The following is a 57,671-nucleotide window of genomic DNA, read 5'->3' on the forward strand; positions in this document are numbered from 1 at the left end:
ATGGACTATGACCTCCTTTGGTTGGGTGGGTGATTGAGTAAACTTGGTTAAGTATCTCAATCGTAGCATAGTCATGGGACTTTTTTTGTGTCTGAAATCAGTATTTCATACACCAGGAAATTATAAAAGCATTTTAGTGCTGATAATTGCATATGGGTGTCTTAATCTAGCTCCAGCGCCTAGCCAGTTTTCTCCCCTGAATAAACTCCCTCGAGTATCTTGCGATAAGCGTTAGCTTTGAGCAGCTCGAGACGCTTGTCTAGCTGCGGCTCCTAACTCCTCGAGACGCTTCGGTCCTGCCNATGAAGTCAAAGAACGACTTCACTGCCAGGCCCTCCAGCGCTTGTCGCAGTTGGGCAGTCGCCTCCGCTTTTCGAATTGTCTAGTGTCGCCTCCTAGAAACTCCGAAACTTCAACTCCGCCCGCAGAAGCAAAAAGCGCTTCTTTGTCGGAGTCTCCAGTTTCTGCGTTTCTGGGCAGTCGTCTATACTTTTCGATTTCGGTCTGGTCAATGAAGTCAAAGAACGACTTCACTGTAAGGCCCTCCAGCGCTTGTCGGGACTGGACAAGGCGCTTGCGCTTTTGACCTGCATCTTTAGAACCATTTCCGACACATTATGAATGTAAAATAATCCCTCGTTTTGCTATAATTGTATTGGGCTAGAATTTTTTCACAGTACAGACATCCAGTTCCCATATAGGAAGGGGAGGATGCTATATGAAGGCTACGGGAATCGTGAGGAAGACGGATCAGCTGGGCAGAGTGGTCATTCCGATGGAGCTAAGGAAGAAGCTGAGTATCGGTGAAAATGACCCGCTGGAAATCTTCGTTGATGAGGATATGATCATCCTGAAGAAATACCAGCCTGACCTGACTTGCCTTTTAACCGGCACAATCAGCAATGACAACATGTCGCTTGCTGGCGGGAAAATCGTTTTAAGTAAAGAGGGAGCTGAACAATTGATTAAAGAATTGCAAAGCTATCTTGCTGCCAACTAGAGTATACATTTAAAGCAGTCCTGGTATGAGGACTGCTTTTTATTGTTTACAAATCTTCCCGATAAATCGGCATACTCATGCATCGAGGACCACCGCGCCCTCGTGAGAGTTCGGAACTTGGGATCTCGATTACCTCCACGCCATTTTTTCTTAACAGATCATTGGATACATAATTTCGATCATATGTGACGACGACTCCGGGAGCGATTGCCAGCGTGTTGGAGCCATCATTCCACTGCTCGCGCGCAGCAGCGATTTCATGGCCGCCTCCACAAGGAATCAAGATTAAGTCCTGCAGGTGTAGGACTTCCTTCAAGGTTTCTGTTAAGTTGGATCGTTCCGTAATGTCAAGTCTGTCAGGGTCTGATCCTTTTTCAAGAATATAGATTTTCATATCGCCATTAGGCCCTTCAATTCCATGATGGATGGTGAACTTTTCATGGTCCACCATGGTGAAGACGGTATCAAGGTGCATATAGGCCCTCAATTTGGGGATTTCAACAGCAACGACCTTTTTTATCTCATTATTAGTGGAGAAAATCCGTTTAGCCAATTTTTCAATAGCCTGTGCAGAAGTTCGCGCACTTACCCCGATGGCAATGACTTCTGGACTAAGCACCAGTTCATCCCCGCCTTCAAGAGGATAGTACTGATCGCGGTCATACCAATGTGGGATATCGTGGGCTGCGAACCTCGGATGGTGCTTCATGATGAAGTCCATGAACAGTGACTCTCTTTTCCGAGCTCCTTCACACATCTTGTTCAGCGATATCCCATTGCCAATCACAGCCGCCGGATCCCTCGTGAAATAGAGGTTTGGCATTGGGTCAAGGAAAAAAGGATAGTAGTCGTCCAGCAGTTCGTGTAAATGTACCTTTTTCTCCTTCTCGATCTCTGATTTTAAGACTCCGGACATCACCTTTCGGATCATCTCATCAGTGGAAAAGGAACGGAGGTACTCTTCAACAGTACTTCTTGAACCGTTCAGATTGCTTTTGCTTTCATTGAGCACCTGATTAATGAATTCCTGCCTTAAGTCATCAGTATGTAATGCCTCTTGAATCAGATTATCAAGATAAAGGACTTCGACGCCCCGGTTTCTTAAAACATCAGCGAAATAATCATGTTCTCTCTGGACTGCTGGAAGATAAGGGATGTCGTCAAAAAGAAGCCTTTCCAAATACTTTGGTGTCAGGTTTTCGACCTCTTTGCCTGGCTTATGCAGGACGACGGATTTTAACTTTCCAATCTCTGAAGTTATATTAAGTGGATTTTCCATAAAATTGACCTCCCGTGCTGAGTTTCTATTTCTATTTGAATCAGAAGGAAGTGAAGATGAAAAGATTTTCACAGCACTCTCCTGACTGTCTGTTTCTGACAGACTGGCCCTCTTCTATTTACCCTTTAAAAATTTTTCAAACCTGATTTCAACAAATTCTTGTTTTTTGAAGACAAAGAGGGAAAAATATAAAAAGTAAGCGTTTTCTGTCCTTCATAGATGTACAAAATTAAGAATTGTGTTAAAGTATATTTTATAAAAACAGATTATATATGCTTTGGCGGACTAACACATTGTCCTCTCCAAAAAGACAGGTGTTTCCGTATTAATGACATGCCGATTATCGGCAGAAAGGGGATTTCGATGTCTAGCAAAACATTGGATCAATTTTTAAATGAGAACCTGGAGGATTTAAAAGGGAAAGGTCTTTATAATGTGATCGACCCGCTTGAAAGTCCTAATGGACCAGTCATTACGATTAACGGAAAAGATTTGATCAATCTATCATCTAATAATTACCTCGGACTTGCTACAGATGACAGATTGAAAAAAGCTGCGGATGAAGCGATTTCACGGTTCGGAGTGGGAGCAGGTGCCGTTAGGACGATTAATGGGACACTCAAGCTACATGTTGAACTTGAAGAAAAGCTAGCCAAGTTCAAGAAAACAGAAGCAGCCATCGCTTATCAATCTGGCTTCATGTGCAATATGGCCGCGATTTCCGCGGTAATGGATAAAAATGATGCGATTCTTTCGGATGAATTGAACCACGCTTCGATTATTGACGGCTGCCGTCTATCCCGGGCGAAAATCATCCGATTCAACCATTCTGATATGGAAGACTTACGCGCAAAGGCAAAAGAAGCAAAGGAATCAGGGCAATACAATAAAATCATGGTCATCACCGATGGCGTCTTCTCTATGGATGGAGATATTGCCAAATTGCCAGAAATCGTTGAAGTCGCAGAAGAGTTCGATTTGATTACATATGTTGATGATGCGCACGGTTCTGGAGTACTTGGGGAAGGTGCAGGAACGGTCAAGCATTTCGGCCTTTCAGATAAAGTCGATTTCCAGATAGGGACATTATCGAAAGCTATCGGGGTAGTTGGAGGATATGTCGCGGGTAAGCAGAGCCTGATTGACTGGCTGAAAGTGAGAAGCCGTCCATTCCTGTTCTCAACTTCCCTTACGCCTGCTGATGTCGCTGCCAGCATTAAAGCCATTGAAATCCTGATGGAAAGCACAGAGCTGAACCAGCGACTTTGGGAAAATGCGAACTATCTGAAGGATGGACTGCAAAAGCTAGGATTTGATATTGGACATTCTGAGACGCCAATCACTCCTTGTATCATTGGAGACGAAGTAAAAACACAGGAATTCAGCAAGCGTTTATATGAAGAGGGAGTCTACGCAAAATCAATCGTATTCCCAACAGTACCGCGGGGAACAGGGCGGGTAAGGAATATGCCTTCTGCTGCGCATACGAAAGAAATGCTGGATGAGGCAATTTCTATTTACGAAAAAGCAGGAAAAGAACTAGGGATTATTTAAGTGGATATGCCGGTTTGTTTGACAAGCCGGCATAGTTTTAAGGAAAACCAGGAGGAATACATAGAATGAAAAAGATATTGATTACTGGTGCACTTGGCCAGATTGGTTCCGAATTAACAGTGAAACTGCGTGATATTTATGGCCTGGACAATGTCATTGCTACTGATATCAGACAGACGAATTCAGAAGCAGCTGTCAACGGCCCGTTCGAGATTCTCGATGTAATGGATGCCAATAGGATGACGGAGTTAGCAAAAAAATACAATGTTGACACGATCATGCACATGGCCGCACTGCTTTCAGCAACAGCAGAGACGAAGCCGGTTTTTGCATGGAACCTGAATATGGGCGGCTTGATGAATGCCCTTGAAACCGCAAGAGAATTGAATCTGCAATTCTTCACACCAAGCTCAATCGGGGCGTTCGGACCGAACACACCGAAAGACCATACTCCTCAGGACACGATCCAGCGTCCTACGACGATGTATGGAGTGAACAAGGTTGCCGGTGAACTGCTGGCGGATTATTATTTCCACCGCTTTGGAGTTGACACCAGGGGAGTAAGGTTCCCTGGATTGATTTCTTATGTTACTCCTCCAGGAGGAGGAACTACTGATTATGCGGTAGAGATTTATTATGAAGCAACCAAAAATGGCAAGTATAGCTCATATATCGACAAAGGGACTTATATGGACATGATGTATATGCCTGACGCGCTTGGTGCAATCATTGATTTAATGGAGGCAGATCCTTCTAAGCTCGTCCATCGCAATGCTTTTAACGTAACGGCGATGAGTTTCGATCCTGAACAGCTGGCAGCAGAAATCAGGAAGCACATCCCTGGCTTTGAACTAACTTATGAAGTGGATCCTGTCAGACAGGCAATTGCCGATAGCTGGCCGAATTCGATCGATGCATCAGCTGCTGCTGTGGAATGGGGATTCAAGGCAAAGTATGACCTGGGGAGTATGACTGCCGATATGCTGGAAAAATTGAAGGTTAAATTATAATAATGAAGAAAAAAGGTGAAATCAAATTTGATTTCACCTTTTTACATAGATTAGTTTATCCTGTTTTTCTGTGACTTTGCCAATGATAGCTGCATGGTTCAAGCCTTTGTCTTTGAGTGCTTTTACATATTGATGAGCCTCATTCTCTGGCAGTGAAACGAGAAGTCCGCCTGACGTGATTGCATCACACAGGACCAGTTGTTCATCAGGAGAAATGTCCTGATATTCTACATCGTTCTCCAGCCATTTATGATTGGATTTAGAACCGCCAGGCACAACGCCTTTAGCTGCCAATTCATAAGTACCTTCAAGAACCGGAACACTAGACAGGTCAATCTCAAAGCTGACATTGCTGCCGCGTGCAATTTCACTTCCGTGGCCGAGAAGGCCGAATCCTGTTACATCCGTAACTGCATGAGGATTGAAGTTTTTAAGCGCTTCAGCAGCGCTTTTGTTCAATAAGGCCATTGTTTCGGTTACTGCCTGTTCCTGCTCGGCCGTTACTGCACTGCGCTTGATACCTGTGGTCATGATTCCGACGCCGATTGGTTTTGAAATGACCAGAACATCACCGGCTTGTGCGCCGACGTTTTTCCAGATTGCTTCGGGGTGCGCGAGTCCTGTAACGGATAAGCCGAATTTAGGCTCCTGGTCATCGATTGAATGTCCGCCAACCGTAACAGCGCCAGCTTCTTTCACTTTGTCACTTGCTCCTCTTAATATTTCGGCAAGTATATCCGGACCGAGCTTTTTGACGGGATAGCCAACTATATTAAGGACTGTTTTTGGTTCTCCGCCCATTGCGTACACATCGCTCAGTGCATTCGCCGCAGCGATTTGGCCGAACATATAAGGGTCATCCACAATGGGGGTGAAGTAATCAATTGTCTGGATCAGGGCAATATCTTCTGTCAGTTTATATACACCTGCATCATCGGATGTTTCATGTCCGACAAGCAATTCAGGAACAGGTTCCTGTTCAGGTAATAGACGCAGAACCTGCGTCAAGTCCTCGGGACTGATTTTGCATCCTCAGCCAGCTTTTGTTGACATTGAAGTCAAACGGATTTTTTCATGTTCACTCAACCTTATCACCTCAACAGAAAGTATACTCCTTCTTGTTTTTAAAATCATCCTTAAGCTACTATTATTTGCACAGGGAAAGACTTTACACTAAAATTACAGTAAATATATATTTAAGAGCTTAACAAGGGGGATTTTGCATGGAAAAGTATCATGTCACCGTAGAATTCTGCATGATGTGAAATTACGCGCCAAAAGCCGCGAGTCTCGCGGAAGATTTATTCACACATTTTCGCAGCCAAATCGAAAAGATGGAACTGATACCGGCTTCTAAAGGAGCATTCGAAGTTACGGTAAATGGGAAACTTCTGTATTCCAAACTTGATACAGGTGTTTTTCCGGATACCGACGAAATGATCAAGCAAATAGAAGCATAAAAAATGCCTGGCTGCTGCCAGGCATTTTTTGATACTTTAATAAGTACTTCATGAACTCACATTTCACCTGATTGAAAAAATTTCGAATGGTTATTAATGATATAATGAAACAATGTAGATTTGTTTGTGGGGGCATGTGAAAATGAAGGAATTGTTGAGAGCCTTGCCTGCAGTTCATGAACTGCAGAAAGACCAAAGGTTTAAGGATCTTATCGAGCAGTTTGATATAGATGGGGTCTATTTGACCGATGTTCTGAAATCGGAAATGGATAGAATAAGGATTGATCTCCTTAAGGGAAATTGGACAGGGGCGGAGCCAGGCACAGAAGCATTTATCGACCATGTCTTTGAAGCAGTTGGTCATTCCGCGGCTGAACGATTGGATTATACACTTAAAACCGTGATCAATGCTACCGGTACCATTTTACATACTAATCTGGGCAGGGCACGGCTGAGTGAGAATGCTATAAAGCATGTTGTGGAAACGGCAAAGAATTATTCAAATCTCGAATATAAGCTTGACGAGGGCAAACGCGGCTCCCGGCACAGTCATGTGGAAGCATTGGTAAAGGAAATCACAGGAGCAGAAGCAGCCATGGTAGTCAACAATAATGCAGCTGCTGTTTTTATCATCCTTAGTGCGCTTGCAAGGGATAAAGAGGTTATCGTTTCCCGGGGACAACTCGTGGAGATTGGTGGTTCTTTCCGCATCTCTTCGATTATGGAGGAAAGCGGAGCAAGACTGGTTGAAGTGGGTACCACGAATAAAACTCATTTATTCGATTATGAGAATGCCATATCCGATCAGACGTCCATGATCCTTAAGGTCCATACTAGCAATTTTAAAATCCTTGGTTTTACAAAGGCAGTAGAGAGCAATGAGTTGGCACAACTGACAAATAACCACGAAGATGTCATTTTTTATGAAGACCTTGGCAGTGGGGTTCTGTATGATTTCCGAAGACATGGTATTGGAGAAGAGCCAGTTGTCAGTGAGGTGCTTAAAATGGGAGCGGATATTGTATCGTTCAGCGGAGATAAATTGCTGGGTGGACCACAGGCTGGCATCATTGCAGGGAAAAAAGTGCTGATCGATAAACTGAAGAAGCATCAACTAGCCAGGGTCGTAAGAGTGGATAAGATGACCCTCGCGGCGCTGGAAGCAACATTAATGGACTATTTAAAAGGAGAAAAGGGGATGAACAATATCCCGACTCTTCGGGATTTACTTGTGCCATTGTCAGAATTGAAAGCAAGGACTGAAAACTTTGTCCAGTCAATTCGATCTTTCGGCGGAAACCTGGTCGCAAACATGTCGGAAGGAAGCAGCCAGGTAGGCGGGGGGACGATGCCGGATGTCGAGCTCCCTACCTATCTAGTCTCCATCAGCCACCCTGAATTAAGTGCTGAACATATTGCGAGAAAGCTCAGGACTGAAAATTCTCCAGCCATCATTGTCCGAATTCATAAAGAAGTGGTGCAAGTCGATCTCCGTACCGTTTCTGCAGAAGAGGAACAACAGTTATTGGATGCCCTTAAATTGATATAGAAATCATGGCTGCCAGTGTATTTGGCAGCCATTTTGTTGTTACATATCGTGCCCTGAATTATGCTTTTGACGAGTATGGTTGCGGTTTTTAACCTTTTTTGACCCGCTTAGTGGGGCAGGCTGGCTGTCTTGGTCACCCTTGGGAGCGTTTTTATGCATATCTTTAGAATCGTTTTTGTTCATTGCTCATCCCTCCTGATTTTAGGATTAGATTTTCTCTTGAATTTATACTGAATAAATAACTCATATATGTGCAATTTAACGGTAAAGATTTAACTACATCAGGAGGAAAACACATATGCCTTACAATAAAGATAAACAACAAGCCTTCCAGGCAGCTCAGCAAGGATTTGAAGACGCACAGGGCCTATATTCGGAAATTGTCCGTGACTCAGCAAGCTATGGGCACCAGTTAAAGCATCTTAAAAATGAAGTGAATGAAGCATTTCAGCAAATTGAAAACGCCCTTGAGAATGCATCTGAACATCAAAGGGGACAATTGGAAAGATTCCAGCAGGACCTCAGGAGCATCGTGAATGAAGTGAATATGGAATAAAAAGAAAGCGGAAGGCGCGCCTTCCGCTTTTTCATATGCCAGGCATGTATTAGAACCAGCTTTGGTTACTGATTCTTTTTACGCTTCTTATTATTTTGTTTTTCTAGTTCAGTCAATGGTTCATTTGCCATTTCTTCGTTAAATCCTGCACCATTTCCCTGGGCTTTTGCAGCATTTGCGCCGGGAATGACATGATTTGATTTTCTTTTTACCACAGTATTCACCTCCATCGGCATATTTTTTCCCATAACACAGTCAACAATCCGGGTTTTTTGTTTTTGTAAAATAGTTTTTGGGGTGATTGGATGAAAAATGGAACTGATTTCTTCTTCGGTAAAATCCCATTAAAGGTGTTTTTATCATGGTAATGATTTTTATAATAAGGAAAACTTATCATGCACAATAACTTTCTTGTTATTTACTTATATACAAGGTTATATTAATATGAAATTGTAAGAAAAGTTAGGATGGAATACAAGATTCAAACTTTTCGACAACTACTTTTATTTAGTTTATGATGTTTACGTAGAAGAAGGGGGTAAACATATGTCAAACCAAGATGTTTTTAACGCCCGCAGTTCATTTGAAGTTGACGGGAAACGCTATCATTACTATAGCCTGGCAGCATTAGAAAAGGCTGGAATCGGCAATGTATCAAAACTGCCTTACTCTGTTAAGGTATTGCTTGAATCCGTGCTCCGCCAGCATGATGGCTTTGTGATCACAAAAGAGCATGTTGAAAATCTAGCAAAATGGGGAACCAGCGAAGTAAAAGAAGTGGATGTGCCGTTCAAGCCATCACGTGTCATTCTTCAGGACTTCACTGGTGTACCAGCAGTCGTTGACCTTGCTTCACTTAGGAAAGCAATGGCAGACATGGGTGGAGACCCAGACAAAATCAACCCTGAAAAGCCGGTTGATCTAGTTATTGACCACTCTGTACAGGTTGATAAGTACGGCACTCCTGACGCACTTAATGTGAACATGGAACTGGAATTCGAACGTAACGCTGAACGTTACCAGTTCTTGAGCTGGGCACAGAAAGCATTCGACAACTACCGCGCTGTACCGCCGGCAACAGGGATCGTTCACCAGGTGAACCTTGAGTACCTTGCAAGCGTTGTCCACGCTGTAGAAAATGCGGATGGCGAATTCGAAACATTCCCTGATTCATTGGTAGGTACTGACTCTCATACTACAATGATCAACGGTATTGGCGTTCTTGGATGGGGCGTAGGCGGTATCGAAGCGGAAGCTGGAATGCTTGGCCAGCCTTCATACTTCCCAGTACCAGAAGTAGTAGGTGTTAAATTAGTAGGCGATATGCCGAACGGCGCTACTGCAACTGACCTTGCACTTAAAGTGACACAGGTTCTTCGCAGCAAAGGTGTTGTGGGTAAATTCGTCGAGTTCTTCGGACCTGGCGTAGTGACACTTCCGCTTGCTGACCGTGCGACTGTTGCCAACATGGCACCAGAATACGGCGCTACTTGCGGATTCTTCCCAGTAGATGGAGAAGCATTGGATTACATGCGTTTAACTGGCCGCTCAGAAGACCACATTAAAGTGGTTGAGGCATACTGCAAGGAAAACGGATTATTCTTCGATCCTGCATTAGAGCCAGTTTATACTGATGTTGTAGAAATCAATCTTTCTGACATCGAAGCTAACCTTTCTGGTCCTAAGCGTCCACAAGACTTGATTCCGCTTTCAGCAATGCAAAAGTCCTTCAAGGAAGCATTGACTGCTCCAGCAGGAAACCAGGGATTTGGCCTTGGCAAGAAGGAAATTGACAAAGAAGCCGTTGTTGAGTTCGCTAATGGCGACAAAACAACAATGAAGACTGGTGCAATCGCAATCGCCGCGATCACTAGCTGTACAAATACATCAAACCCATACGTACTTGTTGGGGCAGGACTTGTAGCCAAGAAGGCTGTTGAACTGGGAATGGAAGTTCCTAAGTTCGTTAAAACATCATTGGCACCAGGATCTAAGGTTGTTACTGGATACCTTCGCGATTCAGAATTGCTTCCTTATCTTGAAACTCTTGGTTTCAACCTTGTAGGTTATGGCTGTACGACATGTATCGGTAACTCCGGTCCATTAAAGCCGGAAATCGAAAAGTCTGTTGCTGAAAGTGATCTTCTGGTTACTTCAGTCCTTTCCGGTAACCGTAACTTCGAAGGACGTATCCACCCGCTTGTAAAAGCAAACTACCTGGCTTCACCGCCGTTGGTTGTTGCATATGCTCTAGCTGGAACTGTGGACATCGACCTTCAGAACGACCCAATAGGAAAAGACAAAGACGGCAACGACGTATTCTTCAAGGATATCTGGCCGTCAACTGCAGAAGTGAACGACGTCGTTCACCGTGTTGTAACACCAGAACTATTCCGCAGAGAGTACGAAACTGTATTCACTGACAACGAAAAGTGGAACGAGATTCAAACAAACAGCGATCCGCTTTACACTTTCGATGAGGATTCAACTTATATCGCAAACCCTCCATTCTTTGAAGGGTTGACTCCAGAGGCTGGGGAAGTTGCTCCATTGAACAACTTGCGTATTGTCGGCAAGTTCGGTGACTCTGTAACAACTGACCATATTTCTCCTGCAGGTGCAATCGGCAAAGATACACCAGCTGGAAAATACCTGCGTGAAAAGGGTGTAGAGCCACGCGACTTCAACTCTTACGGTTCACGCCGTGGTAACCACGAAGTCATGATGCGCGGAACATTCGCAAACATCCGTATCAAGAACCAGATCGCTCCTGGCACAGAAGGCGGCTTCACAACTTACTGGCCAACGAACGAAGTCATGTCCATCTTTGATGCTTGCATGAAGTACAAAGAGCAGGGCACTGGCCTGATGGTTATCGCAGGAAAAGATTACGGTATGGGATCATCCCGTGACTGGGCTGCAAAAGGTACGAACCTATTAGGTATCAAGACTGTTATCGCTGAAAGCTTCGAGCGTATCCACCGTTCAAACCTTGTATTGATGGGCGTACTGCCACTTCAATTCAAAGCTGGTGAAAACGCAGAAACTCTTGGCCTGACAGGCAAAGAATCATTCGACGTCCAGATTGATGAAAAGGTTCGCCCACGCGACATCATCACTGTGACAGCTACTGATGAAGAAGGCAACAAGAAAACTTTCGAAGTTCTTGTACGTTTCGATTCAGAAGTCGAAATCGACTACTACCGTCACGGCGGCATCCTGCAAATGGTCCTTCGTGATAAATTAAAAGCATAATATGAAATACAGAACCCCCTCGTCCTTATACGGACGAGGGGGTTTTTCGCTTTTTTTGTGATTAAATCTGTGAGTATCAAAGTTTGATTTCGACAGTTTTCGATTTTTTTGGACAGTGCTTGCATAAGCCAGCTTTTTGCCTGAATCATACCCTTATGATGGAAGAAGAGCCTACATAAGGGCAGCTTTCAGCGAGAATGGTACCCTTATGATGGAAGAAGAGTCTACATAAGGGCATCTTTCAGCAGTAATGATACCCTTATGAGGGCAGAAGAACCTGCATAAGGTCATCTTTCAGCCGTAATGGTACCCTTATGAGAGAGGAAGAGCCTGCATATTCTGGCTCAATCCTCATAACTTCTCACTTTTTTAACCTGGTTACTCTTTTTATTAACAAAACTTACAAAATTAACGAAAACTTCTGTAAAATCGACAAACTCTCCTATTGATAATTACTGTCAAAGAGGTATGTTTAAGATAGATGGAACATAAGGAGTGGTTTCTATGGGCCTTGTATCGATCGTGGCAAGAAAGAATTTCATTTCATTGGTTACTGATCTGGGTATACAGCAGTTCTCCGATGACATTCGGTTTAAGGAATTGATCCCTGATACAGCGTTCATTGCATTCTGTGGTGATGAAGAATATGCGGTAATGGCCGCTGATGCTGCTGAAACTCTTATTAACCAAGGTTTCAGTCTAAAGGAACTTGCTGAATCAATCCAGTCATCAATCAACAATCCGATGTTTTTGGCAGATGGCCGGCTTTTTGAGGCAGTGGTGGCGGGTTATTCTCAAAAAGGGGAAGCTCAATATCACGTCATTTCCAACAGGAAACCTCTTGAATCCTATTATCCCGGCTCAGGTGAAAGTCTCTATTATGTTAATGGACATGAAACGATGCTTGTTTTTGAGAAATCATTGAAGATGTATGGAATGGGGACAGTTGACCAGGCACAGGCAGCTCAAGTCCATCTGCTGCGGGAGGCTTCAAAATTCATTCCTGGCATTCATACGAATGCGTCATCCTATATCCTAAAAAGAGCAAACTAAAACAGCCCTGGTATCCAGGGCTGTTTTAATATGATTATAGTGCATACTGCAAGACAAAATTACCAAGGAACAGCAGGGCAATCATATAAAGTGCCGGCTGGATTTCTTTGCCTTTACCCATTAGCAGCTTCATTAAAGGATAAAGGATGAAACCAATTGCCATTCCATCTGCAATGCTGTAAGTCAATGGTATCAGCACAATGATCAGCAGTGCAGGGAAGCTTTCCAGTAAATCGTCGAGTTTGATGTTCGTGATATTCTGCAGCATGAGTACGCCAATTAAAATTAAGACTGGAGATACAGCACTTTCCGGGACTATTTTTATCACAGGGATTAAGACAATGGAAGCCAGGAATAGGAGTCCAGTTACAATGCTTGTTAATCCTGTCCGGCCACCAGCTGCGATCCCTGCTGCACTTTCGACAGAGGCAACGGTCGGGCTAGTGCCGAAAATACCGGCTGTTGCTACTGAAATTGCATTTGCCTGTAAAGCTTTCTTGGATTTATGTGTCTGGTTTAACATCTTTGTATGTCCATGGATCAAACCGATATTTTCGAAAATAACTACCATTGCCAATGAAAAAGCAGTTAGCCAGAAAACAAAATCACCCGCTTTCGCAAATGACATTTGACCAAACACACTCATATACCCTCCGAATGAAGGCATGCTCCATGACGCTCCATTACTTCTGAAGTCACCAAAAAGAAAGGCAAGTGTGGCAGTAAATGCGATACTAAGCAATAGGTTGCCAGGTACATTTTTAATGAATAATACGACAGTGACAACCAGGCCGATCAAAGTGATGAGTGCTGTTGAACTGCTGAGGTCCCCGATTGCAAGCAATGTATGATCAGAATTGGTAATGATTCCGCTATTATCGAAACCGATCAGGATTAATAGGATGCCGATCCCAACAGTGATGGCTTCCTTCAGGGAGTCAGGAATGGATGTGACAATCGTCTTTGCCAGTGGCGTGAAAGCTAATACCATGAAAATGACTCCAGAAACAAACACCATTGCAAGGGCTTCCTGCCATGCGAAGCCGCCTGACTGCACGATTGTGTATGTAAACATCGCATTCAGTCCCATTCCCGGAATAACTAAAATGGGTGTATTGCTCCAAAAACCCATGAGCAGGCAGCCTGCGAATACGGTCAAAATGGTAGCGATGATCCCTGCTTCCAGCGGGATTCCGGCTGCTGATAAAATAGTCGCGTTAACAATGATGATATATACAACAGTTATATAGGAGATCAGACCAGCTGAAAACTCTCTTCCGATTGTTGTATCATGTGCTTTTAATTGAAATAATTTATCCATGTGTTCTCCTCTCTCTTTATATAGATAAATTTTCCGCTTTGAAACGAATGAAAATATCGTAACATAGACAATCGGTATATTGAAAATATATAATTTATATAATAATCATATCTTTTTTAAATAGAGGGGTTTTATGGATATCAGACAGATGCGTTATTTCATAGCGATTGCGGAGGAAAAAAATATCACGGCGGCTGCTCATAGACTTCATATGTCCCAACCTCCGTTAAGCCTTCAATTAAAACAAATGGAGGAAGAGCTAGGAGTAATGCTCGTTGAACGGCACGGAAAGAAATTTGAGCTGACAGATAAAGGAGAATTGCTCTACAGACATGCACTAAATATTGTCCATTCATTCGAGGAAGTGAAAAATGAACTTCAAGAAACGGATGAAGGGAGGAAAGGGAATCTATCAGTGGGGATCAACACGCTGTCTGTACCTCAGTTCCCGGAATGGCTAGACGAATTCCACTCTATGTTCCCTCTCGTTTATTTGCGCATTGTTCAAAATGACTCCGCCTATCTGGCAGAGCTTGTTAAAAATAGATCCATTGAATTGGGGCTTGTCAGACTGCCGTTGTCCAATCAAGATTTAAGTTATCTTCATTTATACAATGAGCCATTTGTATTTGTTTGCAGGGAGAAAATCGGTGACAGCATATCACTAGAAACGATCAGCCGTTTCCCGCTCATTCTACCTTCGACAGAGGGACTTGGAAGCTATAATATCATCAACGAGGCAATAAACAAGGCACAGCTGACCGTACAGATCATCTGTGAATGTTCAGATATGAATGTCCTGATGAAGCTGGTTTCTTCAGGGATTGGGGCGACCATCGTTCCTGAATCGGTATTCCGATCATATAGGCAAAGCAATTTGTATGCCAGAGAAATAACAGATTCGACCCTGACTTCATCGATGGGGTTGATCTGGTTGAAACAGCACCATCTATCCAGGCCAGCACGTAATTTCATTGAACTGGTGAAACAGCGGCTGGGTATTAGTGAATCATAGCAATCAGTGAATGGACCTGATATAAACGAAAACAGCTACTTTCAAATATATTTCACTTGCTCAAAACCTGTAAATTGGTAAAATGATATTTAGTTTCAGAATTGTCGTACAAGGCAGAAGGAGGAGCGGCATGGAAGATATATTTTTACAGTCGGTAAAATTTGACGGTGAAAAGTTATATGTTTTGGACCAAACAAAACTTCCACAAGTGACAGAATTCCTGGAAATCACGGATATAGAGGATGTATGGGATGCAATTAAACAGCTAAAAGTCAGAGGTGCGCCAGCAATTGGCATTGCGGCTGCCTATGGACTGGCTCTCGGTATCAAAGATGCACCTGAGTCAGACTTCGAGGCATTTTATGAGTATTTCAAGGAAAAGGCAGATTATCTTGCCACTTCCAGGCCGACTGCAGTCAATTTGTTCTGGGCTCTTAAGAGAATGGATGCACGAGCGAAGGCTGAAAACGGGAAACCTGTGTCGAGCATTAAGAAATTGCTGATCGAAGAAGCTCACACAATCCGGCAGGAGGATGAAAATGTCTGCAGCTCCATTGGTGAAAATGCGTTAAGTTTATTTCAAGATGGGATGACAGTCCTGACTCACTGTAACGCAGGCGGTATTGCGACCGCAAAGTACGGAACGGCTCTTGCTCCGATCTATTTGGCGAAGGAAAGAGGCATGGACATCAAGGTGTTTGCCGATGAAACGCGTCCATTGCTTCAGGGAGCCCGTCTGACCGCCTGGGAGTTGATGCAGGCTGGGATTGATGTGACCCTTATAACGGACAGCATGGCGGCCATGGTGATGCAGCAAGGCAAGGTACAGGCAGTCATTGTTGGCTGCGACCGTGTTGCCGCTAACGGTGATGTCGCAAATAAAATTGGTACTTATGGCGTTGCTCTACTGGCAAAAGCCCACAATATTCCGTTTTACGTGGCGGCACCTTTATCAACCATCGATCTTGAAACCAGAACAGGTGAAGACATTCCAATAGAAGAGCGAGCAGCAGAAGAAATCACGGCAGGATTCGGAAAATCCACTGCCCCTGAGGGAGTCAAAGTCTTCAATCCAGCCTTTGATGTCACGCCTCATCATTTGATAACAGCCATCATCACCGAAAAAGGAGTCATGCGCGGAAATTACAGCGAGGAACTTCCGCATCTTTTTGAAAATTAAAGTGGATGACCGCCGGGGATTTGATCCCCGGTTTTTTCTTTGCTGATATTGTTCACACAATCATCATATTTTCTGACTTAACCACTTTCATTATCTTAGTATACTTGGGATAACCTACTTGTAACTGATATAAAGGAGGGTGTTTCATGATTAAAAAGACAATTGGTGCAGGGATTCTTTCTGGATTGCTGCTGTTTGCTTTTTTTCAGCATTTCTACAAGGCGGACCGTCCTGAAGCCATCGAGGCTTCGACCACTTCTTCTGGAATTGATATAGGCTTGATGGCGCCATCTTTTACTTTAAAAAACCTTGCAGGGGAAGAGATTGCTCTTAAGGATTATAAGGGCAGGAAAATTATGCTCAACTTTTGGGCGACATGGTGCCCGCCATGTAAAGAGGAAATGCCTGCAATGGAGAAGTTTTACAAAAGACACTCAGGCGATGTTGAAATTCTCGCCATCAATCTGGATCCCCAAAATGATGTAAAAGCATTTGCTGAAAAAAATGAGCTTTCATTTCCCATCCTGCTTGACGAATCTGGCACGACACAGCAGATATACCAGATTATTTCAATTCCGACTACCTTTATTATTGACGAAAAGGGAGTAATATTAAAAAAGCATATTGGTTCCATGAGCTATGAGCAGATGGAAGAACTGTTAAAATAACACATCAGGTCTCTCCTGGTGTTTTTTTATGGGAAAAATTGCTTGGAGAGGACATGGAAAATACGGGTAAGAATAAAATACGATTAAATTTTCAAAAAGTTGTAATAATTGCAACCGTTTCCGGACATAATAACTGTTAGAATGATGGTAAAGGATGGTGAACACGATGAGGAAACCTAGAAAACGTTCTTTTCAAGAGCTCGTAATGGAAAATAAACGTCAACTTCTGAATGACCGTGATGCACTCGAAAAAATCGAGGCGAAATTAGAGCAAAAACACTTAGGAAAAGCAGAGTAACTTTCATACATTACCATTCATGATTAGCTCTTCTTCAGGTAAAACTTAATCTAGAGGAGGGATGGTCATGAGTAATCCGAAAAGGGACAGCAAGCACCACGTTCCGAGCCACCTTGGAACCCAGCCACGCGGTTTCAGCGGGAACAAGGGCAAGAAGATGAATGATAAATCTGGAGAACATGCACAGGTAATCCAGACTAAAGGTGAATAAATTGTGGAAGCCAGCCTGCCTGAACTTGATGGCGGGCTTTTAATTTTAGTTAAAATTCTTACATGCCTTGGTAAAGCTTTGGTCGGATAGCAATATTCCTAAGGTAAAATCCAAGACAAAAAAGTATCCACTGTTTTCCGCTTATATTCAATTTCAATCATCACATACTATTGTTGTACTTTTTAAAAGGAGGTACATGACAATGGCAAACCAAACACCAAAGCCAGATGATCGCAGTGATAATGTGGAAAAATTGCAGTCCATGATCCATCACACCATTGAAAACATGGAAGATGCTGAGGCTGCAATGGTCAATTCGAGTCCTGAAGACCAGCAAAGGATCAAGGATAAAAATGAGCGCCGACGTGAAAGCATTGATGCTTTCAGGTCAGAAATCAAGGATGAAGCGCACAGACAGCAGTAATGGAAGAGACCCGTCACCAAAAAGGCGGGTCTTTTTTCGTTTGTATGAAAATGTGATAATATACGGAATGTAATGTAAAAAAGGATCTCGTTAATTTATAGATAAAGAAGTGATTTCGATGGAGCAACACAAAAAGCAAATTCCTTTAGATGAACAGCTGTTACTTTGGGAGGAAGAAATTCGTTCTAAGGGGTTCATTCGTGATGAGGCCGCTTTGATCACGGCCATTAAAGTTTTGACAAAAAGCCAGGAACAGAAAAAACTGTCTCAGGTTTTAACTCTGGCAGCTCAATCAAGAGCTAAACGGAACGGTTTTGATTCCGTTGTTCTCGAGTGGCTGAAATCAGCGGTTGAACAAGATTCTAAAAACATCAAAGCTAAATCACTGGTGGCAGCTAACCAGTGGAAGGACAAAGGGAATCTATTTGATGGGCTGGTCTACCCGCGGATTCGGGAAACAGACAACCGCGCCCTCAAAAAGAAAACCGCAGAGCAATATATTGCTATATCCCAGCAATTCCTTTCACATGCCGAGGAAATGCTGGATGAGCTAAAAGACCAGACGCCAGGTGATGGCTCTGATTTTACCGGGAAATTCGACAAGTTGACACATTTACTGGAGCAGGCCATTGAAGAAACTGCTGCCCTCCTGAAAGCAACAAAGCTGTACGAAGAATCAGTGACTGGCGTCTTCCATACGGCTATCCATTTTGAGGAAATGAAAAAAAGGCTTCATAACCTGGATGAGGTCAAGCTTCAATGGGAAGAAGAATTCGCCGCAGAAATGGAGAATCAGAATCAGTCAGAAAGGGATCCTTTGGCTGAACTCCATCAGATGGTCGGCCTTGAATCTGTCAAAGAGCGAGTGAACGATTTTTATCGGTTCCTTAAATATCAGCAAAAACGAAAAGAACTTGGGCTGCAAACAAAGGATGACCAAAGCCTTAATATGGTGCTCACAGGCAATCCTGGTACAGGGAAAACATCGCTGGCACGGTTGCTGGCAAAAATATATCATCAACTCGGTGTTTTGCCGCGAGAAGAAATCATCGAGGCTGACCGTTCACAGTTAGTCGGCGCTTATGTGGGGCAAACTGAGGAAAACGTCCGGAAGACTGTTGAACAAGCTCTTGGCGGTGTGTTATTCATCGATGAGGCTTATAGTCTCAAACGTGAAGGCCAGACGGGGAATGACTATGGCCAAACTGCAATCGATACATTGGTTTCGTTGATGACCGGAAGTGAATATGGCGGGAAATTTGCGGTGATCCTTGCTGGATATCCCGAAGAAATGCGCCAGTTCCTTGATGGTAATCCTGGTTTAAGATCTCGTTTTCCGCAATCGAATTTCATTCATCTGCCTGATTATACGGAAGATGAACTGATGGAGATTGCCGAGCAGGCAGCACGGGATAATGATTACGCCATGACCGAACCTGCAAAGCTTGAGCTTAGGGAACGGATCGAGAAGGAAAGAGTCGATGATACATTTGGCAATGCACGGACAGTGCGTAACCTTGTAATGGAAGCAATATTCAAGAAAGGCTCAAGGAAGATTGAAGATGATGATTTTTCAACATATACGCTGTTGGAAAAAGCGGATTTCGAAACTTCTTCAAAGCCTTCAGCAGAAAAACCGCTTGATCGCCTCCAGGCATTAGTAGGTTTGGATACGGTGAAATCCGAAGTCACCTCGCTTATTTCTTTCGTAAGGATGCAGCATCTTCGAAAGGAAAAAGGGCTGCCTGCTGTTCCGATCCAGCTGCATTCTGTCTTCACCGGTAATCCCGGGACCGGTAAAACGACTGTCGCGAAGATTTACGCTGAACTGTTGAAGGATTGCGGAATGTTAAAGCGGGGACACCTGATCACCAGCAGCAGGGCGGATTTTGTCGCAGGTTATGTAGGTCAAACAGCCATCAAGACAAAGAAAAAAATCCGTGAGGCACTAGGTGGAGTTCTTTTTATAGATGAGGCTTATTCATTGCTAGGACAAAGCTCAGGTGACTTTGGAAAAGAAGTCATCGATACACTAGTGGATGAGATGACCAGGCATAATGAAAACCTTGTCGTTATCCTGGCAGGCTATCCTGCCGAGATGGATATGCTGTTGGAAAGCAATCCTGGCCTTCGATCACGCTTCAAGAAGTTTTTTCACTTCCCTGATTATAGGGTCGATGAATTATTGCTCATTATCAGGAACTATGCTGGAAAATATCAGTATAAAATCAATGATCAGGCCATTGAATTTTTATCCGAAAAGCTGTCGGATACAGAAATTAAGGGGAACGGACGATTTGCGACCAACCTGGTGGACGAAACCATACAGTCGCAAGCCTATCGCCTGATGGGCGGCGAATCGGTAGAGAACCTTGATCAGGATGTTATATACTTGGAGAAACAGGATTTCGAAGCGGCGCTGACAAAAATACTGTCATAATAAAATTCAGAAGATTTTAATTGGAAATCTTCATTAAAAACAATGTGGTTGCAGAAGGGGAATGAGGATGCAGATTTCATCGAGAGAAATAGAAGTTAGATATGCGGAAACAGATCAAATGGGTGTCGTATACCATGCAAATTATCTGGTTTGGATGGAACTGGGCAGGACGCAATTGATCAAGGAGCTCGGCTTTAATTATGCTGAGATGGAGAAGGATGGCATTATCTCTCCAGTCCTCGATATCCAGGCTTCATATAAAAAACCTTTGCGGTATGGGGATACAGCCACCATCAAAACCTGGGTGGAGGAATATGATGGCATCCGTTCTGTCTATAAATATGAAGTTTTCAATAGTGAAGGAGAGCTTGCGCTTACAGGAAGTTCAAAGCATGTCTGTGTTAAAAAGGACAGTTTCCGGCCAATTTCATTGAAAAGGACGTATCCGGATTGGCATGAAGCTTATCTGGAGGCTGTGAAAAAGCCCGAGGATGAAAAGGAGCAGGTCTGAGTGGCTTTCGGGATTAAAAGGCACGAACTAGCAGAGTGGAAAGCGAAAATCCGCGAAGGAGAGATAGCTTTTCTCACTCACTATTGGATAGATGAACGTTTCCCTGGCTGCAAAACGGTAACAAAAGCAGGGTGCAGGGACATCGGGAAACTGGCAGAGTGGGGAAGGAAATACGGTCTTAGTCCTGAATGGATTGACAAAAGAAAACCTGAATACCCGCATTTCGATCTCTTTGGCATGAAACAAGAAGAGGTATTAGAAAAGGAAGGCATTATCAATCCTCTTGGTAAAAAATAAGGCAGGCGCAGATGCGCCCGCCTTTATTTCTTTTCAAATTTAAACTCAGGTTCCTGGCCGACAGGGTGAAAGTCCACAACCATATCGTGCCCGTCAAAATACCAAATGTCTTTTTCTTCAATATAATAAGTGATTCCGTTTTTTTCTGTTTTCACGCCGATATGATCGGGTTCCTCCTTCGAAACACCAAGTGAAAAACCTTTTTGGATCGAACTGAAGCCTCCATACCGTACAAAAAAGCGTAAATAGCTTCCGGCGGAAAGGTCCATTTCGTTTTCATACCAGGCTGCTGCATCGTCATTGATTGTAATCTCCATATCGTTCTCCTTCCATACCAGATGCCCCGATTATAACATAAGCAATGCCCGGTCATCATTTGCCGGGCACTGACAGGATTATTTTTTAATGTATTGAGTCATATGATGCATGATTTCGTTATATTTATTTCCTGCGTCTGCAAGACCGAATCTCCCGGCTTCCTTCAATGGGACAACCCTGTAATGGCTTTGTCTGCTGCTGGAAACGAAGGTAGGAAGGAATTCCGGATTATGCAAAGTGATTTCAGTCCCGCCAGGAGTGATACGTTTTGTAACTTCGACCGTAGCGAGGCCGCCGATATCCTTGTAATCCCACATTTGTCCTGACAGGAAATTGCCAAGAGAGTACACTACAAGACCTTGCCTGCCGTCAGCGGCGGTCAACCATTCCATTGGCTGGAGGACGTGGGGATGATGTCCAAAGATGATATCCACACCTTCGTCGATCAGGAATTGGGCAAGTTCCTTTTGTTCATCTGTGGGAAAGCGCTGGTATTCATTTCCCCAGTGAATGCTCATGACAACAACATCCGACTCCGCTCTGGCACGGCGGATTTCTGCCTTCATTGCTTCGCGGTCAATCAGGTTGACAAGATAGTCTTTGCCAATTGGAACTGGAATTCCATTAGTACCATAGGTGTAAGATAAATAAGAAATATGAATCCCGTTTTTATTCAAGATCCTTAACCTATTCTGGTCCTCAACATCCTTGAATGAACCTACATATGGCAGTCCGGCAGCTTCTAGATTTTGTGTTGAGGTCAGGACGCCTTTTTCAGAACGATCCAGTGAATGGTTATTGGCATTGGAAACAATATTTACGCCTGCGTCGATTAGTGCATCCCCAATCTCAACAGGACTATTGAACGCCGGATAGCTGGACAAACCGATTTCGATTCCGCCAAGAATGGTTTCCTGGTTGGCCAAAAGGAGATCAGGTTCTGTTAATTGCGGTTTAACATTGGTAAGCATCGGCTTAAAATCATAACCTGAATTAGTGAGTGCGTCTTGATAAACCGTGTCATGAATCAAAATGTCACCGATTGCCCCTAATTTCACGGTTTCTTCAAAACTTTTCCCGGATACATCCATACTTCGCTCCGAATGGTTTTTTTGTTCAATCACAGTCAAATTTGGCTCTTTTGCCTGCGCTTCGTGATACATCTGGAACGTGAGCGTGCCAGCTAAAATGCCCAATCCAGTAACTGCAGTCAGGCCAAAAAAAGTTTTCTTCTTTTTTCTCATATAAATCTCCCCAGTATATGATGAGGCTTCTATATTTTTTTGCCCCTAAAGATAATATAGTATAAGATTAATTTTAAATATATATGTTTTATGAGGATATTCGAAGTTTTGTCAAAATTCGTGTCTTTTACTCAGAATATGTAAGAAAAAGCATGGAAGAGAGGAAGGGTCAATTTGTTCACGATCACGGCGAGTGCCAAAAATATACTGGGAAATGCTATCCGGAAAGAAAGCAGCGATGGGGAAAAACTCTTTATCCGCCTTACGATGGGTATTGGCTGAGGAGGACCTCAGCTCAGAGTTGCTCTGGAAGAGCGGCCTTTAAATCATGATCAAATTCATTCCTTCGACGATGTCGACATCCTGATCCATGAGCGTGATGCGGTTTATTTTAATGGGACCAAGCTCGATTATATCAGGGATGTTTTTGGGATGGGGAAATTCAAGCTGCTGAAGATGTGAAAATGAGGCTCCTATTAGGAGCCTCATTTTATTCGTTATCGATTATATCCAGGAAATCCAATAATTCATCCAGGTTCTTGATTTTGATAATTTTCGGATCGCTCTGTTCGGTCATATCAGCCAGGAATTCAACTATAAAGTCATCTGGAGTCGTTACTTCAGCTGTTGAAGTAGTATAAACAAATTGGTCTGTCAGCTTCATAACATCTTCCATAAATGTCCGCCTTCTTTCCTGTGTTCTTTTCTTAATTTTATCAACAATCAGGCAGTTGGACCGGATTCAACTTTGACAATTTTTCGACTAATCGGAAAGATACCTCTATGAATGCAGGGGAAAAGAGATTTTGAAAATCGTTTTCGAACGCTCACTACTGACCCACACTACTCCGCCATGATTTTCAATTATTTGTTTGCTGATTGCCAGTCCGATACCGGTTCCCTCGGCCTTTGTTGTATAAAAAGGCGTGAAGATTTTTTCAAGGCAGGCTTCATCAATTCCGCTGCCATTATCAATGACATATATCGAGGCAAAACCTTCATCCTTTGCGACGACCATTTTGATGGCTCCATCATTCTTTCCGGTTCCTTCAACAGCCTCCATGGCATTTTTTAAAAAATTGACGAGGACTTGTTTAAGCGAATTTTCTTCTGCCATAATGAACAGTTCATCTTCCGCCAATTCAACGCTGAAGTCGATTCCCTTCAGGATTGCCTCACTTGTGAAAAGGTTTTTCATATCTTTGGCCAAATGGTTGACGGAAAGCCTTTTTTTGACATCTTGATTAGGTCTTAAAACAGATAGGAATTCAGTTAGTAAGCTGTTTGCCCGGTTGATTTCTTCGAGAGCGACATCCGCCAGTTCTTGCTTGCCTGCGGATTGAAGATCAGGCTTCAATAATTGGATAAATCCTTTGATCGTAGTTAATGGATTCCTAATTTCATGGGCTAGTCCGGCTGCCAGTCCGCTTGAAGAAATGGATTGATATTCTCTGGACATGTCATTTATTACTTCTTTCAACAGCTTAAGGGTTTGTTGCTTTTCAAGAATTTCCTGGTTGAGATTTTGAAGTTCTCTTTCCAGCTCATCCTTCTTTTTGTCCCTCATAATGGTTAACTCATCCTTTGCAGATGTCATCTTGCGAAAATCTATTGACCTGTAATCAGTGACAGAAGGAATGTCTGCGCCAACAGGCAGAATACGGAAAACATGCCTGGATGCGAAGGCAGGGTTTACTGGAGTATCAGGTTCGATTATCGAGCGAAAACTATAGGAAGCGGAAGGATTATTCATTGTCATAGAGATCCCTTCTTTTTAAAAGAATTCATTTCGTTATGCTTGTTTGAATCAATCAGGATTTGGGTAATTTCAACAGGGATATCAAATCAAATTAGACAGCTAAATTCGATATCTTTCGGATATATATGACATTTTTATTTGAATTATACCATTAATAGCACTTATTTCATTATAAAGAACAACAATATTTTTATAAAGAACATCAATGAATCTACAAAGGAGCAAGAAAATGAAAAGTGTATTCACTGAAATGCTGAATGAAAGAGGAAAATATTTAGTTGAAAAGATATATGAGGCAATCCATGAAAAACAGCCGGAACCCTTCCTGAAGCTAACAAGTAAACCGCAAACAGGAACTTATAAAGAACAGTTAGGCAATTTACTGCATTTATTGGAAGGTTTTCTCTCGGGAGAGCCTGTGGATCAGGACATTCATGATTGGGGAAGGAGGGTAAGTGAGGATAAAGTCAAGCATGGACTTTCACTTAGTCAATCTATTGAGTATTTTCATATCATCAGGGATGTGCTGTGGGATGATTTAATCAGTATTGCTGAGAAGGATGAAAAGCTTTCCAGAGGCGAGGGTTTGAAGCAGGGAAAAGTCATCAACGAATTCATTGATTATTTGATCCTTATTTTCTCTGCTTCCTATACAGGATTGGCGACTAAAAGGTTAAAAGCTCAACAAGCAGTCATCGATGAGCTCAGTACGCCTGTCATTTCAATTATTGATGGAGTGGCAGTGCTCCCAATCATTGGTGACATCGATACACATAGAGCCAGGGTCCTTAGGGAACATGCCTTATACGAAACAAATCGCCAGGAAGTTGATTGCCTGATCATGGATCTTTCAGGTGTATTCATCGTTGATACCATGGTCGCCCAGGAGCTTTTCAAGATCATCGACAGCCTGAAGCTTACTGGAGTGGAAGTGAACCTAACAGGTATGCGTCCTGAACTCGCCCATTCGGTTGTAACTCTGGGAATAACGTTCGATAATGTGAAGATGTACAATAATTTGGGGCAGGCATTGAAGGCCTTTGGAGTCGTCCGCAAATAAAAAATACCGGCAATCCCTTTAATAGGGGTAGCCGGTATTTTAATATTTAGAGCCATTTGATTTTCGGTTCTGTTTTATTGCGGATTCTCTGGATATTTGCCCTATGCCTGTATATAACGAAGGTCGCGAGGACCGCAACCACCAAGATAAGGGGCAGATCCTGGGTGAAAAGCGAGTAAATGAAAGCTCCGATTCCAGTCAGAATGGAAGAGAGAGAAACATATTTTGTTGTGTACAAACTTATGAAAAAAAAGATCAGCATGACCAAGAATAGAACCGGTACATAAGCCAGCAAAACGCCTCCTGAGGTAGCGACAGCTTTTCCGCCGCGAAAACCCGCGAATATAGGGTACATATGCCCGATTACTGCAAAAATACCAACCAGCAGTGGGTGGATGTCGTTAGCATGGAGTAGCATAGGAAGACTCGCAGCAAGGGTGCCTTTTAGCACATCAGCGATACTCACGGCCATTCCCGCTTTGACTCCTAATGTCCGGAATGTGTTAGTGCCGCCTAAATTCCCGCTTCCATGTTCGCGGATATCTTTGCCATAGAATACTTTCCCCACGATTAATCCAGAAGGAATCGATCCAATCAGATAAGCTAGAATAATGATAAATGCGTTTAATGCCATGAATTATTCTCCTTTAAAGATTTTACGGTTCTTTTATTTTACCACGTTCTCCTGAAAACTCCATGCAATTCTTGCAACAAAGGTGTCAGCCGGCTTAGTATATTTCCCAGCTGCATGCCTGCTAAGTTTATAACTTGCTTAAGAAGTGAATAAGTATACTATCAAATTTTAAGGAGCTCTGCCCGATGGTGAAATTGAAAAATATGTTAAAAAGTAAAAAGATTATATTCTTGCTGGTCATCGGGTTATTAGTTTTCCTGACAGCATACTATCATACTCATAAAGACTTGCCCCCAGGCCTTTCGTACGAAGGAGAAGTCCATAAGGCGAAGGATGTGCGCTTTTTATACGATCTCACCTATAAAGGAAAAGATGACAAAAGAAAAGTCGAACAGGAAATTTTCGATACCGTCTTGAAAAGGATTGAAGAAGCAGAGGATTTCATCGTGCTCGATATGTTCCTGTTCAATGGATACTATAACGAGGATCTTGGTTTCCCTGAAATAAGCCAGAACATCACCGATAAACTGATCAGTCAAAAGAAAAAACATCCCAATCTAAGAATTGTCTTCATTACCGATGAAATCAATTTGACATACGGCTCCCATAAATCCAAATTTTTAAAAGAATTGAGGGAGAATGACATAGAGGTTGTCTTTACCAATCTGGATCCTTTGCGTGATTCCAACCCGCTCTATTCTGCCGTTTGGAGGCTTTTTTTTCAGTGGTTCGGTCAATCAGGTGAAGGCTGGCTCCCGAATCCGATGGCAAAGAATGCTCCTGATGTAACCATCCGTTCGTATCTAGAATTGATGAACCTCAAGGCGAATCATCGGAAAGTATTCGTGACTGAAAAAACAGCGATCGTTGCATCCGCTAATCCTCATAATGAGAGTGGTTTCCATTCCAATATCGCCCTTGAGACGAGCGGAAACATCATAGGAGATATCCTGGAATCAGAACAGGCAGTAGCCGATTTTTCAGGGGGACCGAAGCTTCCTGAATATAAGCGTGAAAAGGAAACTGGACCTTTTAAAGTCCAAATCTTGACGGAAAGCAAGATTCTCAAGCATGTCCTCTCTGAATTGAAGAAAAGTGAAAAAGGTGACCAAGTTTGGATTGGAATGTTCTATCTTGCTGAAAGAACGGTGATTGACGAAATCGACAAAGCTGCCGATCGTGGCGCGAAAATAAAGATCATTCTCGATCCTAATAAAAATGCCTTTGGGAATCAAAAAGCCGGACTTCCGAACATACCGGTCTCGGCAGAAATTAAAAATCTTGGAAGTGAAAACATTGAAGTTAAATGGTACAACACGGGTAAAGAGCAGTATCATACCAAAATGATCTACTTTGATCGCAAGGACAAGGATGTGATCCTGGGTGGATCAGCTAATTTTACCAGAAGGAATCTAGTCGATCTTAATCTTGAAACCAACATGAAAATAATCGCACCTTCAGACAGTAAGATCACCAAGGATGTGGATCAATACTTTAAGCGGCTTTGGGATAACCAGTCTGCAATTTACACCGAGGATTATGAAAAAAACAAGGATAATATGACACCATTTAAATATATTATCTACTGGATTCAAAGGATATTATGGTTTACAAGCTATTAAACAACAGGACACCTCGACAGGGTGTCCTTTCTTTGTTTTGTAGTTCCTGGCTTGAAACCTGATGAATCACCATTGAAAAAAACTAATCCACCTTACATATATCTTTAATTAAAATATTATTATAGACTAAATACACTGGGGTTTTTACCCTCGACAATACATCTAGAAATAATTAGAACGGAGAGCTTCACATGAAAAATTTTCTTTCTGCCATACAGTGGATGGCGTTTATCATTGCCGGTTCCATTGTGGCGCCAATTGCGATTGCGGATGTATTTCATCTCAATGAATTACAGACGACGGGCCTGGTTCAAAGGACTATGTTTGTATTGGGGATATCAAGTCTCCTGCAGGCACTGATTGGACACCGCCTGCCGATTAATGAAGGTCCTGCGGGTTTATGGTGGGGAGTATTCACGATCTATGCCGGATTAAGTACAGCATTGTTCACTTCGAACATTGAGACCCTGCAGGCTCTGGAGGGGGCCATGATCATAAGCGGAGTGGTCTTTTTCGTGCTAAGCCTTTTCAAGCTGATTGAAAAATTGGCCAAATTGTTCACACCTGTTGTCAGTGGAATCTATCTGCTGCTGCTTGTCATCCAACTAAGCGGTTCGTTTCTTAATGGCATGATGGGGATTGGGAGAGGCAAAACCGAGGTGAACCTTCCAGTCGCCCTTTTCAGCGTGTGTTTAGTTGTTTTGACATTCTATTTAACTCGTCATCATAAAAACGTTATCAGTCAGTATGCAATATTGATCAGTTTGGGTGCAGGGTGGCTGTTATATTCATTACTTGGCCTTGGAGAAGCGTTTCATCGTTATAAAGGACCTGTATTTGCCTTCCCGGATATTCTGGCTTTCGGCATGCCTGTTTTTGATTCAGGGCTGATGGTAACGTCTGTTTTCATCACCTTCTTGCTGATTACCAATATGCTCGCGAGTATAAGGGTAACAGGACAAGTCCTGAATGATCTCGGCGCTGGTCATAGTGAATACCGTTACCGTGCCAGCGGATATACTGCGGGAATCAATCAGATGCTTGGAGGGATATTTTCGGCCATTGGATCTGTGCCGATCTCAGGAGCAGCCGGGTTTATCGCAACGACCGGGATCACAAAGCTTTTGCCATTCATTATAAGTTCTTTGTTGATAATCGGAGCGAGCATGCTGCCCCAAGTCATGTCTGTATTTGCCGCACTTCCCGCACCAGTCGGCTATTCTGTCACATTTGTCATTTTTGCCAATATGATTGGCATTGCCTTCACCGAATTCGACCGTGAAGATGACAAACATAGAATTCGAGTAGTCATTGGCACCTCCCTGTTTGCAGGTGTCGGAGCCATGTTTGTCCCTGCAGCAGCTTTCAGCAGCGTCCCGCCGGTGCTGGTTTCAATCCTCAATAACGGATTGATACTTGGTACCTTGATTGCTGTAGTAACTGACCAATTCACCTCAGCCAGGAAAAGGAAAATGGAGACTTTTAAAGAGGCTTCATAGGTATACAGTTCTTCAGTTTAGTAGTTAAAATAATTCTTTTTGAGGGTAGGATAAAAATAAAGAAACTAAACATTGGAGTGATGGAAAATGGAAATGAAGTATCCAAGCCGTGAGGAAATCGGCAAGATTTTAAAAAAGTCAAAAAGGATCGCCGTTGTAGGCTTAAGTGACAACCCGCAGAGAACTTCATACATGGTATCCAAGGCTATGCAGGATGCAGGCTATGAAATCATCCCGGTGAACCCTGCTGTTGAAGAGGTTCTTGGTGTCAAAGCCGTTAAGTCACTAAAGGAAATCGAAGGACATGTAGATATAGTCAATGTCTTCCGCAGATCTGAACACTTGATGGGAGTCGCCGAGGAATTCGCGGAGATCGATGCGGATATCTACTGGGCACAACTCGGCCTTGAAAATGAAGAAGCCTACCGTTTTTTGAAGGAAAAAGGCTACACAGTGATCATGGACCGGTGCATAAAGGTAGAGCATGCGTTAACCAAATAAAATGATGGCGTGAGGATGAGACTGTTTCCTCACGCTTTAATGTAATGTCTGAACTTGGATTAACTTCGGACAAAATCTAGTGGAATGGCCGTTGATTTGTCTGAACCAGGGACAACTTCGGACAAAATCAGGAGAAATTGCCGTTGATTTGTCTGAACCAGTATCAACTTCAGCTAAATTTCACAAGGTAGTCTTTGTTTTTAAAAGTACATATGTTTTGCAAGGCGGGATAATAGATGGATTTTTTAGACAATCAGCTGGCTCAGGAGATTGTTGACCGGACGATGGGGATCATCGGGAAAAATATCAATGTGATGGATCATCGTGGTGTCATCATTGGGTCAGGGGACCAGAACCGTATCGATGATATACATGAAGGTGCTCTCAATGTCATCAAAAATGGATCAGGCTATGAAATTACCGAAAAAGAAGCGCAAAATCTCCATGGGGTGAAGGCAGGCGTCAACCTTCCCATTTACTTCGACGGAGGAATTGTCGGTGTTATCGGGATCACGGGTCCTCCAGAGGAAATCAGAAGTTTTAGTGAACTTGTTCGGATGGCGGCGGAGCTGAGTTTTCAGCAAGCCGTGCTAATGAACGAAATCCAATGGGACGAGAGGCTGAAGGAAGAACTTGTCAGTCAAATCATTCATTATGAGGGGGAGATGGACACGCTTTTCCTTGAAAGGGCCATGCGTTTGGGGATAGATCTGGATTTGCCAAGGGCTGCGATGGTCATATTGACACATGACAGGAAGAAAACCTTCGCATTCCTCAAGAGCCGGCTTGATAATGATGATCTCTTGCTGATGCAGCATGACAAGATTGTGATTTTAAAAAGGATGCCTCACACCCAAACTGCCAATCCGCTTAAAAAGCTGGCAGAAGGATGGGTCGGCGTTTATAAATCATGTTATGATGTGTACATAAAAATAGGGATCGGACAATACCACCCTGGACTGAAAGGGTTGGCCAAGTCATATCAACAGGCTGATCATACCTTGAAAGCTGGTCTGAAATTAGCGTTTGACAATGATATTTTCGTCTATGAAGATTATTATCTTCCAGTGTTTCTGCTTACTGCTTCAAATATGGGCCTGACTGATGGTTTAGTGCCTTATTATTCAACGTTAAAAGCCAGGGATTCTAAAGGGGAATTGACTGAGTCTTTAAGAGCGTTGATCGATACGAATGGTGACATGAACAATGCAGCCAAACAGCTTTTTATCCATAGGAACACGCTTAGGTACAGGTTAGACAAAATAACTGAAATTACGGGCATGGATCCCCGGAAAACAACAGATTTGCTCCATCTTTACTTGTCTTTTCTCAATAATGAACTTGCAGGATTGTGCAAATGCACGAAAGATCTGTATTAATACAGGTCTTTTTTTGATGATTTGACCAATGAATTAGATTTAGATAGCGCTTACAATTGATGTAATCAATGATTTAAGGAGGAACACATCTTGGATATTCAAGTAAGCGCTTTCGGCGCAATAGTAGCCCTTATCGTAGCTATATTCTTAATCCTAAAGAAAGTTTCACCTGCATACGGAATGATCGCTGGCGCATTGATTGGCGGTCTAGTTGGCGGAGTCGATGTAACAAATACGGTGACCTTGATGATGGAAGGTGCCAAAGGAATTATTCCAGCAGTATTGCGCATCCTGGCTGCAGGTGTGCTGGCTGGGGTCTTGATTGAATCAGGCGCCGCAGCGGTCATTGCGGAGACGATTGTTAAAAAAGTCGGGGAAACTCGTGCATTGCTAGCATTGGCGATTGCAACGATGATCCTTACGACAGTTGGTGTATTCATTGATGTGGCTGTCATCACGGTCGCGCCAATCGCACTGGCAATTGCCAGCAGAGCAGGCATCTCAAAAACAGCGATTTTGCTTGCGATGATTGGCGGGGGTAAAGCCGGCAACATCATGTCACCAAATCCCAATGCTATCGCAGCAGCTGATGCCTTCGGTGTGCCATTGACTTCAATCATGGCAGCAGGAATCATCCCGGCGGCATTTGGACTTACAGTAACGTATATCTTAGCGAAAAAACTAGTTCATAAAGGTTCGAGCGTTTCAGCAGAGGAGAGCGAAACGAAAATTAATGGGGAGCTCCCGCTTGTTGTGCCAGCGATTGTCGCTCCATTAGTGACGATTATTCTGCTTGCCCTTCGACCATTGTTTGATATAAACATCGATCCAATGATAGCCTTGCCAGCCGGCGGAATTGCGGGGGCATTGGCAATGGGAAGGGTCAGGCATATTAATGAATATGCTGTATCAGGCCTTGGGAAAATGTCCGGTGTAGCTATCATGCTTCTTGGTACAGGTACTTTGGCTGGGATCATTGCAAATTCAGGCCTAAAGGATGTTCTCATCAATAGTCTGGATGCACTCGGACTTCCTGCCTTCGTTCTTGCACCTGTATCCGGTATCTTCATGTCTGCTGCAACGGCGTCAACTACTGCCGGTACAGCCGTTGCATCACAAGTGTTCGGAACTACCATATTGGAGATGGGCGTAACTGCATTTGCGGGTGCTGCGATGGTGCATGCAGGTGCAACTGTGCTTGACCACCTCCCGCACGGAAGCTTCTTTCACGCAACTGGCGGAAGTGTCAATATGGAGATCAAAGAACGTTTGAAATTGATTCCGTATGAAACAGCTGTAGGTTTGATACTTGCCATTGTATCAACCCTGATTTTTGGAATCTTTAAGTTCTTTGGATAATTTTTGTTTAAATCTCTTCAGGAACATTTTATAAAGAAACATAAGTGGTCTGGATTAACGAATAATCCAGGCCCTTCCTTACACACTACTCCGTTAGTTAATGAGAGGAGAAATAGAGTATGAAAATCGTAATTGCTCCAGATTCTTTCAAGGAAAGTCTGACCGCACTTGAAGCAGCTACTGCAATCGAGGCAGGCATGAAAAAAATTCTTCCGGAAGCAATCTTTGTAAAGATTCCGATGGCGGATGGCGGTGAAGGCACTGTCCAGTCCCTAGTTGATGCAACTCAGGGGAGGGTCATATCAAAAACAGTAACAGGCCCGCTTGGCGAGCCAGTTGAGGCATTTTTCGGCCTGTCGGGTGATGAAAAGACGGCGATCATCGAGATGGCTGCAGCTTCAGGACTTCATCTTGTACCAAGGGAGAAGCGCAATCCGCTCGTCACCACTACGCGCGGCACTGGAGAATTAATTGCTGCTGCTCTTGACTTTGGTGTGAAGAAAATCATCATCGGGATTGGCGGAAGTGCTACGAATGATGGGGGAGCAGGAATGGCGAGAGCACTGGGAATCCAGTTCCTAAATGCTGATGGAAATGAGATAGGCGAGGGCGGTGGATCACTTGGTGAATTGGCTTTCATCGATATGGCGCACGCAGACAACCGCTTAGCCAGGGTAAAAATCGAGGTAGCCTGTGATGTGGATAATCCCCTAACAGGCCTTAAAGGCGCATCCCGCATTTTCGGTCCGCAAAAAGGCGCAACAGCCGAAATGATTGAAACGCTGGACAACAATCTTCATCACTACGCAGAAATGATTCGCAAAGATCTTGGTAAAGATATCGAACAGGTTTCAGGGGCTGGAGCTGCAGGAGGACTAGGCGGCGGTCTGCTGGCATTTCTGTCAGCTGAGTTGAAAAGAGGCGTTGAGATTGTAATTGAAGCAACAAGGCTTGAAGAGCTGCTGTTAGATGCTGATTTTGTCATTACCGGAGAAGGGAAAATCGATGGTCAAACAATTTTTGGCAAAACACCAATCGGGGTAGCGAAGACAGCAAAACGGCACAGCATACCTGTAATCGCAATCGCTGGCCATGTCGCACAGGACAGTGAGATTGTCCACGAACATGGAATTGACGTTTTATTCAGCGTGGTACCAGGTGCAATCACTCTTGATGATGCCTTAGAAAATGCCAGTACGTATGTAAGGAATACTGCTGCGAATATAGCGTCTTTGATCAAGTTAAGCAAGTGAAAAATAAAACCGCGATGCTGGAAGTCGGCAGCACGCGGTTTTTTGATGTTTAAAATAGGTGGAATTCGAATAAATATAAACAAGGAATCTGCAAAAACTAAAAAAACACCTTTTAAGGTGTAATACTGTGAATGTATTTGAAATTGGAATATGTAAATAGTAAAATAGATGTTGATGCAGTGCTGAATTGTTCCTAAACATAATAATTTCTATTATAACAATAACACAAAAGAACTGAACTGTCAAGTTAAGAGCATTGAGTTGGGGAGTGAAATACATGGATGAAAATCAGCTTAAGAATTTAAAAACGGAACAGGAACGTGTTTATTCCATTATCGAGGAAATCGACAGGAAGGCCGCGAAATGGAAAGCGAGCTCAAGTGACGTCGGTTCAGATGCCCTTCAGCTCAGGAAGACCTTTTGGGAGGATGTCACCGTTAACTTTGATGAAGCTGATGACGTAGCGGAAACCTTTACGAGCATCAAACAGCAGGCTGCACTTTTATCAGAGCGTGAACGTACACAGTCGCAAATGGTGAAACAACTTAAGACCCTTTCTCAACTAAGGTTCTCCCCTTATTTCGGCAGAGTGGATTTTAAAGAAGTCGGTGAAAGCGAAGCTGAGAAAATCTACCTGGGAATTGCCTCGTTAATGGACGAGCAGGAAGAAAATTTCCTGGTATATGATTGGAGAGCGCCGATCTCAGGTCTTTATTATGACTACTCTCCTGGTCCAGCCCAATACGAGACTGAAACAGAGACCATCAAGGGGGAGATGGAGCTTAAGCGCCAATTTGTCATTAAAGGCGGAAAAATCAAGGCGATGTTCGAAACCGGGGTTACCATTGGGGATGAAATGCTTCAGGAAGTTCTCGGAAATAATGCTGACACTCAAATGAAAACCATTGTAGCGACCATTCAGAAAGAACAAAATCAGATCATCCGCAATGATTCGAGCAGCCTCGTCGTTGTGCAAGGAGTAGCAGGAAGCGGCAAAACGTCTGCAGCGATGCAGCGGATAGCATATTTGCTTTACAGGTACAGGAACATCATCTCATCAGAGAATATCATGTTGTTTTCTCCTAATCCGCTTTTCAATAGCTATGTAGCGACGGTCTTGCCTGAACTCGGGGAAGAAAACATGCAGCAGGCCACCTTCCAGGAGTATCTCCTGTCACGGTTCGGTGCTGAATACGAGTTGGAAGATCCGTTTGAACAGATGGAGTACCTGCTTGCTGCAGAAAAGGATGAGAGCCGCCAAGAAAGGGTTGAAGGTATCCGCTTCAAAGCCAGCCTGGAATTTAAAGGTTTACTGGATCGGTATGCTGAGAGGTTATCCAGGGATACACTTGTCTTTAGAAACCTGACGTTAAAGAAACGAATGATCATATCGAAGCATGAAATTGCTCATTACTATGATTCACTCGAAAAGAACATTTCCATTCCGAACAGGATTCAGATGGTTAAGGAATGGCTGCTCAAGGAACTGAAGAAAAAAGCAAAAGCGGAACAATCTCAGGAGTGGGTAGAAAAAGAAATACAATTTCTTGATAAAGAGGATTATCTTGAGTCATATAAACAAAGCCAGAAAAAGCAGGGCGAAGCGGATGATACTTTCCACGACTATGAACGCGAAGAAAAATGGCTATCTGAACTGGTTGTAAAAAGACGATTCAAGCCATTGTTCAATCTGGTGAAAAAATTGAAATTCATAAATAACAAGGCTATTTTTATCAACTTTTTCAAGGATGTCAGTATCCAGGCAGAAACAACGCCTGCTAACTGGTCTTCCATCTGTGACCAGACTGTCAGTTCTTTGGAAAGGAAGTCTATCCGTTATGAGGATGCAACGCCGTTTCTATACCTTCAAGATTTGATCGAAGGCAGGAAGTCGAACACGTCGATTCGCCATGTCTTCATCGATGAGGCACAGGACTATACTCCATTCCAGTTTGCATATATCAAAATGCTGTTCCCTTACAGCAAGATGACTCTGCTTGGGGATATAAACCAGGCCATTTACTCTGGGCCGACCGGGGCACCCACGATTTTTGCCGAAGCAGCGCTTGACTTCGGTGAAAAAGAAACTTATAAGCTTACAAAAACTTACAGGTCAACAAGGCAAATCGTGGAATTCACCCGGGAGCTGATTAAAGGAGGCAACTTGATCGAGCCTTTCAATCGTAATGGTCCCAAGCCTGGAATCGTAAATTCCTGTGAACAAATTGAACATATCAGAACAACAATCGAACTGATTGCAGACCTAAAGGAAAAAGGCCATAAAAACATTGCGATCATCTGTAAAACAGCAGCGGAAAGCAAAGATGCTTTTGAGTCTATCAGGGAATCACATGATGCAAGACTGATTGAAAAAGGGACATTGACCTTTGAAAATGGTATCAATGTCGTACCAACATATTTGGCAAAAGGGATAGAGTTTGATGCCGTAATCATTTTCGATTCATCATCCTACACAAGAGATGAGGAAAGGAAATTGTTATATACAGCTTGTACGAGGGCTATGCATGAACTTTATATTCTTTCCAGAGGAGAATTCAGCCCGCTTTTAACTGAGGTTGATGAGCAGCTATATCAAGCCATTTAAAAAGGCTGTTAACGGCCATTGTGTATGTCGGTACTAAGTTGGCAAGCTCTTTTCTCAAAATAGTCGTGAATTGTGTGAACAATCTTAGCTAAATCAATCCTATTTTGTAGCCAATAGCAACAAAGTTTGAGAAAAGAGCCTTTAAAAACAAGCCGCCAACATTTTGGCGGCTTGTTTCCTGTATTCATTTACGCCAGTTGAAGATGGATTTTTGCAATTTTCTTCTGGCAGGCTGTTCTTTATTCGCCTCCTGCAAGGCAGAATTCACATCGATCAAGCCATTTCCGTATTCAATGTCTTTTCCCTGGTCACCAAGATCGATTGCGGAACTTTTAATGATGTTGATGACTTGGGAACTTTTCAAGTCTGGATTTGCTGATTTAATCAAGGCAGCCAGACCCGCGACATGGGGAGCGGCCATGGATGTCCCTGAGAGGGCTGCATATTGTGAATTGAAAAAGGTACTTGGTATATTGACGCCAGGAGCAGCGATGTCTATATAATCCCCATAGTTTGAAAAGTTTGCTCTGTTGCCGTTATAATCAACGGCCGCCACACTCAATACCTCTGGGTAAGCCGAAGGGTAAGTAGGCTGATTGGATCCGTCATTACCTGCCGCGGATACCATGACGACATTTTTGTCATAAGCATAACGGACTGCTTCTTCCAGGACCTTCGATGGCTGGTAGTTGCCAAGGCTCATATTGATGACATCCGCACCATGGTCGACGGCCCAGACGATTCCTTTTGCGATATCGAAAGTGGTACCATAGCCTTTGGCGCCCATCGCTTTGACAGGCATGATTTTGCTGAACCAGGTCATACCGGCAACGCCTTCGCGGTTGTTTGTTTCCGATGCGATGATTCCTGCAACATGTGTTCCGTGGCCATTGTCATCGTCCGGCTCCCGTTTTTCATCGATCACATTATAGCCTGGTACAATCCTGTTCTTTAACTCGGGATGATCCAGGTCAACACCTGTATCAACAATGGCTATTTCAATTTGTTCCTTTCCTTTTGTAATGTTCCAGCCTTCCTCCGTTCCGATCGCAGGCAAATTCCATTGATAATTCTCCTGGTAAAGTAAATCATTCGGCGCTGTAACTTCGTTTTGCATCAAGATAAAATTCGGCTCGGCATACTCAACATTTTGCCTCTGGTTAAAATATTCAATCATTTGCGGTGTTTCCATGAAAGTGGACCTAAAGACATAGACGGAATTCAGGTGTTTCATGACCCAGCCCTTGATGTCGCGGGTAATTTCATCTATTTCTTCAGCACTTGGCTCTGTAATGAAATCAACAGCGGCCTCATGGTCATAATAATGGCTTTTATCTTTCTTGTTATGGAAAATAAGTGTGATTTCTTCCTGGGCATCGAGCTGTCGTTTGATTTTCTCGCCCATATCAACATTATTGATGTTTGCCATCGAATGCATCTTCATGATTCGCGGCCCGGTAGATTGAGTTTTCGGACCTTCCCGATTGCTGGGAACAGTTTCATTCCTGAACACTCCGGCTGCAGTAAGGGCAAGAACGAGGATTAATGATGCCCCAAGGAAGAAAACCTTCGTGCTTTTCATAATAAAAGCCCTCCAAAAAAAGAATTTGTTCTTATATTGCAGAACAAAAGGTGAAATTAACGGCGGTAATCACTGGCAGATTCGTTCTGCTGAATTTGGGTCACTGATAAGCATGTAACGAATTTTTAAATGCAAAATATTCTCTTTTTCCTGTTCACAAGTAACCAAAAATCCTGTTTTTTATGACAAATTTCGAAATTAATTCTTTAAATCCGTTTGCCAAATCCCAATTAATCGCTACAATTAAGCATAGACGCCATTATTATGGTAAAATAAACAAAGAGAACAATTGTTCTGGTATTGGTAAAATGCATATTTTTTTAATATTCTTTTGACAAAAAAGAGGAATACTTAAGGAATTCATTGACACTATACATAAAAACCGTCAATGTTGTTTGCAAGAAATGAAAGGGGTATGTTCGTGGCAAGAAATCAGCAAGCTTTTGATTATAATGATGATGCCATTCAGGTACTGGAAGGCCTTGAAGCGGTCCGTAAAAGACCTGGTATGTATATTGGCAGCACAGATACCCGGGGTCTTCATCACCTCGTCTATGAAATCGTTGATAACTCCGTTGACGAAGCACTTGGCGGATACGGTAATCACATCATCGTCAAAATCCATAAAGATAATTCAATCAGCGTCCAGGACAAGGGGCGTGGTATGCCTACAGGAATGCATAAGCTTGGAAAGCCGACTCCTGAAGTCATCCTTACTGTTCTTCATGCAGGCGGGAAGTTTGGACAGGGCGGTTATAAAACTAGCGGAGGACTGCATGGTGTCGGCGCCTCAGTCGTAAACGCTCTATCTGAATGGCTTGTTGTCACCATCAAACGCGATGGCTTTGTTTATGAGCAGCGTTTCGAGAACGGCGGAAAACCGGTGACAACTCTTGAGAAAATCGGCAAGACCAATCAGACAGGGACAACGATCCATTTCAAGCCAGACGCTGAAATCTTCTCTACATTGACATATAACTATGACACACTGTCTGAAAGGCTCCGCGAATCGGCCTTTTTGTTAAAAGGTTTGAAAATAGAGCTGATCGATGACCGCAATAATGAGAAAGATGTCTTCCACTTTGAAACAGGCATCGAGGCATTTGTGGAATATTTGAACGAGGAAAAAGATGTCCTGAATCCGGTGGTCAGCTTTGAAGGCGAATACAGCAAAATAGAAGTTGAGTTTGCCTTCCAGTTCAACGATGGTTACTCAGAAAACGTTCTGTCCTTCGTCAACAATGTCAGGACGAAAGATGGAGGAACACATGAAGCAGGCGCAAAGACTGCGATGACCCGGGTATTCAATGAGTACGCCCGTAAGGTTGGTCTGCTCAAGGAAAAGGATAAGAACCTGGATGGAGCGGATATTCGCGAAGGACTTGCAGGAATTGTTTCTGTCCGAATCCCGGAGGAATTGCTTCAGTTCGAGGGTCAGACAAAGGGTAAGCTTGGGACAAGTGAAGCCAGGTCAGCGGTCGATTCGGTCGTTTCTGAACATTTGTCTTATTTCCTTGAGGAAAATCCGGATGTCAGTACGTTGCTGATCAGAAAATCGATCAAGGCTTATCAGGCCCGGGAAGCTGCCCGTAGAGCACGTGAGGATGCACGCAGCGGGAAAAAGAGAAAGAAATCGGATGCGATGCTATCAGGCAAATTGACTCCGGCTCAATCGAAGAATCCGGCGAAAAATGAACTGTACCTTGTCGAGGGGGATTCTGCCGGCGGTTCAGCCAAGCAGGGCCGGGATAGGAAGTTCCAGGCCGTCCTGCCACTGCGAGGAAAAGTCATCAACACCGAAAAAGCAAAGCTCCAGGACATTTTCAAAAACGAGGAAATCAATACGATCATCCACGCGATCGGTGCGGGTGTAGGGTCCGATTTCAATGTGGAAGATATCAACTACGACAAGATTGTCATCATGACAGATGCCGATACCGATGGAGCCCATATCCAGGTGCTGCTGCTGACTTTCTTTTACCGGTACATGAAGCCGCTCATTGAAGCAGGCAAGGTCTTTATAGCCCTTCCGCCGCTTTATAAAGTCAGCAAAGGTACTGGCAAAAAGGAAATCATTGAATATGCCTGGAGTGATGAAGAACTGCAAGGGGCCATCAAGAAGGTCGGCAAGGGTTACATCATCCAGCGTTACAAAGGTCTAGGCGAGATGAATGCTGATCAGCTTTGGGAAACAACAATGGATCCTGAAACAAGGACATTGATTCGCGTCAGGATTGACGATGCTGCAAGAGCGGAGCGAAGAGTCACGACACTTATGGGTGACAAAGTAGAGCCCCGCAGGAAGTGGATTGAATCGAATGTTGCTTTCGGCCTCGAGGAAGACAGCAATATTCTGGAAAATGAAAACATCTCAGTTGCTGAGGAGGTTGAAGGCGAATGAGTTCAGTAGAAAAATTTCGTGACCTCCCTTTAGAAGACGTTTTAGGCGACCGATTCGGCCGCTATAGTAAATATATTATCCAGGAACGTGCCCTGCCGGATGCCCGCGACGGGCTGAAGCCTGTTCAGCGCAGGATTCTGTATGCCATGCATGTTGAAGGCAACACAAGTGAAAAGGGCTTCCGTAAATCAGCTAAGACAGTCGGAAACGTCATTGGTAACTACCATCCGCACGGTGACTCTTCTGTCTATGAAGCAATGGTCCGTATGAGCCAGGATTGGAAAGTGCGGAATTACCTTGTTGACATGCACGGTAATAACGGAAGCATCGATGGTGACCCTCCAGCGGCGATGCGTTATACAGAAGCAAGATTATCAGCGATTGCTGGCGAGCTTTTAAGGGATATCGAAAAGAGGACAGTCGAGTTCATCCCGAACTTTGATGACACGTCCAGTGAGCCTACCGTACTTCCTGCTATGTTCCCTAACCTGCTTGTGAATGGCTCGACAGGAATCTCAGCTGGATATGCCACAGATATTCCGCCACATAATTTAGCGGAAGTGATTGATGGGGTCATCATGAGGATGGACAACCCTGCCTGCACGGTCGAAGATCTGATGAAAGTGATCAAAGGACCGGACTTCCCGACGGGCGGAATCATCCAGGGTGTCGAAGGCATTGCCAAAGCTTACAAGACTGGCAAGGGTAAAATCATTGTCCGCGGCAAAGCGGAAATCGAGGATATCCGCGGCGGCAAACAGCAGATCGTCATCACGGAAGTTCCTTATGAAATTAATAAGGCCAACCTCGTCAAGAGAATTGATGAATTCCGTTTGGACAGGAAAGTTGAAGGGATTTCAGAAGTTCGTGATGAAACTGACCGCACGGGCCTTCGTGTTGTGATCGAACTGAAGAAGGAAGCCGATGCAAACGGTGTTTTGCACTATCTTTACAAGAACAGCGATTTGCAAATCACCTATAACTTCAATATGGTTGCCATCAATAAGAAACGTCCAGTATTGATGGGGCTTGCTGAACTTCTTGATGCCTACATCGGCCATCAGAAGGATGTCGTTACAAAAAGATCACAGTATGACCTTCAAAAAGCCCGTGACCGACAGCATATCGTCGAAGGCTTAATGAAGGCATTGTCCATCCTGGATCAGGTGATTGCGACAATCCGTGCTTCAAAAGATAAACGAAATGCAAAAGATAATCTGATCCAGAAGTTCGAATTCACTGAAGTCCAGGCCGAAGCGATTGTTTCCCTCCAGCTTTATCGCTTGACGAATACTGATATTACTGCGCTCCAGGCCGAAGCAGAGGAGCTGGCCAAGAAGGTCGAAGAACTAACCGCCATTCTTGGAAGCGAGAAAAAGCTTTTTTCAGTCATCAAGAAGGAACTGAAGGATGTCAAGAAGCGCTTCTCAGATGATCGCCGGACGAAAATCGAGGAAGAAATTGAGGAAATCAAAATCAACCTTGAGGTGCTGATTGCGAGTGAAGATGTGATTGTCACGGTAACGAAGGATGGTTATGTAAAACGGACGAGCCAACGATCCTTTGGAGCCTCCAATGGACAGGATTTCGCCATGAAGGATACCGACAGGCTGTTATCCCAGTTGAATATGAACACCAAGGATGTCCTGCTGTTGTTCACCAACAAAGGAAGCTATCTCCATTTACCAGTCCATGAACTCCCTGACATCCGCTGGAAAGACCTTGGTCAGCATGTGGCCAATATCGTCCCGCTTGATAGAGATGAAGAAATCATCAAAGCGGTACCAGTTACCGATTTCGAACAAAAACTGTTCTTTGTGTTTGTAACGAAGAATGGTATGGTGAAAAAATCCGAATTGAGCCTCTATAAAGCTCAGCGCTATTCGAAGCCATTAACCGCCATCAATGTCAAAGGTGATGATCGAGTTGTCGATGTCCATTTAACAAATGGAGAAAAGGATTTATTCCTTGTCTCTCACTTTGGCTACGGTTTATGGTTCAGCGAAGAAGACGTCAGTACTATCGGGATCCGGGCAGCCGGAGTTAAGGGAATGAACCTGAAGGATGGAGACTTTGTTATTGGCGGCAAAGTCATCGATGCCAACGAAAATCCATCCATTGTCATTGCAACCCAGCGTGGTGCGGTCAAGAAAATGAAACTTTCCGAATTCGAGAAAACATCACGTGCAAAACGTGGAGTCGTGATGCTGCGTGAATTGAAGGCGAATCCACATCGTATTATTGGTGTTGAAGCAGTGCGTAGTGGAGATGAAATCTTTTTCCTAACCGAGAAACAGCAAATCGTTTCGTTGAAAGCAGCAGATCTGAGGAATAGTGATCGCTATACAAACGGATCATTCATAATTGATGAAAGCGAAACTGGTAAGCTTGTAATCGCCTGGAAAAGTGAAACCAATCAGGCAACAGAATAATTATCAGAAAAAAACACAGCAATTTAGCTGTGTTTTTTGTTTTTTATTTCTATCTTCAGGGTATATGCTAAAAGGACTTCCCAGTTATCTCAGATAAAAGGGATACTGGAAACTATGTACCATTGTAATGCGGGCGTCCATTTGGTACATTAAAAGCTATATCATAATAACTTATTACCAAGGAGCAAAGGAGTTTTTTATGGAGGTTCTCAACAACATCATATCGGAATTAAACAACTATATGTGGAGCTATATCTTAATTGCAGTCCTGGTTGTATTAGGTACATATTTCACTTTTAGAACAAGATTTGTTCAGTTTAAATACTTTCCTGAGATGATAAGGGTACTAATGGACCCGGCAACTGTCTCTTCTGAAGGAAAAAGGGGCCGGTCTTCGTTCCAGGCGTTCACGGTCAGTCTTGCTTCCAGGGTAGGTACAGGTAATCTTGCAGGAGTGGCGACAGCAATTTCCGCAGGTGGACCTGGTGCCGTTTTCTGGATGTGGCTAATTGCGTTCGTAGGCGCAGCCTCCAGCTTCATTGAGAGCACCCTTGCGCAAATTTATAAGGTGAAAGACAAGGATGAATACCGCGGCGGTCCGGCTTACTATATGGAACGCGGGTTGAATAAAAGGTGGCTGGGTATACTCTTTGCCGTCATCATTGTCTTCACATTCGGATTGGTTTTCAGCTCTGTTCAATCCAACACCATTTCTCTGGCATTTGACGAGGCATTTGGATTTGATCGTTTTTGGATGGGAATCATCCTTTCAGTTATGACAGCTGTTGTCATATTTGGCGGGATCAAAAGAATAGCGTTTGTATCACAGATCATTGTGCCAATCATGGCAGTCCTGTATTTAATTCTTGCATTGTTCATTGTGATCACGAATTTCAGTGAATTACCAGCCATGATCTCACTGATTGTCAAAAACGCGTTCGGACTTCAGGAAGTGATGGGCGGCGGTATGGGAGCGGCAGTCATGATGGGAATCAAGAGAGGTCTGTTTTCAAACGAAGCCGGAATGGGAAGTGCGCCAAACGCAGCTGCTACTGCTGCCGTGACTCATCCTGTAAAACAAGGATTAATCCAAACACTTGGCGTATTTACAGATACAATTTTGATTTGTACAGCAACAGCGTTCATTATCATTATGTCTGGAGAATACACGAATGCTGATTTAGATGGTATTCAGTTAACCCAGGCAGCCCTGACAACCCATGTAGGTTCGTGGGCACCAGCGTTCATTGGTGGAGCCATCTTCCTATTTGCATTCACTTCAATTATCGGGAATTACTATTATGGTGAAACGAATATTGAGTTCATCAAAGATAGCAAGACGACATTATTGGTCTATCGACTTGCTGTCATCGCAATGGTCCTGTTTGGTTCAGTCGTCGATCTGGCGATTGTATGGAATCTGGCGGATTTATTCATGGGAATCATGGCGCTAATTAACCTGGTGGCCATTACCTTGCTCGCCAAGATCGCTATGGCAGCACTAAAGGATTACAGGGAACAGCGGAAACAAGGGAAGGACCCTGTTTTCTATGCTGATTCGATTGAAGGTCTTACCGGTATAGAATCATGGGATTATCGAGAGAAAGCTCAAATTAAGGAATAATTACTTTAAACCCTCTGAAGAATCAGGGGGTTTTTTTATGTATCTTTTTTCCAGTTTTAGAGATATTAACTATATCGGAGGGATGCACAATGAAAAAGGAACTATTGATCACGTTCACCGCATTCTTTTTTATGTCATTGACTGCCTTGACTGGCGCCTATGCAGGGGATTCCAATGAGAAGACGGTGACAGTATCAGAAGAAAAAGTTGATATCACAGGTGATGGAAAGAAGGATGTAATTTATGTAAAAGGTGTGCCATTCGAAGAAGGTACACAGTTCCTTAAAGAAATCTATTTAAAAATAAAAGCGTCAGATGGGAAAACATATAAGATCGAGCTTGAGGGGGGATACGACCCGTCTACCAAATATAAAGACCTTAATCATGATTCTGTAAAAGATATCTTTATCAGCGTTCCCACTGGCGGAAGCGGGGGGTTGTTGAATTTTTATTTATATACATTAAAAGACTTTAAGGTTGTCAATCTGACTGTGCCGGAACCCTTGACGGTGAGCAGTCAATTCGAAGAAGCTTATAAAGCTACTGTTCGAATTGAGCAAACAGGGCAGTCCTATACTTTTGACTTAAGCGATAGGAAAGCGGATTATGACAGGCTTGGTCTTTATCATAACGGAAAATTGAATGAACCTACTGAATTGATGGTGCTTCCATTTGGAACTTTAAAGCCCGTGAAAGTCAATGATCAACAATATGGGTTAATTGGGAGTCAGCGAATAAATGGAGCATACAATGCTGATGGAATTGCAAATCTGGAATCAACGTGGTTATATGAAAATGGTAAATGGAAACTCTTGAAAGCAGATGTAATCAATCTTTTTTCCCGTTAAATAGGCGAATGTCACGAATCAAATCTGTATGGCATATGCTATTGGAAAAGGATTCTTTTTTCAGGAAGGAGCCTTCTGCCATGAGCAAATTCAATCCAGAGAAATTGACGGTAAGTTATATTCCGCCGGCAACAGCTTACATGCCAATTGACAGCAGAAAATATACTTTGACGCACTCGGACCTTAGCGGAGAGTTGTTTTTAGCTATAGGGAATGTCTATGATTATCAAGCCATTAACTATAAAATGCGCGATGAAGTATTGGCTGACTGGCTAACCATCAACGGTGAATATATCCTGTTCGCAAACGTATATGTCAGCAACGGGGAATATGATCTTAACATGTCACGCATCAGGTATATGATATTCAAACGGGAGTTGGATTTAGCATTGACAGCAATGATTTATGGAGATAGGAGCTTTTTCACCTATCATCCATGGCTGCTGGACGCACCAATTTATGTGAAATTTTCGTCCAGTTTCCCGGAGTTCAATGAAATCGTTTATTATGGAACACCAAGATACTATTTAAATAAAGTTAATACGACGAGAATGACAGAAACACAGGTTTAGACCTGTGTTTTTTTGGTTGTTCATTATTGAAGGGAAAAGAAGGCTAATTTCAACATAACTATATTATGTAAACTAATTAAATAAGAAACCTAATTCCGTGTAGCTATGAGGATGTTAAGAGCAACTGGGAATAACCTTGTTCAAGGTTTTCACTAAATTTTAATAAAATCAAGAAAAAGATTAATGCCGAGAATCATTAAGATATAGAATTAATAAACAACTACGTATACAATATGAACAAAATATAAAGAATTAAATCATTGTGAAAAATGACATGATCTAAAATGTGAGTGCGACAAAAACTCGATAAAAATTTTGAAACAAAAAGATAAGTTATTATTTAAGTCATAATACAAAAACCTTTGAAATTTTTAACTCCGTCTCACTGATTTAAGTATACTTAGATATTGAGATGTGATTATGGATTTTATATATAACTTCCGAGAATTTATGTTATGTAAACTAGATAAAATATTTTTTGTTAACAATCAATAACACTTCTCCTCTCACCCTTCTTAAAGTAATCAGGATAAATTAATCCAAACTGGCATTTATCCCGACTATACTGCTCACTATTCCTCGACTTTATGTGCTATAAATTCACTTTTACCATTCACACTCGTATATTGAGATCTTCCCAGATAAAGCGGAATACATAATTTCTTGAAATTCGGCAATCCATTTTCAAGAAACTGATTTTGATCTTTGTAAAATTGTACGATATTCGCAACGAACAAATCATGGTCGCCATAGCTATTACGGTCAATGACTTCGCATTCATATGCTATGTATGCATCACTCAGGATTGGTGAATTTGTTAAGGATCCATGTTCAAATCGGATATTCATTGTCTCGAATTTATCTATGTTGGATCCGGAATATACACCTGCTTGCTGAATGAGCGCTGCGTTTTCAAATGGGACAAAGTTAATGGCGAATTTACCTGCCTCTTTTACCAATTGATACGTATGACGTTCACGTCCGATTGCTACGCCATAAATTGGCGGTTCATAGGATATATAAGTATGCCAGCCGGCTGCCATTATATTCTTTACGCCCTTATGACTAACCGTTACAAGTGCCACCATCCCTGGATAACTATGCATCACAGTTTGATTGATTCTTTGAATCATGAGCTAACTTCCTCCCTGTCTGGATTTAAGAGAACCCACTGCCAGATTTTAATCCTATTATAACAAAAAACTGAAATTTCGTATTGCGAAGTATATTCAAAATCTTTAAAATTAAACAGAATGACTAAACAGGATTAAGGGAGACTTCTTATGAACCGTAAAATATTTCTTTATGTAAAAGCATTTTCGGATCTCGGTACTTTTATGGATTTAATTGCAATCAATGTTTTAATGTATATCGCTACGGGAAGTCCCGCATGGCTTGCTGCGACAATGGCATTCCGCACCTTAGGCGGGGTGTTATCGAGCTTATTTTCGGGTGTCCTTGCAGATCGTTTTGACCGCAGGAAAATCATGATATGGACCGATATTTTTCGGGCGGTCATCATCCTTAGCTTAATTCCCTTCCCTAATCCGGTTATGATCCTGATTGTATGCTTCCTGATCGGGTTAACAAGCAGCTTTTTTGCAGTAAGCTACAGTGCTGAAATTCCGCAAATTTTCGGCCAGGATAAAGTCCTTGAAACGAACGCGCTGATTTCAAGACTGACATCGATCAGTCTCGTTTTTGGATTCATTGGCGCTGGAGTGATTACCGATTTTCTTGGATACCAGGTTACCTTGATCATCGACGCAGCCACCTATCTGTTATCAGCAGCCGTACTGATCAAAATCAAATGGCAAACCACCTCGCCAGTCGTTACAGAGCATATAGCGTCTGGAGTGGGAGAAAAACTTTCTCAGATCGGCAAAGATTTAAAAGAAGTATATTCTTTCATTCTATCTGTACCGATGTTGTTATACGTAAACATCATTTTTCTCATCGGGTCTTTCGCTGGTGCCTCACATAACCTGGGAATCCCTTTGTTGGCTGACGCTATAGATTCTGGCAAACAAAGCTTAATATACGGATTGATCTGGGGCGTTTGGGGAATAGGCTCTGTATTGGCCACCCTGCTCTTGCCTAGGGTGAATTTTATCAAGGGAAATCACCTGTATCGTACCTATTTTGTTTCAGCAATCTTGATGTCAGCTGGCTTCATAACGTTTCTCTCGAATATAAATATTTGGATCGTCCTGATGTTTGCTTTCTTAACGGGAATCTTTGATGCATGCTTCACCACCCTGCATGCTACCATCCTTCAGAAAACAGATAATTATATTAGAGGGAGAATATTTGGAGTTGGCATGCTATTAAAGTCACTGGGATTTGCGCTGGGATTTGTGGTTGCACCTATCCTGCTGGAGGCTCTTTCGTTGGCAAAAATGGTCTGGGTCTTCCATGGAACATTGATCACCTCTAGCATTCTGGTGATCCTCGTATCAAATGCCAGCATGAGGAAGTATAAAGAAGTAAAACAAAGCTTATGATCCCACACGAAAAACTCCCTTTTCTGCAAGGGAGTTTTTTAATTTATTCTTTAGTTGTCTTACTTCCCATGAAAACAAAGGTGAAATCTTCGATGAAAGCTGGAATGTCAGCCTCCATGCCGATCCAGTCCAGGTCTTCTTCCGGTTCAGGCTCTGGTTTAGGCCTGAAGTCCGCCATGCTTTTCCCTTTGGCGCGGCCGAACAGCTCAACGGTTACTCTTCTCGGCAGATATTTGACGAGGTTTCTATTCACTAGGGCACTTAAAGTGATCACATCATGCAACGGCGCTCCCTGGATGCCAGGTACATTCTCTTTGTATGCTTCAAAGTAATAATCATATACAGGCTTGATCAGATCTTTGAAAGGAGAATGGCTATTTTCTGCAAGGTAATCGATTACAGCCGGGGGGATAATCGCTTGATTGGTGATGTTCAATGGGTGCAGGAATACATTTCTTGCCTTCTCCAGCACCTGGTTGGCAGCAATAGGGTCTGCATAAAAATTAGCTTCGGCTTCTGCTGTAACATTTCCAGGTACAAGGAATGCACCTCCCATGATATAAAAAGCGTTAACTGTTTTGAAGGCATCCTCTCCATAGAGAATAAATGGGATAGCCAGTTCCGTTTGCCTTCCGACACCAACAATCACCAGATTATCAGGGTACTCATTCACAATATCGAGAATTTTATCAATATCGAATACCTTAACTTCTCCCATATCCTCTGGCGGCCTTATTGGGCCAAGACCTTCTGGCCCATGGATTTCCGGATAAAAGGTTGCCAGTTCACCGGATAAGGGGCCTGAAGCACCAGCGATGATCGGTATTTCCTCTCTTCCTCCCAGCTGCAGCAAATAGGCAGTATTATTGATTGCCTGTTTTTTTGTTATATTTCCATACCCAGTTACGACACCGACAACATTCAGCTGCGGATGAAGCAAAGCGTACATCAAGGCCAGCGAATCATCCACCCCGGAATCCGTAAACAAAAGGATATTGTACATGGCTCCCCTCCCTCTTTTTCTTTGACATTGTTTTATTATATTCTAACCATTCATCGTTTCATTCTCTTTTTGAATTAAGCCTGTATTTCATAAGGAACTGGAGTTTTGTTCTTTATTGAGAAGGTATGCTGAATGTACTGTTTTTACATGCTTCTATTGCCTATTGAGAAGCAAAATCGTACAATCCATCTCGTGTGATTTTTTTGAGAGGGGAAAAATAGATTGAAATTTCATGGAAATGAGAAGTGGAGCATTTATAACGGACTTGCTTCCACCGCAGCTGCCAATATGGTCAACGGTTATATTCCTTTATTCGCCATTAGTGTTCTTGGAGCCACAAACCAGCAAATAGGGCTGATTGTCTCCCTTCCTTCAATTATAGGAATGCTTGCATTGATTCCAGGGGCAATTTGGCTGAATAAAGTGCAAAGTAAAAAGAATTTTGCGGTCATTTCAACATTCGTTGCCCGCCTGCTATTCAGCTTGATTCTTTTCGTTCCATTTCTCGGTAGTCCGTATGCAGCATGGGCGCTGGTGATTCTAATCGCTTTGCTTAACTTCCCTGGTGCCTTATCAGGTCTTTCATGGCAATCCATGATCGGTGACCTGGTGCCCGAAAAGCGGAGAGGAGAATTTTTCAGCTCACGAAATAGATATAACACGATTGCCGCAATGGCTGTAACTTTTGGTACAGGAGTGTTTCTGCAACAGTTTGATAAAGGTCATGCTTTTCCATACCAGGTACTGTTTATTGCTGCCTTTCTGTTTGCGGCAGCAGAGGTTTATTTTCTTATAAAACACAAGGAACCTGAAAAAAGAAAAAATGAAGAGATTGTAGAAGAAAAAAGAAAGAAGTTTTCACTTCACCTCTTTAAACATAAACCGTTTTTAGCATTCGTTGTATCCGCTTTGCTGTTCAATTTTACTGCACAGATGGCATGGTCGCTATTCAGTATCTATCAAATTAAAGAGGCAAACGCGACGGCTTTATGGTTAAGCCTGTTTTCTGTCACGAACCAGCTTGCACAAATCATCAGTATAAAATGGTGGGCGAATGCAGCAGACCGGCGGGGAAACAGCTTTGTATTATTCATCGCCGCAGCCGGTATGGCAACAGCACCTGCTTTAACCATACTTTCTGCTAATCTTGTCTATTTAACATTGATCAATCTATGGATCGGCTTGTTCGTCTCAGGAACCAACCTGTTATTGTTCAACCAGCTCCTTAAGGCATCACCAGAAAAAGGCCGCACGAATTATATTGCCAATTATAACTTCCTGCTTTCAATCGTCGGATTTATTGCCCCACAGTTGGGTGTCATGCTTCTTAATGGCCTGGGCATGGCTGCTGCTATGAATCTTATCTCTCTATTCAGGATGGCTGCAGCGTTCTCCTTCTTGTTTGTTGCTTTAAAATTGGAACGAAGAGTCATGGCGGAAACTATATAACCGTATTTCTTTTAAAAAGCAGAAACAGAGGATTGAACTGGTTCTGCTTTTTCTTACTATAGATTTTTAGTTTATCGCTGGTACTGGCAAAAAATTGTCTGACGTCCTTCCTGTTCATTTTCCTCGAAATAGAGAACTCTCCAGTCACCGAATTCTTTCAGCAATTCATTCGATTCCAATTTGTATCGATTCGAAACACTCTGGTTTCCTGAAGATCCATTTTGAAAAAAGGTTTCAATGAACAAATATCCATCTGCTTTGATCAATTCCTTCATCAGTGGAAACAATGAACGATCGAGATAGTAGGTCATCACGGCCAGATCATATTTCACGTCTGTAAAAACAGATGCTTCCTTCGTGAGATCAGCAGTTTTAACAGTAATATTCAGCTTTTTGTCGGCTGCCTGCTCTTGAACATAATCAACAGCCACATCCGAAATATCAATCGCTGTCACTTCATAACCCATTTCTGCAAGAAAAATACTATTGCCGCCAAGACCGCAAGCAATATCGAGCGCTTTTCCTTCGCCAAAATATCGAGACAGATTCAGTAATCTATTATTTGGTTCAGGTGATAATTTCTTAGTCAATCGATCCTTGTATTTTGAATTCCATTTTTCTTGAGAGTCCATTAAATATCCTTGCCTCCTGAAATTGGATTTAACACGAATATACCATATAAAATCTTTCTCAAAATCGTAAAATATTTTTATAATATTCAGAAAATATATTGAAAACTTTATCATTTTTGGTCATACTTTAAATGTAACAAAATATTTATAATTAACAGTTATTTTAGTAAGCGCTTTCATTTTTTATTTTTTAAAGGAGGAGATGAAATGTCATTAACTCGTAAAATCCTTTATGGTATGGGGCTCGGTATCATTGTTGGTCTTATTTTTAACTTGGCCATGCCTGGAGCGTTCGAAACCGTCAATGGTTATGTGTTTGTACCGCTTGGAAAGATTTTTGTCAATTTGATTAAGATGCTTGTTGTTCCGATTGTCATCGTATCACTGATATTGGGGACAGCTGGAATCAGTGATCCAAAAAAGCTTGGCAGAATCGGCGGCAAAACGATTGCATTCTTTTTGATCACTACCGGTATTGCTTTGGTTTTGGCGATTGGAATGGCTCTTCTCGTCCAACCTGGTTCAGGCAGCTTCCAATTGGACGGCGCAAACTTTGAAGCAGCCGAAGCTCCTCCGGTGATTGAAACATTGTTAAATATTATTCCAGCCAATCCCCTGGGTGCCATGGTCGAGGGCTCTATGCTGCAGGTGATTGCATTCTCGATCATCATTGGTTTTGGAATAGCAAGAGTCGGAGAAAAAGCAAAGGGATTAATCAAGCTGGTTGAACAGGCAAATGAAGTCATGATGTATCTTGTTAAGGCAGTCATGAAATTTGCCCCTTATGGAGCTTTTGGTTTGATTGCTACAGCCATTGGCAGCCAGGGATTAGAGGCCATCGCAGCCATGGGCAAATACATGTTTGTCGTATTATTTGTACTTTTGCTTCACATGGTCATTACCTACGGATCAGCAGTATCTGTGCTTGGTAAACTGAATCCTATCAAATTCATTAAAGAGTTCTCCCCTGCCATGGTAGTTGCCTTCAGCACTTCTAGCAGTGCTGCTACCCTGCCGATATCAATGAAAACTTTGCAAAATAACCTGAAAGTCTCTAAAAGTGTCAGCGGGTTTGTACAGCCGCTGGGAGCGACCATCAATATGGATGGAACGGCGATCATGCAAGGGGTTGCGACCATCTTTATCGCCCAGGTATATGGGGCGGAACTAGGACTGGGTCAATTATTGACTGTCATCTTGACTGCGACGCTTGCAAGTATCGGAACAGCCGGTGTCCCCGGAGTTGGATTGATCATGCTGTCAATGGTGCTAACATCAGTAGGCCTGCCGGTTGAAGCCATTGCGTTAGTGCTTGGGGTTGACCGTCTCCTTGATATGTGCCGGACAGCAGTGAACATAACTGGAGATGCTGCATGCGCTGTCTATGTCGCCCGCTCTGAAGGTGAAACATTTGGAGAGGTGGAAATAGAAGAAAACGTAACAGCATAATTGCACCTTCCCTGTAGGATATCAGCAGCTGCCCTTTCAAAGGGCGGCTTTTTTTTTGTCATTTATCATTCCTAATCCGATTTCTGCAGCCAATCATTTTACAATCTATTTTTAAGGGTAGATTATAATGGTGATGCTCATTTGCATAGGAATATATTTTTTAGGAGGTCGAAAATGAAAGTATTAGTTGTAGGGGCAAACGGACAGATTGGGAAACAGCTTGTCGAGCTGCTTCTTGAAAGCAGCGAGCACGATGTCAAAGCAATGCTGCGAAAACCTGAACAAGCAAAAGATTTTGAGGAAAAAGGTGCTGAAACGGTGATTGCGAGCCTTGAAGGTTCGGTTGAAGAAATTGCTTCAGCAGCAAAGGGCTGTGATGCGGTTGTGTTCGCGGCAGGATCAGGAGGACATACAGGGCAGGATAAAACACTTTTAGTTGATCTGGATGGTGCAGTTAAAACAGTTGAAGCTGCAGAACAGGCTGGAATCGACAGGTTCATCATGGTCAGTGCCCTGCAAGCCCACAATCGCGAAAACTGGTCTGATGCCATCAAACCTTATTATGTTGCAAAACACTATGCAGACCAGGCTTTGCTGCAAAGCAGTTTGAATTATACCATCATTAGGCCAGGGGGATTGCTGAATGAAGCTGGAACCGGCAAAGTAAAAGTTGCCGAAAACCTGGACAGAGGCTCGATCCCAAGAAATGATGTAGCAAGGACCATCCTGTCATCCTTGAATGAAGAGAAAACATTCAGGAAATCCTTCGATGTAGTATCCGGTGATAAACCTGTGGAAGAAGCACTAAAGACCCTATAAACAGAATATGAAAAAGAGTTTACCAGCCTGGTAAACTCTTTTTTGTGGGTTATATTCTTTTCTCCTTACAAGTTCATTGTTACAATATCCCCTGCCCTGAGAGATCTTTTGGTCTAAAGGTCACTTACTTTCATCCATCTGAAACGTCATACTGGGCAGCTGGATATCATTTTCTATGAAAATGGCGGCAATATTATGCCTTAATTTACTTTCGATTTGCTCTTTGATTTCAAAATTAACTACTGGTATTTCAATCAGGAATTCCATGGCCTTATTATTGAAATCAACAAAACGGATATCAGAAGGTGTTTGATCAAGAATTCCCTTTTCATTCAACTTGATTTCCGCTACCGCCTCTTCGAGAAGAGCCTGCACTTTCTTGGTATCTGCCCCATAAGCCACACTAACGTTAACCTCAGCCATCATCGATGCACTTGTCCGGTTTTTGATGATTTGTTCGATAAAGTACTGATTGGGCACAATCAATGTCCCTTCCTTGGCAGTGCGGATGACGGTTGATCTTAAGCGTATATTTTCGACACGCCCCACTTTATCATTGATTTGGATAATTTCCCCCACTTCAATTGGTCTTTCAAATAAAATGATAATGCCTGATATAAAGTTGCCAGCCACGTTCCTCATCCCAAAGCCAATTCCGATACCGAGAACACCGAATACTGCACCAAGGGCCGTCAGATTGATTCCGACGCTTGTCAGGCTTATTGCAATTGCGGCAAACATGACAATATAATAGATGATTTGATTAAAGGTAAATCCTATCCCCTTGTCCACTCCGTAGTGATCGTAGACGGTTGACAAAATATACTTATTGAATAGCTTAATTAATCTGTGCGCAAGTGACACAATCATGAAGGCTATTACAATCATCAGGATTGTCACTTCAACTTCACGGTTAGAGTATATGGTATAAAAAAGCCATTCGGTTTTAGGGATGGTCAGCAATAACAAAATGATGATGCCATAAAAGGTGATCCAATCTGCAATAGAATCAATGATAGGCAAAGCTTTCTGAAATAGCTGTGATTTTTTTGCCGCAGAAAACTTTGCCAGCTTTTTGATTCCCCAATTAAATAGGATGATGATCACCAGCATTATGGCCAGTCTGATGATCTCTTCACGTGAGATGTCCTTGATGAAAGTATCTACCATGTATACCACCTGTCATTTCAATATATCTGTCTATTCCTGAAAATCAAAGGGATTAAACTTCCCGGATTAAAAGTGCTCACGAACAGTATTCACAAAATAGGCTCCCTTCCCTTTTGGAATGTGGCAGCCAATTTACGCAAAAACACCCCATTCCATAGGAATGGGGTGTTCATATTAATCCAATTCAACATTATGATAAACTTGCTGGACATCCTCTAAATCTTCCAGAGCATCTACAAGCTTCTCGAACTGGGCTAGTGAGTCCGGATCAAGGGCTACTTCGTTTTGTGGAAGCATTGTCAATTCAGCAACAGTAAAGTCCGTTACACCGGCATTCCTGAAAGCTTCCTGGATCGCATGGAATTGTTCAGGCTCACCATAGATAATGACTGATTCTTCTTCCTCAAGGATATCACGTGCATCCACATCAGCTTCCATTAAAATTTCCAGAGCTTCATCGGCTGACTTTCCTTCAAAGCCGATTACCGCTGTTTTATCGAACATGTAGGAAACCGACCCGGCCACGCCCATGTTGCCGCCGTTCTTGCCAAAAGCAGCCCGCACATTGGATGCGGTTCTATTCACGTTGTTTGTAAGTGCATCTACAATGATCATTGAACCGTTTGGACCAAAGCCTTCATAACGGAGTTCGTCATAGCTGTCTTCTCCTCCGCCTTTGGCTTTATCAATAGCCCGGTCAATAATGACTCTTGGTACATTATATGTTTTCGCTCTCTCGAGGACGAATTTCAGAGCCTGGTTAGATTCCGGATTTGGCTCCCCCTGCCTGGCTGCAACATAAATTTCCAGGGCGAATTTAGAATAAACCCTACTGGTATTTGCATCCTTGGATGCTTTCTTTTCTTTGATGTTGTTCCATTTACGACCCATATATTCCACTCTCTTTCAAGTTATATCAGTTAACTGCAAGCTGAAGATACTAAAATATAAGCCATGCAGCTTTTCTCAAATAATATTATACCTTAAAAAGGCAATTTGTTAATAGAAAACAATCGCCGGCTAAGAGGTGGATTTTAGTGACTGAACTAAGAATCCACCTTAGGAGAGAGCCAGGCTAGTCTGTACTGCATAAATACTGTATGCATACTTTAATATCTTAATGAGTGATCTCGATACGACGCTAACCTTCCAATAAGTGTTCTGCAATTAATGAATAAGAATTCAGACGGTCCTGTGGAGAATATGTAATGGTTATGATCATAATTTCATCTGTTTTCGTTTGTTTCTGTAATTCAAGCAGTCTTGCCTTTACATCAGCAGGATCTCCGATGATCATCTTTTGTCTCATTATTCTTAGCTCTTCTTCCTTTTCGCTGGATGAGAGAATAAACTCTTTTGCTTCATCAATGGACGGCACGCCACTTAGTCCCCCTCCGTTTTTCCTCTGGAGGCTCCAGCAGAGTGAACTTAGAGCGATTTCTTCCGCTTTTTCAGTTGTCTCTGCGCATACGGCCGAAACAGCCAGGATCGTTTTCGGTGCTTCTATGCTCCCTGGCTGAAAAGAATCTTTATAGAGATTGAATATTTCCATGGCATCCTTGTCGCTCATGAACATCCCGAATGCGTATGCCAGGCCATGCTCTGCAGCCAGCAGTGCGCTTTTCTTGCTTGTCCCTAGAAGCCACGGTTCGGGAGGGATTTCTGGAAGTGGCGAAGCCTTGATTTTAGCGTTTTCACTTTCCTCAGGATAATCATCATGGATAAAATGAAGTAAATCCTTCAGCGTTTCAGGCATCTTCCATACATTCTGGAGGAAATGTCCAGATAATGCATTTGTCACTTCCGCGGAGGCGCCTGGTGCACGGCCTATCCCTATATCGATCCGGTCCGGGAATAGGGTTGCCAGCATATTATAAGTTTCCGCTACTTTATATGGTCTATAATGAGGCAGCAGGACAGCACCGGAACCAATACGGATCCTGCTTGTCCTCGCACCTATATATGGGAGCATCACTTCAGGAGCTGGACAGGCCAATCCAGGCAGGTCATGATGCTCAGCGATCCAGTAGCGAGTATATCCTGATCGCTCTGCTGTCTGTGCCAGCAAGACAGATTGCTCCAATGCCTCTCTTGCTGTCTGGTTATTGGAAACCGGTGCCTGATCAAGAATGCTTAATTTCATCGTTTAGTTTTTCACCTCCATCAATGCTAACTTGAATTGGCCCACCTGTCCGCTTTCATACAGGTTTGTAACAGAAGTAGAGTATTCCACGATTCTTCCGAGAAAGTCTGGGTAACCGGAAATCCTCACCTGAAATTCGCCTTTATACAATAATGTAGTGACATCATGGTAGATTTCGGTAGTCACAGGGAATTCAACTGAGACAAAACGAAAACCATCTTCAATGAACGATTCAAATTTACTGAGTACTATTGGATAGCCATCTAAAACGATTTCTTTAACCAAATACAACACTTCTAACTCATCAAACATCACTAAGATTAAAAGATGAAGCCTGACCAAAATGGGCAGGCTATTAGACGCTTTTATAGTTTAGCAAGGAAGTCGTGCATTGCTTTCACCAGATCATTTGGTTGTTCATACATGCTCATATGTCCGCTGTTTTTGATAATGTATTTGTGGATATTTGGTTTATCAACCGTAAATGTTTTCTCTGGTGGAACGATTTGATCGAGTTCACCAGCAATCAATAGCACCGGAAGTTCAGTCTCTTCCAGTACATAATTCCGATCCGGTCTGTTTTTCATCGCAGCCAGTGCACTGACAAGTCCCTTCACAGAAGTCTTAAGGCCGATTTTGACTGTCTCCGCAATTTCATCCATATTCAACTCAAGGTTATCAGGCGAAAAGAGCTTTTTGGATAGTCCATCGATAAATGAACCAGGACCC

General features: G+C 42.9%; 53 protein-coding genes and 1 pseudogene (1 of these 54 running past the window's edge). 34 read left to right on the forward strand and 20 right to left on the reverse strand.

Annotated features, from left to right (window positions below; translation table 11 throughout):
* Window positions 1-321 precede the first annotated feature (321 nt).
* Complete coding sequence (locus ACNAZ4_RS04515) at window positions 322-534, reverse strand: hypothetical protein (RefSeq protein WP_415813014.1); 213 nt, start codon at window positions 532-534, stop codon at window positions 322-324.
* Window positions 535-718: 184 nt separating this feature from the next.
* On the opposite strand from ACNAZ4_RS04515, the gene ACNAZ4_RS04520 reads away from it, so the two are divergent.
* Window positions 719-1,000 (forward strand): AbrB/MazE/SpoVT family DNA-binding domain-containing protein, encoded by a 282-nt coding sequence (locus ACNAZ4_RS04520; protein ID WP_415813015.1) that lies wholly within the window; start codon window positions 719-721, stop codon window positions 998-1,000.
* Window positions 1,001-1,046: 46 nt separating this feature from the next.
* Here the strand turns inward: ACNAZ4_RS04520 and arcA are convergent, their stop codons facing one another.
* Window positions 1,047-2,279 (reverse strand): arginine deiminase, encoded by a 1,233-nt coding sequence (gene arcA / locus ACNAZ4_RS04525; RefSeq protein WP_415813017.1) that lies wholly within the window; start codon window positions 2,277-2,279, stop codon window positions 1,047-1,049.
* Between the two features lie 363 nt (window positions 2,280-2,642).
* On the opposite strand from arcA, the gene ACNAZ4_RS04530 reads away from it, so the two are divergent.
* Both ACNAZ4_RS04530 and ACNAZ4_RS04535 read left to right on the forward strand, forming a co-directional pair.
* Complete coding sequence (locus tag ACNAZ4_RS04530; RefSeq protein ID WP_415813018.1) at window positions 2,643-3,833, forward strand: glycine C-acetyltransferase; 1,191 nt, start codon at window positions 2,643-2,645, stop codon at window positions 3,831-3,833.
* A gap of 65 nt (window positions 3,834-3,898) precedes the next feature.
* Window positions 3,899-4,843 carry an L-threonine 3-dehydrogenase gene (locus ACNAZ4_RS04535; protein ID WP_415813019.1) on the forward strand — a complete coding sequence of 315 codons (945 nt, stop codon included), beginning with the start codon at window positions 3,899-3,901 and terminating at the stop codon, window positions 4,841-4,843.
* Between the two features lie 33 nt (window positions 4,844-4,876).
* Here ACNAZ4_RS04535 and selD read toward each other — a convergent pair whose 3' ends face one another.
* Window positions 4,877-5,896, reverse strand: a complete 1,020-nt coding sequence (gene selD / locus ACNAZ4_RS04540; RefSeq protein ID WP_415813507.1) for a selenide, water dikinase SelD — start codon at window positions 5,894-5,896, stop codon at window positions 4,877-4,879.
* A 224-nt stretch (window positions 5,897-6,120) separates the two neighbouring features.
* Between selD and ACNAZ4_RS04545 the strand changes: the two are divergent.
* Together ACNAZ4_RS04545 and selA are read left to right on the forward strand one after the other, a co-directional pair.
* A pseudogene (locus tag ACNAZ4_RS04545) lies at window positions 6,121-6,303 on the forward strand (Rdx family protein); the annotation flags it as partial.
* 142 nt (window positions 6,304-6,445) lie between these two features.
* Window positions 6,446-7,852, forward strand: a complete 1,407-nt coding sequence (gene selA / locus ACNAZ4_RS04550) for an L-seryl-tRNA(Sec) selenium transferase (RefSeq protein WP_415813020.1) — start codon at window positions 6,446-6,448, stop codon at window positions 7,850-7,852.
* A gap of 39 nt (window positions 7,853-7,891) precedes the next feature.
* Here the strand turns inward: selA and ACNAZ4_RS04555 are convergent, their stop codons facing one another.
* A complete protein-coding gene (locus ACNAZ4_RS04555) occupies window positions 7,892-8,035 on the reverse strand; it encodes a small acid-soluble spore protein P (RefSeq protein WP_283903617.1) in 144 nt (47 codons plus the stop codon).
* Between the two features lie 115 nt (window positions 8,036-8,150).
* Here ACNAZ4_RS04555 and ACNAZ4_RS04560 point away from each other — a divergent pair, with 115 nt between their 5' ends.
* Window positions 8,151-8,408, forward strand: coding sequence for a hypothetical protein (locus ACNAZ4_RS04560; protein ID WP_214708437.1), 258 nt, complete (start codon window positions 8,151-8,153; stop codon window positions 8,406-8,408).
* Between the two features lie 65 nt (window positions 8,409-8,473).
* Here ACNAZ4_RS04560 and sspO read toward each other — a convergent pair whose 3' ends face one another.
* Window positions 8,474-8,623 carry a small acid-soluble spore protein O gene (gene sspO / locus ACNAZ4_RS04565; RefSeq protein WP_415813021.1) on the reverse strand — a complete coding sequence of 50 codons (150 nt, stop codon included), beginning with the start codon at window positions 8,621-8,623 and terminating at the stop codon, window positions 8,474-8,476.
* A 331-nt stretch (window positions 8,624-8,954) separates the two neighbouring features.
* Here sspO and acnA point away from each other — a divergent pair, with 331 nt between their 5' ends.
* Together acnA and ACNAZ4_RS04575 are read left to right on the forward strand one after the other, a co-directional pair.
* Entirely contained in the window at window positions 8,955-11,663 is a 2,709-nt protein-coding gene (acnA, locus tag ACNAZ4_RS04570) for an aconitate hydratase AcnA (RefSeq protein ID WP_415813022.1), read from the forward strand.
* Between the two features lie 504 nt (window positions 11,664-12,167).
* Entirely contained in the window at window positions 12,168-12,716 is a 549-nt protein-coding gene (locus tag ACNAZ4_RS04575) for a hypothetical protein (RefSeq protein WP_415813023.1), read from the forward strand.
* Between the two features lie 34 nt (window positions 12,717-12,750).
* Here the strand turns inward: ACNAZ4_RS04575 and ACNAZ4_RS04580 are convergent, their stop codons facing one another.
* Window positions 12,751-14,037: an NCS2 family permease gene (locus ACNAZ4_RS04580; RefSeq protein WP_415813024.1), complete on the reverse strand. Its 1,287-nt coding sequence runs from the start codon at window positions 14,035-14,037 to the stop codon at window positions 12,751-12,753.
* A 133-nt stretch (window positions 14,038-14,170) separates the two neighbouring features.
* On the opposite strand from ACNAZ4_RS04580, the gene ACNAZ4_RS04585 reads away from it, so the two are divergent.
* The 9 genes from ACNAZ4_RS04585 to ACNAZ4_RS04625 all read left to right on the forward strand — a co-directional run bounded on the left by ACNAZ4_RS04585 (window position 14,171) and on the right by ACNAZ4_RS04625 (window position 21,081).
* Window positions 14,171-15,052: a LysR family transcriptional regulator gene (locus tag ACNAZ4_RS04585; protein ID WP_415813025.1), complete on the forward strand. Its 882-nt coding sequence runs from the start codon at window positions 14,171-14,173 to the stop codon at window positions 15,050-15,052.
* Window positions 15,053-15,182: 130 nt separating this feature from the next.
* Window positions 15,183-16,232, forward strand: coding sequence for an S-methyl-5-thioribose-1-phosphate isomerase (gene mtnA / locus ACNAZ4_RS04590; protein WP_415813026.1), 1,050 nt, complete (start codon window positions 15,183-15,185; stop codon window positions 16,230-16,232).
* A gap of 146 nt (window positions 16,233-16,378) precedes the next feature.
* The gene (locus tag ACNAZ4_RS04595; RefSeq protein ID WP_415813027.1) at window positions 16,379-16,900 is read left to right on the forward strand and encodes a peroxiredoxin family protein; all 522 of its coding nucleotides are present in this window, start codon (window positions 16,379-16,381) and stop codon (window positions 16,898-16,900) included.
* 166 nt (window positions 16,901-17,066) lie between these two features.
* Window positions 17,067-17,198 (forward strand): FbpB family small basic protein, encoded by a 132-nt coding sequence (locus ACNAZ4_RS04600; RefSeq protein ID WP_144480839.1) that lies wholly within the window; start codon window positions 17,067-17,069, stop codon window positions 17,196-17,198.
* A gap of 67 nt (window positions 17,199-17,265) precedes the next feature.
* Complete coding sequence (locus ACNAZ4_RS04605) at window positions 17,266-17,409, forward strand: acid-soluble spore protein N (RefSeq protein ID WP_144480842.1); 144 nt, start codon at window positions 17,266-17,268, stop codon at window positions 17,407-17,409.
* Window positions 17,410-17,611: 202 nt separating this feature from the next.
* On the forward strand, window positions 17,612-17,833 hold the full coding sequence (gene tlp / locus ACNAZ4_RS04610) for a small acid-soluble spore protein Tlp (RefSeq protein ID WP_415813028.1): 222 nt from the start codon (window positions 17,612-17,614) through the stop codon (window positions 17,831-17,833).
* Window positions 17,834-17,951: 118 nt separating this feature from the next.
* Entirely contained in the window at window positions 17,952-20,273 is a 2,322-nt protein-coding gene (locus tag ACNAZ4_RS04615) for an AAA family ATPase (RefSeq protein ID WP_415813029.1), read from the forward strand.
* A 67-nt stretch (window positions 20,274-20,340) separates the two neighbouring features.
* Entirely contained in the window at window positions 20,341-20,784 is a 444-nt protein-coding gene (locus ACNAZ4_RS04620; protein WP_415813030.1) for an acyl-CoA thioesterase, read from the forward strand.
* On the forward strand, window positions 20,785-21,081 hold the full coding sequence (locus ACNAZ4_RS04625; RefSeq protein ID WP_415813031.1) for a hypothetical protein: 297 nt from the start codon (window positions 20,785-20,787) through the stop codon (window positions 21,079-21,081).
* Window positions 21,082-21,104: 23 nt separating this feature from the next.
* On the opposite strand, the gene ACNAZ4_RS04630 is transcribed toward ACNAZ4_RS04625, so the two are convergent.
* The 4 genes from ACNAZ4_RS04630 to ACNAZ4_RS04645 all read right to left on the reverse strand — a co-directional run bounded on the left by ACNAZ4_RS04630 (window position 21,105) and on the right by ACNAZ4_RS04645 (window position 24,402).
* Window positions 21,105-21,398, reverse strand: coding sequence for a HesB/YadR/YfhF family protein (locus tag ACNAZ4_RS04630; protein ID WP_415813033.1), 294 nt, complete (start codon window positions 21,396-21,398; stop codon window positions 21,105-21,107).
* Window positions 21,399-21,476: 78 nt separating this feature from the next.
* Window positions 21,477-22,643 (reverse strand): CapA family protein, encoded by a 1,167-nt coding sequence (locus ACNAZ4_RS04635; protein WP_415813034.1) that lies wholly within the window; start codon window positions 22,641-22,643, stop codon window positions 21,477-21,479.
* Window positions 22,644-23,133: 490 nt separating this feature from the next.
* Window positions 23,134-23,319, reverse strand: coding sequence for a hypothetical protein (locus ACNAZ4_RS04640; RefSeq protein ID WP_415813035.1), 186 nt, complete (start codon window positions 23,317-23,319; stop codon window positions 23,134-23,136).
* Between the two features lie 105 nt (window positions 23,320-23,424).
* The gene (locus tag ACNAZ4_RS04645) at window positions 23,425-24,402 is read right to left on the reverse strand and encodes a two-component system sensor histidine kinase NtrB (protein ID WP_415813036.1); all 978 of its coding nucleotides are present in this window, start codon (window positions 24,400-24,402) and stop codon (window positions 23,425-23,427) included.
* A gap of 229 nt (window positions 24,403-24,631) precedes the next feature.
* On the opposite strand from ACNAZ4_RS04645, the gene ACNAZ4_RS04650 reads away from it, so the two are divergent.
* Window positions 24,632-25,462, forward strand: a complete 831-nt coding sequence (locus ACNAZ4_RS04650) for an STAS domain-containing protein (protein ID WP_415813037.1) — start codon at window positions 24,632-24,634, stop codon at window positions 25,460-25,462.
* A 46-nt stretch (window positions 25,463-25,508) separates the two neighbouring features.
* On the opposite strand, the gene plsY is transcribed toward ACNAZ4_RS04650, so the two are convergent.
* On the reverse strand, window positions 25,509-26,096 hold the full coding sequence (plsY, locus tag ACNAZ4_RS04655) for a glycerol-3-phosphate 1-O-acyltransferase PlsY (protein WP_415813038.1): 588 nt from the start codon (window positions 26,094-26,096) through the stop codon (window positions 25,509-25,511).
* 185 nt (window positions 26,097-26,281) lie between these two features.
* Here plsY and ACNAZ4_RS04660 point away from each other — a divergent pair, with 185 nt between their 5' ends.
* From ACNAZ4_RS04660 to helD, 7 genes are all read left to right on the forward strand, one after another.
* Window positions 26,282-27,718, forward strand: coding sequence for a phospholipase D family protein (locus ACNAZ4_RS04660; RefSeq protein ID WP_415813039.1), 1,437 nt, complete (start codon window positions 26,282-26,284; stop codon window positions 27,716-27,718).
* 191 nt (window positions 27,719-27,909) lie between these two features.
* Window positions 27,910-29,217 (forward strand): purine/pyrimidine permease, encoded by a 1,308-nt coding sequence (locus ACNAZ4_RS04665; protein ID WP_415813040.1) that lies wholly within the window; start codon window positions 27,910-27,912, stop codon window positions 29,215-29,217.
* Between the two features lie 87 nt (window positions 29,218-29,304).
* Window positions 29,305-29,718: a CoA-binding protein gene (locus ACNAZ4_RS04670; protein ID WP_415813041.1), complete on the forward strand. Its 414-nt coding sequence runs from the start codon at window positions 29,305-29,307 to the stop codon at window positions 29,716-29,718.
* A 236-nt stretch (window positions 29,719-29,954) separates the two neighbouring features.
* A complete protein-coding gene (locus tag ACNAZ4_RS04675) occupies window positions 29,955-31,097 on the forward strand; it encodes a sugar diacid recognition domain-containing protein (RefSeq protein WP_415813042.1) in 1,143 nt (380 codons plus the stop codon).
* A gap of 90 nt (window positions 31,098-31,187) precedes the next feature.
* A complete protein-coding gene (locus tag ACNAZ4_RS04680) occupies window positions 31,188-32,456 on the forward strand; it encodes a GntP family permease (protein WP_415813043.1) in 1,269 nt (422 codons plus the stop codon).
* Window positions 32,457-32,575: 119 nt separating this feature from the next.
* On the forward strand, window positions 32,576-33,709 hold the full coding sequence (locus ACNAZ4_RS04685) for a glycerate kinase (RefSeq protein ID WP_415813044.1): 1,134 nt from the start codon (window positions 32,576-32,578) through the stop codon (window positions 33,707-33,709).
* A gap of 277 nt (window positions 33,710-33,986) precedes the next feature.
* Entirely contained in the window at window positions 33,987-36,314 is a 2,328-nt protein-coding gene (helD, locus tag ACNAZ4_RS04690) for an RNA polymerase recycling motor HelD (protein WP_415813045.1), read from the forward strand.
* Window positions 36,315-36,498: 184 nt separating this feature from the next.
* Here the strand turns inward: helD and ACNAZ4_RS04695 are convergent, their stop codons facing one another.
* Window positions 36,499-37,896 (reverse strand): S8 family peptidase, encoded by a 1,398-nt coding sequence (locus ACNAZ4_RS04695; protein ID WP_415813046.1) that lies wholly within the window; start codon window positions 37,894-37,896, stop codon window positions 36,499-36,501.
* Between the two features lie 421 nt (window positions 37,897-38,317).
* On the opposite strand from ACNAZ4_RS04695, the gene parE reads away from it, so the two are divergent.
* The 5 genes from parE (at window position 38,318) to ACNAZ4_RS04720 (ending at window position 45,773) form a co-directional block, all read left to right on the forward strand.
* Window positions 38,318-40,297 carry a DNA topoisomerase IV subunit B gene (gene parE, locus ACNAZ4_RS04700; RefSeq protein WP_415813047.1) on the forward strand — a complete coding sequence of 660 codons (1,980 nt, stop codon included), beginning with the start codon at window positions 38,318-38,320 and terminating at the stop codon, window positions 40,295-40,297.
* Window positions 40,294-42,729: a DNA topoisomerase IV subunit A gene (gene parC / locus ACNAZ4_RS04705; RefSeq protein ID WP_415813048.1), complete on the forward strand. Its 2,436-nt coding sequence runs from the start codon at window positions 40,294-40,296 to the stop codon at window positions 42,727-42,729. The genes parE and parC overlap by 4 nt, the downstream gene beginning before the upstream one ends.
* A 199-nt stretch (window positions 42,730-42,928) precedes the next feature.
* Window positions 42,929-44,353, forward strand: a complete 1,425-nt coding sequence (locus ACNAZ4_RS04710) for an alanine/glycine:cation symporter family protein (RefSeq protein ID WP_415813049.1) — start codon at window positions 42,929-42,931, stop codon at window positions 44,351-44,353.
* An 89-nt stretch (window positions 44,354-44,442) separates the two neighbouring features.
* Window positions 44,443-45,201, forward strand: a complete 759-nt coding sequence (locus tag ACNAZ4_RS04715; RefSeq protein WP_415813050.1) for a hypothetical protein — start codon at window positions 44,443-44,445, stop codon at window positions 45,199-45,201.
* 80 nt (window positions 45,202-45,281) lie between these two features.
* Window positions 45,282-45,773, forward strand: a complete 492-nt coding sequence (locus ACNAZ4_RS04720; RefSeq protein ID WP_415813051.1) for a staygreen family protein — start codon at window positions 45,282-45,284, stop codon at window positions 45,771-45,773.
* Between the two features lie 572 nt (window positions 45,774-46,345).
* Here the strand turns inward: ACNAZ4_RS04720 and ACNAZ4_RS04725 are convergent.
* Window positions 46,346-46,906 (reverse strand): flavin reductase family protein, encoded by a 561-nt coding sequence (locus ACNAZ4_RS04725; protein WP_415813052.1) that lies wholly within the window; start codon window positions 46,904-46,906, stop codon window positions 46,346-46,348.
* Window positions 46,907-47,056: 150 nt separating this feature from the next.
* Here ACNAZ4_RS04725 and ACNAZ4_RS04730 point away from each other — a divergent pair, with 150 nt between their 5' ends.
* The gene (locus ACNAZ4_RS04730) at window positions 47,057-48,277 is read left to right on the forward strand and encodes an MFS transporter (protein WP_415813053.1); all 1,221 of its coding nucleotides are present in this window, start codon (window positions 47,057-47,059) and stop codon (window positions 48,275-48,277) included.
* Between the two features lie 43 nt (window positions 48,278-48,320).
* On the opposite strand, the gene ACNAZ4_RS04735 is transcribed toward ACNAZ4_RS04730, so the two are convergent.
* Window positions 48,321-49,280: a nucleoside hydrolase gene (locus ACNAZ4_RS04735; protein ID WP_415813054.1), complete on the reverse strand. Its 960-nt coding sequence runs from the start codon at window positions 49,278-49,280 to the stop codon at window positions 48,321-48,323.
* 222 nt (window positions 49,281-49,502) lie between these two features.
* On the opposite strand from ACNAZ4_RS04735, the gene ACNAZ4_RS04740 reads away from it, so the two are divergent.
* Window positions 49,503-50,729, forward strand: coding sequence for an MFS transporter (locus ACNAZ4_RS04740; protein ID WP_415813055.1), 1,227 nt, complete (start codon window positions 49,503-49,505; stop codon window positions 50,727-50,729).
* Window positions 50,730-50,800: 71 nt separating this feature from the next.
* Here the strand turns inward: ACNAZ4_RS04740 and ACNAZ4_RS04745 are convergent, their stop codons facing one another.
* The gene (locus ACNAZ4_RS04745; protein WP_415813057.1) at window positions 50,801-51,361 is read right to left on the reverse strand and encodes a class I SAM-dependent methyltransferase; all 561 of its coding nucleotides are present in this window, start codon (window positions 51,359-51,361) and stop codon (window positions 50,801-50,803) included.
* Window positions 51,362-51,568: 207 nt separating this feature from the next.
* Between ACNAZ4_RS04745 and ACNAZ4_RS04750 the strand changes: the two genes are divergently transcribed.
* Complete coding sequence (locus ACNAZ4_RS04750; RefSeq protein ID WP_415813058.1) at window positions 51,569-52,810, forward strand: dicarboxylate/amino acid:cation symporter; 1,242 nt, start codon at window positions 51,569-51,571, stop codon at window positions 52,808-52,810.
* Window positions 52,811-52,984: 174 nt separating this feature from the next.
* Window positions 52,985-53,629: an SDR family oxidoreductase gene (locus tag ACNAZ4_RS04755; protein ID WP_415813059.1), complete on the forward strand. Its 645-nt coding sequence runs from the start codon at window positions 52,985-52,987 to the stop codon at window positions 53,627-53,629.
* Window positions 53,630-53,749: 120 nt separating this feature from the next.
* On the opposite strand, the gene ACNAZ4_RS04760 is transcribed toward ACNAZ4_RS04755, so the two are convergent.
* The 5 genes from ACNAZ4_RS04760 to ACNAZ4_RS04780 form a co-directional block, all read right to left on the reverse strand.
* A complete protein-coding gene (locus tag ACNAZ4_RS04760) occupies window positions 53,750-54,799 on the reverse strand; it encodes a mechanosensitive ion channel family protein (RefSeq protein ID WP_415813060.1) in 1,050 nt (349 codons plus the stop codon).
* Window positions 54,800-54,973: 174 nt separating this feature from the next.
* Window positions 54,974-55,690 carry a YebC/PmpR family DNA-binding transcriptional regulator gene (locus tag ACNAZ4_RS04765; RefSeq protein ID WP_415813061.1) on the reverse strand — a complete coding sequence of 239 codons (717 nt, stop codon included), beginning with the start codon at window positions 55,688-55,690 and terminating at the stop codon, window positions 54,974-54,976.
* A 250-nt stretch (window positions 55,691-55,940) separates the two neighbouring features.
* Window positions 55,941-56,942: an LLM class flavin-dependent oxidoreductase gene (locus ACNAZ4_RS04770; protein WP_415813063.1), complete on the reverse strand. Its 1,002-nt coding sequence runs from the start codon at window positions 56,940-56,942 to the stop codon at window positions 55,941-55,943.
* 3 nt (window positions 56,943-56,945) lie between these two features.
* Window positions 56,946-57,227 carry a DUF3219 family protein gene (locus ACNAZ4_RS04775; protein WP_415813064.1) on the reverse strand — a complete coding sequence of 94 codons (282 nt, stop codon included), beginning with the start codon at window positions 57,225-57,227 and terminating at the stop codon, window positions 56,946-56,948.
* A gap of 80 nt (window positions 57,228-57,307) precedes the next feature.
* A protein-coding gene (locus ACNAZ4_RS04780; RefSeq protein ID WP_415813065.1) for an alpha/beta fold hydrolase crosses the window boundary here: on the reverse strand, window positions 57,308-57,671 show its final stretch. The gene runs 428 nt beyond the window's last position; the window shows 364 of its 792 coding nt (coding positions 429-792); its start codon lies beyond the right edge, outside the window; the stop codon is at window positions 57,308-57,310.

The sequence above is a fragment of the Mesobacillus thioparans genome, assembly GCF_965138835.1.
GTDB lineage: Bacteria > Bacillota > Bacilli > Bacillales > Cytobacillaceae > Mesobacillus > Mesobacillus thioparans.

What these genes read in the sequence shown, in the direction of transcription:
- arcA (WP_415813017.1), bottom strand. Translation starts at nt 2,279, where the DNA reads ATGGAAAATCCACTTAATATAACTTCAGAGATTGGAAAGTTAAAATCC.
- ACNAZ4_RS04745 (WP_415813057.1), bottom strand. Translation starts at nt 51,361, where the DNA reads ATGGACTCTCAAGAAAAATGGAATTCAAAATACAAGGATCGATTGACT.
- ACNAZ4_RS04695 (WP_415813046.1), bottom strand. Translation starts at nt 37,896, where the DNA reads ATGAAAAGCACGAAGGTTTTCTTCCTTGGGGCATCATTAATCCTCGTT.
- ACNAZ4_RS04535 (WP_415813019.1), top strand. Translation starts at nt 3,899, where the DNA reads ATGAAAAAGATATTGATTACTGGTGCACTTGGCCAGATTGGTTCCGAA.
- ACNAZ4_RS04755 (WP_415813059.1), top strand. Translation starts at nt 52,985, where the DNA reads ATGAAAGTATTAGTTGTAGGGGCAAACGGACAGATTGGGAAACAGCTT.
- ACNAZ4_RS04730 (WP_415813053.1), top strand. Translation starts at nt 47,057, where the DNA reads ATGAACCGTAAAATATTTCTTTATGTAAAAGCATTTTCGGATCTCGGT.
- ACNAZ4_RS04665 (WP_415813040.1), top strand. Translation starts at nt 27,910, where the DNA reads ATGAAAAATTTTCTTTCTGCCATACAGTGGATGGCGTTTATCATTGCC.
- ACNAZ4_RS04715 (WP_415813050.1), top strand. Translation starts at nt 44,443, where the DNA reads ATGAAAAAGGAACTATTGATCACGTTCACCGCATTCTTTTTTATGTCA.
- ACNAZ4_RS04530 (WP_415813018.1), top strand. Translation starts at nt 2,643, where the DNA reads ATGTCTAGCAAAACATTGGATCAATTTTTAAATGAGAACCTGGAGGAT.
- ACNAZ4_RS04595 (WP_415813027.1), top strand. Translation starts at nt 16,379, where the DNA reads ATGATTAAAAAGACAATTGGTGCAGGGATTCTTTCTGGATTGCTGCTG.
- ACNAZ4_RS04600 (WP_144480839.1), top strand. Translation starts at nt 17,067, where the DNA reads ATGAGGAAACCTAGAAAACGTTCTTTTCAAGAGCTCGTAATGGAAAAT.
- ACNAZ4_RS04640 (WP_415813035.1), bottom strand. Translation starts at nt 23,319, where the DNA reads ATGGAAGATGTTATGAAGCTGACAGACCAATTTGTTTATACTACTTCA.
- ACNAZ4_RS04560 (WP_214708437.1), top strand. Translation starts at nt 8,151, where the DNA reads ATGCCTTACAATAAAGATAAACAACAAGCCTTCCAGGCAGCTCAGCAA.
- ACNAZ4_RS04520 (WP_415813015.1), top strand. Translation starts at nt 719, where the DNA reads ATGAAGGCTACGGGAATCGTGAGGAAGACGGATCAGCTGGGCAGAGTG.
- ACNAZ4_RS04615 (WP_415813029.1), top strand. Translation starts at nt 17,952, where the DNA reads ATGGAGCAACACAAAAAGCAAATTCCTTTAGATGAACAGCTGTTACTT.
- helD (WP_415813045.1), top strand. Translation starts at nt 33,987, where the DNA reads ATGGATGAAAATCAGCTTAAGAATTTAAAAACGGAACAGGAACGTGTT.
- ACNAZ4_RS04720 (WP_415813051.1), top strand. Translation starts at nt 45,282, where the DNA reads ATGAGCAAATTCAATCCAGAGAAATTGACGGTAAGTTATATTCCGCCG.
- ACNAZ4_RS04750 (WP_415813058.1), top strand. Translation starts at nt 51,569, where the DNA reads ATGTCATTAACTCGTAAAATCCTTTATGGTATGGGGCTCGGTATCATT.
- ACNAZ4_RS04575 (WP_415813023.1), top strand. Translation starts at nt 12,168, where the DNA reads ATGGGCCTTGTATCGATCGTGGCAAGAAAGAATTTCATTTCATTGGTT.
- ACNAZ4_RS04645 (WP_415813036.1), bottom strand. Translation starts at nt 24,402, where the DNA reads ATGACAATGAATAATCCTTCCGCTTCCTATAGTTTTCGCTCGATAATC.
- ACNAZ4_RS04660 (WP_415813039.1), top strand. Translation starts at nt 26,282, where the DNA reads ATGGTGAAATTGAAAAATATGTTAAAAAGTAAAAAGATTATATTCTTG.
- ACNAZ4_RS04765 (WP_415813061.1), bottom strand. Translation starts at nt 55,690, where the DNA reads ATGGGTCGTAAATGGAACAACATCAAAGAAAAGAAAGCATCCAAGGAT.
- plsY (WP_415813038.1), bottom strand. Translation starts at nt 26,096, where the DNA reads ATGGCATTAAACGCATTTATCATTATTCTAGCTTATCTGATTGGATCG.
- ACNAZ4_RS04685 (WP_415813044.1), top strand. Translation starts at nt 32,576, where the DNA reads ATGAAAATCGTAATTGCTCCAGATTCTTTCAAGGAAAGTCTGACCGCA.
- ACNAZ4_RS04710 (WP_415813049.1), top strand. Translation starts at nt 42,929, where the DNA reads ATGGAGGTTCTCAACAACATCATATCGGAATTAAACAACTATATGTGG.
- ACNAZ4_RS04725 (WP_415813052.1), bottom strand. Translation starts at nt 46,906, where the DNA reads ATGATTCAAAGAATCAATCAAACTGTGATGCATAGTTATCCAGGGATG.
- ACNAZ4_RS04620 (WP_415813030.1), top strand. Translation starts at nt 20,341, where the DNA reads ATGCAGATTTCATCGAGAGAAATAGAAGTTAGATATGCGGAAACAGAT.
- parC (WP_415813048.1), top strand. Translation starts at nt 40,294, where the DNA reads ATGAGTTCAGTAGAAAAATTTCGTGACCTCCCTTTAGAAGACGTTTTA.
- mtnA (WP_415813026.1), top strand. Translation starts at nt 15,183, where the DNA reads ATGGAAGATATATTTTTACAGTCGGTAAAATTTGACGGTGAAAAGTTA.
- ACNAZ4_RS04605 (WP_144480842.1), top strand. Translation starts at nt 17,266, where the DNA reads ATGAGTAATCCGAAAAGGGACAGCAAGCACCACGTTCCGAGCCACCTT.
- ACNAZ4_RS04580 (WP_415813024.1), bottom strand. Translation starts at nt 14,037, where the DNA reads ATGGATAAATTATTTCAATTAAAAGCACATGATACAACAATCGGAAGA.
- ACNAZ4_RS04760 (WP_415813060.1), bottom strand. Translation starts at nt 54,799, where the DNA reads ATGGTAGATACTTTCATCAAGGACATCTCACGTGAAGAGATCATCAGA.
- ACNAZ4_RS04630 (WP_415813033.1), bottom strand. Translation starts at nt 21,398, where the DNA reads ATGGAGATTACAATCAATGACGATGCAGCAGCCTGGTATGAAAACGAA.
- ACNAZ4_RS04555 (WP_283903617.1), bottom strand. Translation starts at nt 8,035, where the DNA reads ATGAACAAAAACGATTCTAAAGATATGCATAAAAACGCTCCCAAGGGT.
- ACNAZ4_RS04735 (WP_415813054.1), bottom strand. Translation starts at nt 49,280, where the DNA reads ATGTACAATATCCTTTTGTTTACGGATTCCGGGGTGGATGATTCGCTG.
- acnA (WP_415813022.1), top strand. Translation starts at nt 8,955, where the DNA reads ATGTCAAACCAAGATGTTTTTAACGCCCGCAGTTCATTTGAAGTTGAC.
- selA (WP_415813020.1), top strand. Translation starts at nt 6,446, where the DNA reads ATGAAGGAATTGTTGAGAGCCTTGCCTGCAGTTCATGAACTGCAGAAA.
- ACNAZ4_RS04635 (WP_415813034.1), bottom strand. Translation starts at nt 22,643, where the DNA reads ATGAGAAAAAAGAAGAAAACTTTTTTTGGCCTGACTGCAGTTACTGGA.
- ACNAZ4_RS04675 (WP_415813042.1), top strand. Translation starts at nt 29,955, where the DNA reads ATGGATTTTTTAGACAATCAGCTGGCTCAGGAGATTGTTGACCGGACG.
- ACNAZ4_RS04670 (WP_415813041.1), top strand. Translation starts at nt 29,305, where the DNA reads ATGGAAATGAAGTATCCAAGCCGTGAGGAAATCGGCAAGATTTTAAAA.
- ACNAZ4_RS04770 (WP_415813063.1), bottom strand. Translation starts at nt 56,942, where the DNA reads ATGAAATTAAGCATTCTTGATCAGGCACCGGTTTCCAATAACCAGACA.
- ACNAZ4_RS04650 (WP_415813037.1), top strand. Translation starts at nt 24,632, where the DNA reads ATGAAAAGTGTATTCACTGAAATGCTGAATGAAAGAGGAAAATATTTA.
- tlp (WP_415813028.1), top strand. Translation starts at nt 17,612, where the DNA reads ATGGCAAACCAAACACCAAAGCCAGATGATCGCAGTGATAATGTGGAA.
- ACNAZ4_RS04585 (WP_415813025.1), top strand. Translation starts at nt 14,171, where the DNA reads ATGGATATCAGACAGATGCGTTATTTCATAGCGATTGCGGAGGAAAAA.